We start from the raw sequence: 55107 nt of genomic DNA, 5'->3' as shown, positions 1-55107 counted from the left end.
GGCAGCGCAGAGGTCTGGTGCCAGATCGCGCCTGGAAGCGCGAGAATTTTCAGGGCGAAAATCAGAGGTGGTTCGCCGGCGAATCTCCAAGCTACGGGATCGGGCAGGGCTATCTCGAGGTGAATGCTCTGCAGCTGGCCGTCTATGTGTCGAGGTTGGCCAACGGCCGTCAGAAGGTCATGCCGCGGCTGGTAAGGTCGGTGGGCGAAGCCGAACGGGCACAAGGTGCCTTTGAGCCCCTTGGCTACGATTTCGACAAGGTTCGTGTTCTGCAAGAAGGCATGGAAATGGTGACTGATGCGGGAGGGACAGGTTTCCGCAACAGTCAGCTAGGGCTGGGCAACATGCGTCTGGCCGGCAAGACCGGCACCGCACAGGTGCGCAACTATACGACCGCCAGTCGAGGGCGAGGTGGCAACTGGGCCGACCGTGACCACAATCTGTTCATTGCCTATGGGCCGATTGATGATCCCCGCTATGCGATCTCGATCGTTGTTCAGCATGGCGGGCGGTCGGGCGGCGCGATTGCGGCACCCAAGGCACGCGAGATCATGCGAACCCTCATTCTCAAGGACCCGGAACTGCTGGCCCGCGTGAACGCGCCTCCGGTTCCCGAACCCGATGTTGCCCCCGAGGTCGCCCCATGACCGCCTCCGCCATCAGCCGCCCCGGGGAACGGGACCGTCTTCCTGTCAAACTGGGTCAGATTGACTGGCGCCTGGCCGGGCTGATCGCTCTGATCGGCGGAGCCGGGGCGATGATGCTCTATTCGGTGGCCGGCGAAAGCTGGGCTCCGTGGGCCGGCAATCACCTGATCCGGTTCGGTGCGGTTTTTGTCGTTATGCTCGGCCTGGCGCTGGTCGACATCCGCTGGTGGTACGCGGCGGCCTATCCTCTCTATGCCGTGGGCCTGTTGTTGCTGATCGCCGTGGAGTTGTTTGGGGAAACCCGCATGGGGGCGACGCGCTGGCTCGATCTTGGATTCACCAGTCTCCAGCCCTCGGAAATCATGAAGCTCGGTATCGTCCTGGCCTTGGCGCGTTGGTACCACGGGGCCTCAGCACAAGAGGCCAAATGGCACTGGAAGTTGATAATTCCAGCACTGATGATTGCCGTGCCGGTGGTTCTTGTGGCCCATCAGCCGGACCTCGGAACCAGCCTGCTGATCCTCTTTACCGGCGTTGCCATCATGTTTGCGGCAGGCCTGAGCTGGCGCATCGTTCTGACCGGCATTGCCGGCATTATGGTGGTGGCGCCGATGATGTATTTCTTCGTCCTGCACGACTATCAGCGGGCGCGGGTCGATGTGCTGCTGAACCCGGAGGCCGATCCGTCGGGCGCGGGCTACCACATCGCTCAGGCAAAGATCGCCATCGGCTCGGGCGGGTTGCTGGGCAAGGGCTATGGGCTCGGCAGTCAAAGCCAGCTGAATTTCCTGCCGGAGAAACACACTGACTTCATCTTTCCGACCCTGGCTGAAGAGTTCGGGTTCCTGGGGGCCTTTTTCATCCTGGCCATCTATGGAGCCATCATCGCCATCTCTCTCAGGATCGCCAGTCTCAGCCACAATCACTTCGGTCGCCTGGCAGCCGCAGGGGTGACGGCGACCTTCGCCCTGTATGTCCTGATCAACGGGGCCATGGTCATGGGTCTGGCCCCGGTCGTCGGCGTACCCATGCCGCTGCTTTCCTATGGGGGGACCGTCATGCTGACGGTGATGATCGGCTTTGGCTTGATCCAGAGCGTGCGGGTGCACCGCTATCTTGAACTGCCCAAGAGCCGAGGCGTTATCTGACGAATGACGGATAATCAGAAACCCACCACCACGCTTCTCGCCGGCGCGCAGGCCGATCTAATTGACGCCCCATCGGCGGCGGCGGCTACGACCGAAGCCCCTTGCCCGCCGGGTATTGAGGACTGCCCTCAACCAATCACCGCCTGGACGACGCATGAAGATGCTGCGGGGCTGGCGGAGGGGCTTCGGATGCGCGAGAATCCGGCCGAGTGGGCGTTTGTGCGCCTGTCGCGCCTGATCCAGGACTTCGAAAAACAGCTGGATGAGAACAGCGAGATCGGAGCCTTGATGGCCAACGGGCCCGGCGATGCGGCCTTCGCCATTCGCGACCTGGGCTTTTGGGGACCGGACTTCATCCTGTTCATGGGCGTCAACAGTGTCGGCCGCCCGATCCGGTTGGTTCAGCACTATACGCAGGTCAATGTACTGCTTAGCGCCGTTCCCAAACAAAAGCCGGAAGAGCCGCCGCGCCGCATCGGGTTTGCCCTTCAGGAGCGCGTCGAAAAAACGCAGGCCGACAGGAGCCCGGAAACTTCTGACTAGGTCGGCGGCAGCTACAGGCCCGCCGCGGCATCCGTAGCGCGTACCAGCCCATCGATGATGCCGGGCTCGGTCGAGGCATGGCCGGCATCGCCGATCACCTCAAAGCGGGCCTCGGGCCAGGCCCGATGCAGCGACCAGGCCCCGGACATGGGGGTGACGACATCGAAACGCCCCTGAACGATCCAGGCCGGAATGTGCCGAATGCGGTCGACGGAATTCACAATCCAATTCGGATCTTCCAGGAAGCCCTTGTTGGTGAAGTACCAGTTCTCGATGCGCGCAAAGGCGACGGCGAAATCCGGGTCGGCGAATTTGTCGGGACGTGAGCCAGGGCCCTGGGCGCTGACGGTCTCGCCTTCCCAGCTCGACCAGGCGACAGCGCATCGACGGCGCTCTCCGACGTCCTCGCCCATCAGGCGTTTGCAATAGGCTCCCATCAGGTCGCCACGTTCCGCCGGTGGAATGGGGGCCAGGAATCGCTCCCAGGCGTCTGGGTAAATCTCAGAGGCTCCGTGCTGATAAAACCAGTGAAGCTCGGGGGGGGTCAGCAGGAAGATACCGCGAAGGATCAGGCCCTCGACGCGTTCCGGATGCGTGATGGCGTAAGCCAGGGCCAGGGTCGAGCCCCACGAACCGCCAAAGACGGTCCATTTGTCGACGCCGGCCTTTTCGCGCAGCCGCTCGATATCCTCGATCAGCTTCCAGGTATCATTGTCTTCCAGCACGGCATTGGGCGTGGAGTGCCCGCAGCCGCGCTGGTCAAACATGAAGATGTTCCACTTCGACGGGTCGAAGTAGCGTCGCATGCCCGGGTTCGTCGCGCCGCCGGGTCCGCCGTGGAGAACCAGCATTGGCTTGCCGCGGGGATTGCCTGAGGCCTCCCAGTAGATCTGGTGGATGCCGCCCGTGGGCATCATGCCGGAGGCGTAGGAATCGATTTCGGGGTAGAGGCCCCGACGCGGGCTCGACAGATCGGTTTGCATGCCCCTGTGTGGACCGTGAGTTGACGTGTACGTCAACCCTCAAAACGGAAACGACGCCAATGACTTCGGCGTTTCGCCACGCTCATGTCGTGCTAAGGCGGGGTCATGCGATCCAGCACCGCCAGCGCCCTTATCTATGCCCTGATCTTTGCGGCGACGGGGGTGAGCCTGCCCTATGCGGGACTATGGTTTGAAGGCCAGGGGCTGAGCGGGTCGGAGATTTCCGTGATCCTGGCGGCCCCGATGCTGGCGCGGGCGTTTACCGGCCCGTTGGTGGCGGTCTGGGCCGACAGCTTTCAGCTTCGTCGGACGGCCATCAGTTGGCTCGCGCTTATAGCGGCGGTTGCCTATGGGGCGTGCGCGCTGGTCGACGGCTTTGCCCTGTGGCTGGTGCTGTGGTTTGTCGCGGCGACGGCGGCGGCGTCACTGATCCCACTCAGCGATGCCCTGACACTCAAGCTCGCTCGGCGCGACGGGTTTGTCTTTTCCGTCCCCCGAGGCGTGGGGTCGGTGGCCTTCATCGTGGCCAATGTCACGATGGGCGTGCTTCTGCGTTCCGGCGATGTGGATCAGATTGTCCTGTGGGTCGTCCTGGCCAGCGTCCTGCTGGCCGCCGCCGCTCTCCTGGCTCCAGCCGAACCGGTTCAGGAGAATGACGCGGTTGAAGCCGGCCCCCGGCTTGCCGGGCTGGGGTACCTGATGTCGGAGCGCCGGTTCATGACCGTCGTCGTGGCTATCAGCCTTATCCAGGCCTCGCATGCGTTCTACTATGGGTTTTCCAGCATTATCTGGCGTGCAGAAGGGATATCGACCCGTGATGTCGGTCTGCTATGGGGATTCAGCGTCGTGGTCGAGGTGGCCCTCATGTGGGGGGTGGAGCCCTGGCGGCGTCGGCTCGGCGTCGGGCCGATTCCGGTTCTGATCCTAGGGGCAGGGGCGGCCATCATTCGTTGGCTGGCCCTGGCGATGGAGCCGCCGCTGGCCTGGCTTTGGCCGTTGCAGGCATTGCATGCCTTAAGTTTCGCAGCCGTCTATCTGGCCGCCATGCAGCTGATCGAACGGCTGGCACCCATCGACAAGGCGACAGCCGCCCAGATGATCTATTCCAGCCTGTCGGCTGGTCTCTTGATCGGGCTGGCGACCGTTGTTTCGGGCCCGCTGTATGATCTGTACGGCCCGGGTGGATACCTGGCGATGAGCGGGCTTGCGGCACTGGGGCTGGGGCTGGTGATCACCGTACGGCGACGCGTGGCGGTGTCCTAGGACAGGTCGCCAACGGCGGCGTCGAGCAACAGGAACGTCCGCCCGGCATCGGTTGCCAGAAGCTGACCGGGTCCCTGACTGTCCGGGCGATTGCGGGCATCCGCCAGGACAGCCGCATAGCCGCTGACGAATTGGTCGACATCCTGACGCATCTGGCGATCGGTCATCACGCGGCGCGAAATCCGTCGGACAGCCGCAGGTGCCACGCGGCGAACGATGTCGCGGGCGCGGGCCGTGTCACCGGCATCGCGAGCCTTGGCCGCTTCTTCGACCCGCGTGCGCGGCAGCAGAGCCGCCGGGTCGATGCCCATTTCTCGGATGCCGCCGGTCAGGTCGGCATAAAGAATGTCGGCCGACGGGTGTGCGACGGTGCCAACCTCATCATCGTCAAAGCCCGCCGTGTCGGTGCCCGCCAGAAGTTCTTTCCAGGACATCCGGTCGGTGGCCGGTTGCGGTGTCTCGACGACCGGTTCGAAGGTCTTGCGGACCTCTTCGTCACGCGACGTTGGCGTCAACCGGAGGGGCCCGCGAAGCGGGGCGTCGTCGAGGGCGGCCGGGCTCGCAGCTGGCCGGCGAACCGGTGCCGGGCCTTCGCCCGAGACGACGCCCATCAGCTGAACGGCTTCGGAGAGCATCTCGTAGTTGCGCTTCACCCGCTCATGGAAGGCAGCGTCCGCAGCTTCCGTTTCTGCGGCGGCGCGGCGCGAGGCCTCAGTCAGAGTCTCAAGGCTGGCCTCGACGGCGGATTTCACCTCATCGACCCGTGACTTGGTTTCCTCCGGCAGCCGGGCGGCCCGTTCGTCGATCTGACGGATGGCATCCTCGACGTGGGCCAGGGCGGCGCGAACTTCCATGAGATTTTCTTCTAGCCGTTCGGTGATCCGCTTGGCGGCTTCTTCGCCGAGGTTGGCCGTTTCTTCCACCATGCGACGGGCAGCGGCCAGGCGTGTATCGGCAGCTTGATCCGCAGCACGGCCCACTTCGAAGGCCATCTCGCCCAAGCTATCCAGCCGTACTTGAGCATCTGTCACGGCCGTTTCGGTCGATGCGCGGGCACCTTCAAGGGCCGTCTGCAGGTCGGCGAGCGTACGCTCGCTCTCCTGGATGGCATTCTCACGGGCCTGGGCGGCCAGATCCTCGAAGCGGTCGAGGGCTTCGCGGGTGCGAGCGTCGAAAGCGCGGGCTTCGTTCTGGCTCATGTCGGCGAGCGCCTTGACCTGATCTGTCGCCGCTTCGAGCAAATCCTGAAGAGCTGTCACACTGCGCGTTGAATTATCGCTCATTTCCGAACTAGTGGCGCGGGTGTTGCTCAGGGTTTCCGTTAGCTGCGCCCGCTGGGACTCGACCTGAGCGGCAAAGTCCTCCTGGTCGCGACGAAGACCAAAGGCGGCCTGGACGAGGGCGGCCCGTTGTTCGGACAAGCCTTCCTCAACCGAGCGAATCTGGTCGGCCACCCCTGAACCTGCCGTTTCAAGGCGCATGGTCTGGCGTGCCAGGTCATCTGCGGCGGCGCGAGCCGCATCCTGGGCACCACCGGCAGCATTGGCCATGTCAGCGGCGCGGGCAGCCAGAGTGGCCTCTGCCTCACGCAACTGGGTCTGGGCCAGATCTGAAGCGTCCGCCACCATCTGGGCCTGGCGCTCGACTGTTTCGATGACGCCCTGGGTCTGGGCTTCCAGGCGTGACCCCAGCTCGGTCATGCCCTCGCGCTCGCGCGAAAGCTGCTCGGCCAGTCGTCGCGCCGTGCGCTGGGCGAGATCGGCGGCTTCATTGAGACGGCGCGTCTCTTCTTCCATGGCGGCACGCAGGGCGGCCAGTTCCGTCCGAGCCGTCTCGGCGGCCAGGGCCGATCTGTCGATGCCTGCACTCAGCCCGAGCAGGACTTGGTCGGACTCGTGGGCCGCTACGCCGGTCGGTAGGCCTAATCGATCCGCCATGGAGCGAGCGCGACGCACCTCGGCAGCCAGCGCGGCAGCCTGGCGCATGAGATAGGCGACCACGAGAACGAGGCCGGCCGGCGCCAGCGCAACGAGTGTCAAGAGCGCGCCTGTGGCTGGGTCTAGTTGAAGCTGGCCTCCGCCGACCTGATAGGCCGCATAGGACGCCACGCCGCCGATCCAGAGGAGGGCAGCGATAATGGCAAGCGGGTAGGCGGCACGGGCATCCTGGTTGCGGACGGAGGCGGGGGTCGGAAGATTGGGCGCGGCCATCGTGGGCACGCCCTCGGTCACGGCAGCCGGTTCGTCGGTGGTCTGTTCAGCGACGAGGGCGGTGTTCTCCGTTTCCTCGACCAACTGGGCGACAGCGACCTCGGCGATCTGCTCGCGCTGCGCAGTCTTGCTCGACGATCTGGATCGTGACTTCATTTTCGGCCCCTGGTCCGGTGCCGATGAATCTACCGGCACCGAAAGGAACCATTAACCGGTAAGGGCGCGCGTTCAAAGCCGCCTTGGCGTCAGCAGTCCTGATTCGCGGTGGAAATCGACAGGACAGCAGGTTCACCGCAATCCGAGGTTCGATGGATTTCCCGAGGGGATTCACGCCGGGGCTCAGGATCCATACCCAATTGGGACAGGATGGCGGTGATCAGAATCGCCATCAGGCCAATGAGGAACTCAATGAATGACTGCATTCTTGCTCCCCCTATTGCTCGAGCCCTGCGTGCTTATGAGCCCATCCGAACCCTGAGGCAACATCGTTCGACCTGAGCGCGGCGTGCGATTTGACGCACCGTCCCCAAGCCTCAGCCTGATGCAGAATTCAGATCAAAATCCACTACAAGCGGAAGGTGGTCTGATGCCATCCGGGCCAGAGGGTGGAAGGGGGCCTGAATCGACCGAATGGAGATGCCCTCGCTGACGAAACAATGGTCGATGCGGAGGGTCGGCAGCGCAGATGGGAAGGTCTTGATGGTGCGCGGGAGGCTCGCCCGTCGCTGTGCGTCAGCTAGCCGCGCTGCCAACACACCGTAGGGCCTCGAGATGGAGGTACAGTTCAGGTCCCCGACGAGTACGGTGGCACCTCGGCATTGGGGATGCGCCAGCCAGTCAGGCCCGGCCAGGGCCTGGGCCTGACGGCGCTGCTCCTGCGGGACCAGACCCAGGTGGGTGTTGATGACCTGGAGGGGGACGCCGTCGATCATGACTTCAATCCAGACGGCTCCACGCGGCTCAAGACCCGGAATGCCTGAGACAGTCGGCAGGGCGGACGCCTTGATCCGGCGTTCCGGCAGGGCCGTCAGGATGGCATCACCGTAGAGTTCTTCCTCGACCTGAAGGGCCGGGTGAAAATGCGAGCGCATGCCGAGCAGCGAGGCCAGCGTGTGGGCCTGATCCACATGACCGGTTCGCGCGCGCCCGACGTCCAATTCCTGCAGGCAGACAATATCCGGCTCAAATTCGGCGATGACGTCAGCAATGCGCTCGACGTCGAGCCGGCGGTCAACGCCAACACACCGATGGACATTGTAGGTGAGGATGCGGGGCATGGCTCGCCGGAGACTAGCCGCCGCGAAGGCAAAAACGAGGCCGAGAAGAGCAAGCCATCGCGATTACCCTCGCAGAGCCACGCGCGCTGAGGCGAAGGCAGACACGGCGTCACCCGCCTGCATCCCCGCCTGAAGCGCGTCGCGCGCGGCCTCAAGCGCCCCGGCGGGAAGTTGGGCCGCGACCTGGGGCGTTGCCAGAACCCGAACGCTGCGTTGGGCGTCGGCCACATAGAGGAGCACACAAGGCGGAGCGCCGGCCATGAGTTCGCGCGCCTGGCATTCGACACGCAGACCGGGGAGGAACCAGCCGGATTGCGGTGCGAAGGTCGCTACAGCACGCCAGAGCAGCGTGACGCCGATCAGGATGACCGCCTGAGTCGCAAGTGCGCCCATGAAGGGGCCGCTATCCAGGCCGGTGTCACCGCTGAGATGGGCGACTCGCCACACGGAGCCGAGCCCCGGAAGCCAGGCCGGGCTGGCGGCCAAAAAGAGCGAGACGGTCGGTGCCAGCAGGGCCGCAGCGGCGGCGACGCCCAGAGCGATGTCGAGGCGATCCGGCGCGCTGGCGACCTGAATGGTTCGGATGGCGAAGTCCGCCGATGGGGCAGGCTTCTGGCTCACCAGTGCCCCCTGGCGATCCTGAGATGGCGCGCCCCACTGAACGAGAAGACCGCCAACAGACCGGCGACGAGCAGAAAGCCCATGTCTCGCAAGGCGCGAGGGTCGCCGCGCACAGCTACCGATGGCCGCGTGGATGCCGTGTGCGACACGGTTTGGGAAATAGCGTTCATTCCCGACCGAACGGCAGCTCCGTTCCGGCCTCGCCGCAGCTCCGGGAGCATTTCCGTCTCGATCAGGGTGGCCCAGACGACATCTGGATATTCCGCTGAAAGCCCGGGGCTGGTTTCGACTCGAACCTGGCGCTCGGTCATGGCCAGCAACAGGACGATCTGGTCGCGCGAAGGATTCCACAGGGGCAAGCTCTGAGCCGCTTCCCGGGCGGTCTTTCCTCCCAGGTTGCTCTGGAGAACGACAAAGACCTCGACGCCGGTGCGGGCCTGTATGGCGGCGCTCTCAGCTTCCAGTCGGTCCCGGGTCGTTTCGAACAGAGTTCCGGTGCTGTCGAGAACATGGGGATGCGTCGGCGTCGCCATGGCGGGGCCGGCGCAAAGCGCCAGCGCGGCAATCATCCCGGCAACGAACCGGCGGCCCATCAGATGACCTCAGGCTGGATGCCGGACTGACGACAGGCGGCCGTATAGGTGTTGGCCAACAGACAGGCGATGGTCATGGGGCCGACGCCGCCGGGCACCGGCGTAATGGCACCCGCCACCTGGACGGCCTCGTCAAAGGCGACGTCACCGACCACGCGTGTCTTGCCCTCCGCCGCTAGGGCCGGGTCGGGATGCGGGACCCGGTTGATGCCGACATCAATGACGGTCGCGCCGGGACGGATCCATGCCCCGCGGATCATCTCGGGACGCCCGACCGCAGCGACCAGAATGTCCGCCCGGCGACACACCTCGGGAAGATCTCGCGTGCGAGAATGGGCGACCGTCACGGTACAGTCTGCGCCGAGAAGGAGCTGTGCCATGGGCTTCCCGACGATGTTGGACCGCCCGACGATCACGGCTTCGGCACCCGACAGCGATCCGAGCTCGGCCTTGAGCAGCATCAGACAGCCCAACGGCGTGCAGGGGACCAGGCCGGGCAGGCCGACAGCCAGACGTCCTGCGTTGACGATGTGAAATCCGTCTACATCCTTGTCGGGATTGATGGCAGCCAGGACCGCCATCGTGTTCAGGTGCGCCGGCAGCGGCAGCTGAACGAGAATCCCGTGGACCGCGGGGTCGGCATTCAGGCTCTGAATGAGGGCGTCGAGGGTGGCCTGGTCGGTCTCGGCGGGGAGGGCGTGGATGAAGGAGGCAAAGCCCGCCTCCTGGGCGCGGAGTCCCTTGTTGCGGACATAGAGCCGACTGGCCGGATCCTCACCGACAATGACGACCGCCAGCCCGGGCGTGACGTCCCGGCTGGCTCTGAGGTTGGCCGCCGCCACGCCGACCCGCTCCACGACGCTCGCTGAAAAGGCCTTGCCGTCGATCAGGCGCGCGGGTCCCATCGGTCTAAACCTCCAGAAAATCAGGAATCGTGGATGCACGACTGATTTACATTCGTGCCGTCCGCGCGTCTATCATTGAGGCGGATCAGGGAGGTCAATATGACTAGGTACAGTCTCGCCATCACCACGGCGCTGGCGGTTGTTCTCGCCGCGACGGCAAGTCAGGCGGCCCAGCAACCTGATCCGGTAGATGCCGCGGATGTGTGGGTCGAGCCGGCCATGATCGCCCTGGGTGACACGCTCAGCGGTACGCTGGCCGATGGCGACTCCCGGACCGGTGCCGACGGCCTGATGGATCGCTACGTCATGGACCTTGAGGCCGGCACGCGGGTCGAACTCACCTTGAGGTCAGACGCGTTTGATACCTACCTGATCGCCGGCATTGTTCGGCCTGATGGTTTTGAGCAGATCGCCCTGGACGATGATGGGTTAGGCGAGGGGCTTAATTCGCGTCTGCGGTTCACCGCAGCAGAGACGGGCCGCTACGAGATCAGAGCCCGTGGCTTCGCCGCGATCGGGGAGGGCGACTACACCCTGACCACTGCGGCGCGAACGGATGTGATGACGGGGCAGCCCGCAGGGTCCATCGCCTATGGAGGGCAGGCTCGTGGCACGCTTTCGCCGGATGACACGCCGGTCGAATGGGCGGAGGAGTTTCGCTACGACGCCTATCGGTTCCAGGCCCGCGCCGGGGACAGGCTCGAGGCTGCGCTACGATCCGACGATTTTGACACCACCCTGATGCTGATGTCGGAATCCCGCTGGGGGGTCGTCGAGCAACTGGCCTTTGACGATGACGGCTTGGGCGAAGGCACGAATTCCCGGCTGATCTTTTTTGCGCCTGAAGATGGCGAATACGCCCTGTGGGCTTCCAGCTACGGACCTGAGGAGGCCGGGGCCTATAGCCTGACCCTGACCCAACTGCCGCCTCTGCCGACCCCGACACCCATCGCCGTCGGTGAGACGCTTTCAGGCCTGCTCGAAACAGCCGATCCCGTCGGTGATACGGGTGGGCCCTACGATGCCTTCGTTCTTCACGCCGAGGCCGGTCAGCGGCTGGAGATCGCCTCGGATTCAACGTCGTTCCCGACGACGCTCGGCATCGGCCAGGCTGTCGGGATAGGCGGTTGGGAGGCCCTCGCCTACGGAGACAACTACGCCGGCGACCGAACGAGTTCACGGATACTGTTCTCGCCGTCGTCGTCGGGCGATTACATCGTTCGGGTGATCGGCGTAGAGGCAGCCATGCGAGGTGACTATACGGTCACGGTCCGTGATCGAGGCCCGTTGCCGCCGCCGCCGCCGCCCGGTTCCATTCGCGTCGGTGACAGCCTGACTGGCTGGCTACAGGAAGGCGACGGCGTCGATGTCGATGAAAAGTACTTCGACGAGTATGACGTCCACACGCAGGCTGGCCAGCGGCTGTCGCTCACGGTTCGCTCTGACGCCTTTGACACTTATCTTGAGGTCTATCGTCGCCAGCCTGACGGGACCTTTGCCGAGGTCATGTCGGACGACGACAGTGGAGGTGATCTGGATTCGCGTGGCCTGCTGCGGGCCGACGGCGGTGACTATCGTGTGCGAGTCACATCATTCGGCATGGGCGAGGTCGGCGACTACACCCTGGCGATCCGCGATCTGGGGGCTGTCGCCAGCCCCGCTTCTTTGGCCTGGGGGCGCACGGTTAGCGGCCAGATTGACGACAATGACGCCTTGTCAGAGTCGGAGACACGGTACGACAGCTATCGCTTCCGACTGAATGAGGGTGAGCGGGCGCAGTTCATTGCGCAATCTGATGCCTTTGACACCCTGCTCATCGCCACCCGGGAAGGCCCCGACGGCTTTGAGATTGTCACCTATGATGACGACGGCATGGGCGATGGAACTACCAATTCCCGCATGGTGATAACGGCCGATCAGACCGGCGACTATGAGCTGTGGGTCATGCCCCTCGATCCGGCGACTTCGGGCGCCTACACCGTTACGGGACGTGAGCTTGGCCCAAGCCCTGAGCCACGCCCCATCGCGCCGGGCGAGATGATTGAAGGTTCGCTCCAGGATGGCGACGGGGTGGCCTATGAGGGCATGACCTATGACGGCTATCGTTTCGAGGGGCAGGCGGGCCAGCGAATCCGCGTCGATATGAACTCGACCGCGTTCGATACCTTCCTGCTGGTGGGGGTCCACGGTCCTGGCGGTTTGACGGCCATTGCCGAGAACGACGACAGCGGAGCGGGAACCGATTCCTCGGTGATGCTGACCCTGCCCAGTAATGCACGCTACGAAATCTGGGCCAGTAGCTACGCTGTGGGCGAGACGGGTGCCTATTCGCTGCTCCTGACGGACATGGGCCCTGAACCCGAGCCGGGGAGCCTGCTCATCGGATCCACGATCCGTGGGGCTCTGAGTGAGAGTGATCCGATGGCCGTGGATGGCATCTATTACGACGCCTACAGGTTCTCGGCCGAGGCGGGTCGGGCCGTTCGGATTACCGCGACCTCAAACGCCATCGATTCCTATCTCCAGCTTGGACAGATGGAGGAGCGGGTTTTCAATGTTCTGCAAGAGGATGATGACGGCCTGTCGGACCTCAATTCCTTGATCACCTTCACGCCCGAAACGGACGGGACCTATGTGGTGCGCGTCCGCAGCTATGGAGCCGGCGAGGTCGGCGACTATGTCCTGACGGTTGAGGACGCGCCGGCGGAATAGGTCAGGCGTCGCTCAAACCGGGCGAGAAATTGAGGAAGCGGCCACTCTGGATCAGGGTGGCTGCGGCCGTCAGATCGGGCGCGAAATAGCGGTCAGCCTCGTAGGGGGCGGCAATCTCGCGAACCGCCGCAACGACGCCCTCGAGCGCGCGCGAGCTTCGCAGAGGGCGGTGGAACTCAACCCCTTGCGCGCCCGACAGCAGCTCGATGCCGACCACAATCGCCGTGTTGGCAGCCATGTCGAGCAGGCGACGCGCTCCATGGGCGGCCATGGAGACGTGATCCTCCTGGTTGGCCGAGGTCGGCACCGTGTCGACGCTGGCGGGATGGGCCAGAATACGATTCTCCGCGACCAGGGCGGCAGCGGTTACCTGCGCGATCATGAAGCCCGAGTTGAGGCCGGATTCGCGCACGAGGAAGGCGGGCAGGCCGCTCATTTTCGGATCCACCAGAATCGCGGTGCGCCGTTCGGACAGATTGCCGATCTCACACAGCGCCATGGCGATCTGGTCGGCGGCGAAGGCAACAGGCTCGGCGTGGAAATTGCCGCCTGAGATGACCTCGCCCTGTTCGAAGAAGACCAACGGATTGTCGGTGACCGCGTTGGCCTCGATCAGCAGGGTCTTGGTCGCCATGCGCAGCTGATCGAGAATCGCACCCATGACCTGCGGCTGGCAGCGCAGGGAGTAGGGGTCCTGAACCTTTTCGCAGTCTTGCCGGTGGCTTTCGCGGATGTCCGATCCGGCCAGCATGGCCCGCAGGGTCTGGGCGACCTCGATCTGGCCTTTGTGCCCCCGCAGGTCGTGGATGCGGGGGTCAAACGGCGCGTCTGAGCCACGCAGCGCGTCCACCGAAAGGCCACCGGCGGTGAGGGCGGCGGCAAAGACAGCCTCGGCACGCAACAGGCCGGCGAGGGCCGTCGCGGTCGAGAACTGGGTGCCGTTCAACAGCGCCAGACCTTCCTTGGGGCCGAGGGTGATCGGGGTCAGGCCCGCGCGGGCCAGGCCTTCGACGGCGGACAGGGTTTCGCCATTCTGACGGGCCTCGCCGACGCCGAGAAGGACGGCGCTCATGTGGGCCAGCGGTGCCAGATCGCCGGAGGCTCCGACGGATCCTTTCGACGGGATCACCGGCAGGACGTCATGCTCGACCAGCGAGATCAAGGCCTGAAGCGTCTCGCCGCGAATGGCGGAGGCCCCCTTGGACAGGGATGCGATCTTCAGCACCAGCAGGAGACGCACAATATCGTCGGGCAGCGGCTCGCCGACGCCGCAGGCGTGGCTGAGGACCAGATTGGTTTGCAGCGTCTCAAGGTCGGCGCGGTCAATCCGGGTGTTGGCCAGCAGGCCAAAGCCGGTGTTAACGCCATAGACGGTCTGACCGGTTTCGATGATGGCCGCGACCGTGGCGGCCCCGGCATCCACCGAGGCCCAGGCCCGGTCGGACAGGGAAACAGACACAGGCGCGTCCAGAATGGCGCGGATGTCGGACAGGGTGAGCGGCGAGGAGCCGATGACGATCTGGGTCAAGTTCAGGCCTCCAGGCTGGGAAGGTTCAGGCCGTATTCGCGGGCGCAGTCGCGAGCGATCTCATAGCCGGCGTCGGCGTGGCGCATGACGCCGGTGGCCGGGTCGTTCCAGAGGACGCGTTCGAGCCGCTTAGCGGCTTCGGGGGTGCCGTCGGCGACGATGACGACGCCGGAGTGCTGAGAATAGCCCATGCCGACACCTCCGCCGTGGTGGAGCGACACCCATGAAGCACCGCCAGCCGTATTGAGCAGAGCGTTCAGCAGCGGCCAGTCAGAGACGGCATCTGACCCGTCCATCATGGCCTCGGTTTCGCGGTTGGGGCTGGCGACCGAACCGCTGTCGAGGTGATCACGACCGATGACGATGGGTGCCTTGAGTTCGCCGGAGGCCACCATCTCATTGAACATCAGGCCGGCGCGGTGGCGGTCGCCCAGACCGATCCAGCAGATGCGTGCCGGCAGGCCCTGGAAGGCGATCCGCTCTTTCGCCATGTTGAGCCAGCGGTGCAGGCCGGCATTGTCCGGGAACAGCCGCTTCATGGCTTCGTCAGTCTTGTGGATGTCTTCCGGGTCGCCGGACAGCGCCGCCCAGCGGAACGGGCCGATGCCGCGACAGAACAGCGGGCGGATATAGGCCGGAACGAAGCCGGGGAAGTCGAAGGCGTTCGTTACACCCTCGTCGAAGGCTACCTGGCGGATGTTGTTGCCGTAGTCAGTGACGGGGATACCCATCTTCTGGAAGGCGAGCATGGCGCGAACGTGGGTAGCCATGGAGGCGCGGGCGGCCTTTTCGACCGAGGCCGGATCGGAGACGCGCTTGTCTTCCCATTCGGAGACAGTCCAACCCGACGGCAGGTAGCCGTTGACCGGATCGTGAGCCGACGTCTGGTCAGTGACCAGGTCCGGGCGGACGCCGCGTCTGACCATCTCGGGCAGAATCTCGGCGGCATTGCCGAGCAGGCCGATGGAAGTCGGCTTGCCTTCGTCGAATGATGCCTGAAGGAGAGCCATGGCCTCGTCGATCGTCTCAGCCATGACGTCGAGGTAGCGCGTGCGTAGCCGGAATTCGATTCGGCTGCGCTGACACTCGACGTTGATGCTGGAAGCGCCGGCCATGGCGGCGGCCAGAGGCTGGGCTCCGCCCATGCCCCCCAGCCCGGCGGTCAGGATCCACTTGCCGGACCAGTCGCCACCGTAGTGCTGACGGCCCGCCTCGGCGAAGGTTTCATAGGTCCCCTGAACGATGCCCTGGGTGCCGATGTAGATCCACGAGCCAGCGGTCATCTGGCCGTACATCATCAAACCCTTGCGATCGAGCTCGTTGAAGTGATCCCAGGTCGCCCACTTGGGCACAAGGTTGGAGTTGGCGATCAGGACGCGCGGGGCGTCCTCGTGGGTGCGGAAAACGCCGACCGGCTTGCCGGATTGAACCAGCAGCGTCTGATCGGGCTCGAGTGCCTGCAACTCAGCGACGATGCGGTCGAAGCTGGCCCAATCGCGTGCGGCCTTACCGATGCCGCCATAGACAACCAGATCCTCGGGACGCTCGGCGACATCGGGGTCGAGGTTGTTCATGAGCATCCGCATGGCAGCCTCGGCCTGCCAGGTCTTGGCGGTTTTCTCGGGGCCGTGCGGAGCACGAATGACTCGAGCGTTCTTAGGCGTTTCGGGGGTGCTGGTCATGCGCGTCTCCTTGCAAGCAGGGCGATTGTTATGTCTAGACATTATTGCTGACAAGCTGCATTTTCATCGCATGCGCGGTGATCAACAGTTTGAGCCCCAGGCTGAGCCTCTGCATCGCCGCATTGCGCGCGAACTGGAACAGCGCATTGCCTCGGGCGACTGGCGGCCGGGCCATCGTTTGCCGACCGAGGCCGAGCTGATGGCGGGGTACAACTGCGCCCGCATGACGGTTTCCCGCGCCGTGTCGGATCTGGCGGCGCGCGGGTTGGTCGTGCGGCGCAAGCGGGCCGGGACGGTGGTGGCCCATCCGCCGGTCCATTCGTCAGCTCTGGTGGCCATCCCGGACATTCAGGCCGAGATTGAAGGGCGGGGCAGGGCCTATGCCCACTGTTTGCTGACGCGGGCCGTGCGACAGGCCGGAGCCGAAGATCATGGCCTGACGGGCACCGTCCTGGCCCTGCAAACCCTGCATCTGGCCGATGAGGTGCCGTTTGCGCTGGAAGGTCGCCTGATCTCGCTGGCGACCGCGCCCGAGGCTGAAACCGCAGACTTCACCGCGCAATCGCCGGGGGGGTGGCTCTTGGCTCACACCCCCTGGACCGAGGCTGAGCACAGGATCTCCGCCATCAGTGCCGATCGCGAGATGGCGCAACTTCTGGGCCTGACTGCTGGGGCGGCCTGTCTGCGACTGGAGCGGAATACCTGGCGCGATGGTCAGGCCGTGACGTGGGCCTCGCAGACATTCCCCGGATCAGCCTATGATCTGGTGGCGCGTTTCTCTCCGGTGAAAGGGTGAGCATGTCCGAAGCGTCTGAGGCCCTGGGCTGGCGGTCGATGGCCGATCTGGTCGGCGACCATGCCGATGCGCAGGTCACCCTGATCGGCGCAGGGGTCAATGAGCGGTCGTTGACGCCGGGGCGCTGTGATCTGGGACCAAAGGCGTTCCGGGCGGTGCTGCCGCGCTTTTCCAGCTATGACGTCGAAACGGGACAGGAACTGGGCCTACGCGTCCATGACGGAGGTGACGTGCCGGTCAAGGCCATGAGCCCCGCCGACGCCTTTGAGCCGGTTCGGGAGCGGGTTGCCCGCCATGCCGGCAGCGGTCTGGTCGTGCTGATCGGCGGCAACAATGCCATTACGCGGCCCGGTGTGCATGGCCTGGGGCTTGAGCGGGTCGGGGTGCTGACCCTGGACGCCCATTTCGATCTGCGCGACACCGATCAGGGCCTGACGAACGGCAATCCGATTCAGGCCCTGCTGGAGGATGGTCTGGACGGTCAGCGCATCAGCCAGGTCGGCCTCGCTCCGTTCGCCAACACCAGGAAGGCCCATGAGAAGGCGATGGCGGCGGGCATTTCGGTCCGCACGGTCCGCGAATGCCGCGACCTGAGTACCGCCTTTGTCGTGGCCGAAGAGCTGGAGCGATTGTCGGGCCTGTGTGAGGCCATCTACGTCGACTTCGACATCGATGTGATCGACCGCAGCCAGTGGCCGGCCAGTCCGGGGGCCCGGCCCGGCGGCATTTCAGCTCAGGATTTCTTTGACGCCACCCGCGTGATTGGGGGCCATCCCAGGGTCAGGGCCGTCGATCTGACCGAATACGATCCATCGCTGGAGATCGGCGATCTGGGCAGCCTGACCGCCGGACGCTGGTTCTGTGAGTTGCTGGCGGGATTTGCACAACGATGAGGGCAGACGTCCTGATCACTGACTGCCGCCTGGCCACCATGGTTGAGGGCGGCGAGCCCTACGGGGCCATCGACGACGGGGCCATGCTGATCGCCGACGGGCGCATCGTGTGGGTCGGATCGCGGGCCGATTTACCCCCACATCAGGCGGCAGAAACGCACCGCCTGGACGGCCGCTGGGTAACGCCGGGGCTGATCGATTGCCACACGCATCTGGTCTTCGGCGGTGACCGGTCCGGGGAGTTTGAGCAGCGGTTGCAGGGCGTCAGCTATGAGGAAATCGCGCGTGCCGGGGGCGGCATCGTCTCGTCGGTCGCCGCCACGCGAGCGGCAACGGAAGGTGAGCTTTACGATCTGGCCGTCGCCCGCCTGAAAGGGTTGACCGACACCGGCGTGACCACCGTGGAGATCAAGTCCGGCTATGGCCTGGATCGCGACAGTGAGCTGAAGATGCTGCGCGTGGCCCGCCGCATTGGCCGTGAGGCCGGGGTCCGGGTGGCGACCAGCTATCTGGGCCTGCATGCCCTTCCGCCGGAGTATCGTGGCACAGAGCCGGGCCGCGACCGCGCGGCATATCTGGATATGGCCATCGACGACATCCTGCCTGCAGCGGCGAAGGCGGGGCTGGTTGACGCGATTGACGCCTATTGCGAGCCGATTGCCTTCACCCCCGATGAGGTCGCCCGCCTGTTCGACAAGGCTCAGACCCTGAACCTGCCGGTCAAGCTGCACGCCGATCAACTGAGCGACAGCGATGGGGCGGCGCTCGCCGCTCGCTACAATGCCCTCTCGGCGGACCATATCGAATACACGTCTGACGCCGGGGTTGCCGCCATGGCCGAGCACGGCGTGGTGGCGGTGCTGCTGCCGGGGGCGTTTCTCATGCTGCGCGAGACGAAGTTGCCGCCGGTCGAGGCCTTGCGTCATGCCGGGGTACCGATGGCGGTGGCGACGGATTGCAACCCGGGCACTTCGCCTGTGGCGTCGATGACAGCCACCTTGAACCTGGCCTGCGTGCAGTTCCGCCTGACGCCGGAGGAGGCCCTGGCCGGGGCCACCCGCAACGCGGCCAGGGCGCTGGGGCTGGGCACGGAGATCGGCACCCTGGAAGTCGGCAAGGCCGCAGACCTGGCGGTGTGGGACATCACCCGGCCTGCGGAACTGAGCTACTGGCTCGGCAAGCCGCTGCTGAATCGACGGTATGTCGCGGGACGATGACCGACGGCTTCACCTACGAGGAACGCGAACCTCCGGCAGCGATCCGACCCTGGGTCCGCCGGATATGGACCTACACCCGATCCGAGGCGGACGCAGAACCCCAACCGATCTGCGCGGACGGATGCCCCGAGCTGATCTTCGATCTGGGCCCGCCGCACGAGGAAGTGCGGGCGGGCGGAGCCGTGCAGATCCAACCCGCCGCCATGCTGGTCGGTCAACTGACCCGACCGTTGTGGGTGCGGGCACCGGGGCCGACGCGGGTGTTTGCGGTCAGGTTCGAGCCGGACGGGGCGTTCGCTTGGCTGGGGCGCTCGCTGGAAACCCTTACCGACACGCACGTCGATCTGTTGGAGATCCGCCCGGAATGGACCACCCAACTTCTCGGTGAGCTGGCGACGGCGAATGATCCGCTCGAGCGATTGGCCGAAGCCGTCGCGGGTGATCTTGTCGACGCGGCCTTGCCGGACCCTGCCATTCGGGAAGCGGTGACGGCGTTGTATGCCGACCAGGCGGTCAGCCTGGACCGGACGGGCCAGCGAAAATTTCTGAAACGTGTCGGCATTCCCGCGCGGACGCTCCGGGCCGTCTTGCGCTTTCGAAAGGTGTTCGACGCCATCGAGGCAGATGAGGGCGGTAGCTGGGTGTCGGCGGCGCTGGCTGCGGGCTATTTTGATCAGCCGCAGATGGCGCGGGATTTTCGGCGATTCCTTGGCTGTACGGCGACGGAATGGGCGCGTCAGAAGGCTGGGTTGGCCCGGGCGCTGGTGTCGCAATCCTACAAGCCGCAGACTGAGGTTTCGGCCTAGACGGCGGACTTCATGCTGGAGAGACGGATGCTGATTTCAATTCTTGCCGCCGCCCAACTGACCGCCACACCGGCGTCCGATCTCAACTGGATCGCGGGCTACTGGCTGTCCTGCGACAATGGGCGGGAGGCGGCGGAATACTGGTCCGATGCGCGCGGCGGCGTGCTGTTCGGTACGACGGTCAATCTGAATGGGGAACGGATTAGCTCCGAGCGGACCGTGTTCGCGACCGTGGAGGATCGACTGTCCTTCATCTATGAGCCGACCGGTGCCAGGACGGTCTTTCCGTTGATCAGCCTGGAGGGACAGCGGGCCGTCTTCGAGAACCTCGAGAACGATTTCCCGCACCGGGTCATCTATTCGCGTGACGGCGATGTCTTGACCGGGCGGATCGAAGGGACCATCGACGGGCAGGAACGGTCGATGGAATGGACCTACCGGTCCGCCGACCTGAATGCGCGTTGCCCGGAGAGTTGAATGCGTCTGGAAGAGGTGATGGATGAGTTCCGCGCCGTCGGGGCTCTGAGAGAAGGTCACTTCGTTCTATCGTCGGGCCTGCACAGCCCGGTGTTCCTTCAGAAGAACCTGGTTTTCGCCCATCCCGAGCGGTGCGAACGGCTGTGCCGGGCACTGGCTGACAAGGTCCGCGCTGAGGTCGGTGAAGTTGACATCGTCGTGTCGCCGGCGATGGGCGGCGTCATTCCCGGCTATGAGACGGCGCGCCAGTTGGGCGTGGCGGCCCTCTATGTTGAGCGTGCCGATGGCGCGTTCGTCCTTCGTCGCGGCTTTCAGCTGGAGCCGGGGCAACGGGTTCTGATGGTCGAGGATATTGTGACGACCGGCCTGTCATCGCGCGAATGTATCGAGGCGATCCGAGCGGCGGGTGGGAATGTCATCGCCGCCGCCTGCGTGGTTGATCGCTCCAACGGCGAGGTCGATATCGGTGTGCCCCTTGTGGCGCTGGCTCGCATGAAGGTGCCGGCCTACCCAGCGGACAGTCTGCCACCGGAGCTGGCGGCGCTTCCGGTTGAGGATCCGGGAAGTCGGAGGTTGAAGGCGTGAGCCTGGGTCCGCTACGTCTCGGGGTCAACATCGACCATGTGGCGACCGTTCGGAATGCACGCGGGGGCGCGTTCCCCGATCCCCTTCGTGCGGCGGAGATGGCTCTGGAAGCCGGTGCCGATGGGATAACCGCCCATCTGCGTGAGGATCGCCGGCATATTTCGGACCTCGATATTGCCCGCCTTACCGACCTGCTGGAATCCGCAGGGCGACCGCTCAATCTCGAGATGGCGGTGACCGATGAGATGATTGGTATAGCCCTCAAGCACCGCCCGCATGCCGTTTGTCTGGTGCCGGAAAGGCGTGAGGAGCGGACGACCGAGGGCGGTCTGGACGTGGCCGGTCAGATGGAGCTGATTCTTCCGGCTGTGCGGCGGCTCCGGCAAGCCGGCAGCCGGGTGTCTCTTTTCGTGGGTGCCGACCCCGGTCAGGTCGAGGCGTCGGCAGCGGTCGGGGCCCAGGTCGTCGAACTGCACACCGGGGCCTTTTGCGATTTTCTGCGCGAAGGGCGTGCCCGTGAGGCTGGGGCGGCCCTTGATGCCCTGAGGAATGCGGCCAGCCAGGCGGGCGATCTGGGCCTGGAAGTGCACGCCGGCCATGGGCTGGATTATGAGACGGCCCCCGTTCTGGCCGGAATTCCCCAGGTGGTTGAGTTGAACATTGGCCATTTTCTGATCGGCGAAGGAATTTTCGTCGGTCTTACCGCCGCCATTCGCAGAATGCGCGCGGCCATGGATGCCGGGCGCGCGGAGATCGCCGGATGATCATAGGCATTGGTTCAGACCTGTCCGATATCCGTCGAATCCAGGCCAGTCTGGATCGGTTCGGCGCGCGTTTTACACAGCGGTGTTTCACCGAACTTGAGCGTCGGCGTTCAGACCGCAAACCCGACCCCGCAGCCAGCTACGCCAAGCGTTTCGCGGCGAAAGAGGCCTGCGCCAAGGCGCTGGGGACAGGTATGCGAGGGGCGGTCTATTGGCGCGATATGGGGGTGGTAAATCTTCCCTCAGGGCAGCCGACGATGGCGCTGACAGGTGGGGCTCTGACACGTCTGAATAGCCTGGTTCCAGAGGGGTGTGAGGCCCGGATTCACCTGTCGCTGACAGACGAGCATCCCTATGCTCAAGCCTTCGTTGTCATCGAAGCCTTGCCCCTGTCATAATGAACCGTTAGCCAGTATCGTTTTCTGGGGTCGGGGTTCTCGTAATGAGCGAACAAGACAATACGCCTGAGCATGGCGAGGACGCGGTTAATTCGCCCGCTCCCGAGCCCGCGCCCGAGCCCGCCGCTGAATCCGCGCCTCATGCGGCCGAACCGGCACCTCATGCAGCTGTAGAGGACGCGCCCGAGGAAGGCGTCGTGGCCGAGGAGGTCATGGCACAGGAGGTCGTGGCTGATCCTGGTCCTGCACATGAAGTTCTGGCCGAACCGGAACCTGTGGCGGAGCCTGTCGCCGAAACTGCTCACGACGCGGTCGTAGAGCCGGGGCCGGAAGCCGTCGATGCGGGTGTTCCTGCTTCGGACAGCGCGCCGGCGGGTGTGTTTGACGGTCTGGTGCCGGAATCGGCCAACGCCCCGCCCGCCGTGGATGAAGCCCCTGAAGCGGTGGTCGTGGAAGCCGAAGAGGCTGTCGCGGTGGCCGAGGTGGATCCGATGCCGGAGCCCGTCGTCGCCTCTGAAGTTCAGGATGCCGCCGCGGCCGAGCCGGTCGGCGAAGCCGAGGTCGCGGCCACCGAGGTTGTTGAAACGGTGGCGGTAGAGCCCGAAGTCGCTCCGATCTCGGAGCCGGTCGAACCTGAGGCGGGTTCGGCGGTAGATCCGGCACTGTTGGCAGCCGGAGCCGCCGCTGCGGGGGCCGTTGCCGGTGCGGCTGCAAGCGCCGCCGCTCGCCCGATCTGGAGCGATCAGGGCGACGCGCCGTTCGATGACGGAGAAGCCGAGCGTCCGGGTCGTCAAGGCCGGCCTGAGAAGGCCAAACGTGAAAGTGGCGGCTTTTTCGCGGAGCTGTTCGATATCGTGCGAACGGTGGTCTACGCGCTTTTGATCGCCATGGTCGTGCGGATCTTCTTCTTCCAGCCGTTCACCATTCCCTCCGCCTCGATGGAGCCGAACCTCTATGAGGGCGACTACATCATCGTTTCGAAGTGGTCGTATGGCTATTCGCGGCATTCGATGCCGTGGAGCCCGCCGTTGTTTGAAGGGCGCATCCTCAGCCGCATGGCCGAGCGTGGCGACATCGTCGTGTTCAAGCGCGCGAACAACGATGGTCAAGGCTACACCGACTATATCAAGCGGATCATCGGCCTGCCGGGCGACACCGTCCAGATGATTGCCAATCGCCTGTATATCAACGGTGAGGTCGTGCCTGATGTCGTCGTTGAGGCGGCACAGGTGCGGGGGGCTTTCCAGGGCCAGACGCCGATCCAGCTGCGCGAGACGCTGCCGGGGGGCCATGCCTTCCGCATCCAGGATTTTGGTCCTGGCTCACCCAGCGACGACACGGACGCCTTCACCATTCCAGATGGCCACTACTTCGTCATGGGTGACAACCGCGATGATTCGATGGACAGCCGCTATGTCTGGGAAGCGGGTGGCGTGGGTCTGGTTCCGCATGAAAACCTGGTCGGCAAGGCCCAGGTAATCCTGTTCTCATGGACGCCGGGGGCCTCCCTTGGGAATCCGGTGAGCTGGTTCAGCCATGCCCGTACCGAGCGGTTCTTCACCGACCTGGAATGAACGCACGCGAAAAGGCGATTGCCGTCCTCGAGGCGCGGATCGGCCACACCTTTCAGGACCGCGACCTTCTGGAGCGGGCGCTCACCCATCCGAGCGTGACGGAGGGGGCGCGCCCGACGCGACACTATGAACGACTGGAGTTTCTAGGTGATCGGGTCCTCGGGCTCCTGACCGCTGAGCGGTTGCTCGCGCTCTACCCGAACGAACGTGAAGGGGCACTGTCGCCGCGCCTGGCCCAACTGGTCAATGGCCAGGCCTGTGCCCGGGTGGCGCGACGGATCGACCTGGGCCCGGCGCTTCGGCTGTCGGCTGGGGAAAGCAAGTCGGGGGGGCGCGACAAATCGACGATCCTGGGGGATGCCGTCGAGGCTTTGATAGCGGCGATCTATATCGACGGGGATCTCGACACGGCCCGTGCCTTCTTCATGGAGGCCTGGTCCGAGGAGTTTGCCGCCATCGGTGAGGCGCGCGCGCTGGATCCCAAGACTGAGCTCCAACAGTGGGCACAGGGCCGGGGGTTGCCTTTGCCGATCTATGAGGTCATTCGGCGGACCGGGCCGGACCACGCCCCGGAGTTCGCTGTCCAGGTTACGGTCAACGGGCTTGAACCGGAGCAGGGTCGAGGCCGATCCCGACAGGCGGCGGAAAAGGCCGCCGCCATTGAAATGCTGCTCAAGCGCGAAGGACCGAGATGAGCGAAGTGACCCGGGCCGGCTTTGTCGCCCTGATAGGCGCGCCGAACGCCGGGAAATCAACATTGACCAACCGGTTGGTCGGGTCGAAGATTTCGATTGTGACCCGCAAGGTCCAGACGACGCGCTTCCCGGTCCGCGGGGTGTTTGTCGAGGGCAATTCCCAGGTCGTGCTCGTCGACACACCCGGCATCTTCAAGCCGCGTCGACGGTTGGACCGTGCCATGGTCGCCTCGGCGTGGGGCGGGGCCGAAGGAGCCGACGCGGTGGTCCATCTGGTGGACGTTCAGTCGGAATTGGCGGTGCGGGAAAACCGCGCCAAGGCCGCAGACCATCGCCAGATCGAAGATGCCCAAGCCATTACCGAGGGACTGAAAGCCTCCGGCCATCCGGCCATCCTGGCGCTCAACAAGATCGATGGCATCAAGCGGGATAGTCTTCTTGCGGTCACGCAAAGCTATTTTGATACCGGGGCCTACAGCGAAGTTTTCATGATTTCAGCGAGCCAGGGGTCGGGTGTCGGGGATCTGAAGGCCCGACTGGCCTCGTTGATGCCGGAAGGGCCGTGGCTTTACCCTGAGGATCAGACAGCAGACCTGTCGATGCGACTGCTGGCGGCCGAGATCACGCGTGAGAAGATCTATCTTCGGGTCCATGACGAACTTCCCTATGCCGCCGCCGTCGAAACGACGGCCTTCGAAGATCGGCCAGACGGCTCGGTTCGCATCGAACAGAACATCTATGTCGAGCGCGACAGCCAGCGTTCGATCGTGCTGGGCAAGGGGGGGCAGACCCTGAAGTGGATCGGGCAGGCCGCACGGGAGGAACTTGGCGAGATGATGGACCGCAAGGTGCATCTGTTCCTGACCGTCAAGACGGATGAGCGATGGGCCGAGCGGCGTGATCTCTACGGCCAGGTCGGTCTGGATTTCGACGTTTAGCGCCCGTCCGGGGCGAAACCTGAGGAGGCGTCAATGATAGGGGCATGGGCATCGGGCGCGGCCGTTCTCGTTCTGGCCACCAGCGGTCAGCCGGCTCCCGACACGGCGGAAGCACAGATCGCGGGATCGCTCGATACGCTGCACGCCGCCGCGACGCGGGTGGACGCGACGACCTATCTAGGACGCCTGGACCCGGAGGTCGTGTGGATCGGCAACGATGTGGCGGAACGCTGGACCTATCCCGAGTTTGAGGCCTTTGTGTCTCCGTATTTCGAGCGGGGCGAGGGCTGGACCTATTCGGCCCGCGAGCGGCGGGTCTGGCTGGCCCCTGATCCGTGCGAATGTCTGGCCTGGGTGGACGAGGTTCTGGATTCCCGCACCTATGGAACGGCGGTCAGCAATCTGATCATGCGACGGGCCGACAACGGGGACTGGCGCATCTGGCGCAACGCCCTGACCTATCCGATCCCGAACGACCTGGCCCGCGAGATGACCGGGGAGATCAAGGCCTGGGAGGAAGCCAATCCTCAACCGCCGCGGTTGCCGGAGTTGCTGACCGTGGAGACGCTCCCGATCGACGACCTGCTCGACGCCCTGCATCAGGCCGCGTCCGAGGCGGACGGCCCGGGCTATTTTTCGCTGTTCACGCCCGACGCCGCCTATCGTGGAACCGATGTGTCGGAGCTATGGACGGTCGCTGAGTTTCGGGCCTATGCCGAACCCTACTTCAGCCAGGGGCGGGGCTGGACCTATGTGCCCCGAGAGCGGCACATCACCATCGCGCCGACCGAGTGCGGCTGTGTCGCCTGGTTTGATGAGATTTTGGACAGCGCCAGCTACGGGACCAGTCGTGGGACGGGCGTGGTCGTGCGCGGTGACGATGGAACCTGGAAGATCGCCTATTATGCGCTGACCTTCCCGATCCCCAATGCGCTGGCACGCGACATGACGGGACGAATCCGGGCCTGGCAGCCTGCCAACGATCCGGTCGAGCCATGAGGCTGGGGTGGCTGGCGGTTGTGGCTGTGTCTCTGGCAGCCTGTGAACTGGGAGGACCGCCGGAGGTCGAATATCGCGTTCTGTCTCATAGCGCCGACATGGTTTCGGCCAGCCTGACGCTGTGTGGTCAGTCTCACGAGATGGAACGCCGGGACGGAGTCTGGCGCGCGCGGGTGCCGGTGACCTGTGAGGGCGGTGGGCAGATCGTAGTACGTCTGACGGATGGTGCGTCCGTCAGCTGTTCGGGAGACTATGTGGAACCGAACATGCAGCCGACGACCTATGGCTATGTGGCCTCCTCGACGGGCTGTGCCTTCGCGCAGTAGGACGGGCCATGGAATTTCAAGATGACGCCTTCGTTCTGGGCGCACGGTCGCACGGCGAGACAGGCGCGCTGGTCGACCTGCTGACCCGCGATCATGGGCGCATCCTGGCCTATGTGGCCGGCGGCGCGTCGCGCAAGATGAAGCCGCACCTCCAGCCGGGCTCACGGGTGCTGGCGGACTATCGAGCCCGCACGACGGAACACCTTGGATCGGTCAGGCTGGAGCCGGTGGGCGAGGGGGCGTCGGCCCTGTTCGACGACCCGCTGGCCTTACAGGGGCTGACGGCGGCGGCGGCGGTGGCGCAAGGGGCACTGCATGAGCGAGAGCCGCATCCGGGGGCGTTTCTGGCGTTGGAGGCGCTGGCCGAGGCCTTAGTCCATCGTGAGGTCTGGCCGGCGGTTTTCGTGCGTTACGAGCTGGGCCTGCTGGGTGCCCTCGGCTTTGGCCTCGACCTGAAGGTCTGTGCGGCCACGGGGGCGACGACAAACCTGGTCTGGGTCAGTCCGCGGACCGGCCATGCCGTGTGTCTGGAGGCTGGATTGCCCTATGCCGACCGGCTGCTGGCCTTGCCGGCCTTCCTGGTGTCGAGCCGCAATCCGCTGGAGCCGGGGGACATCGGCAAGGGGTTCGCCCTGACCGGCTTCTTCCTGGAGCGGCATGTTTTCCATCCGATGGACAAGCCCTTGCCTGAAGCGCGGGAGCGGCTTGTGGAAAAGCTGGAGACAGCAGGGCTTCTTTGAGGCGCAGGCCATGCGTGGCCGGCGAGAATCCGCTAGATCAGTGCCATGACTCTCCTGACGCCTCCGCCCGAAGACGGTGGCCGCATTGTCGACGAGCCGCTCTCGGAAGCGTTGTCGCGGCGGTACCTCGCCTATGCCCTGTCGACGATCTCATCCCGCGCGCTGCCGGATGTGCGTGATGGGCTGAAGCCGGTTCACCGGCGGCTGCTCTACGCCATGCACCGAATGCGGCTGAGCCCAGAAGGCGCGTCCAAGAAGTGCGCCAAGGTGGTCGGCGAGGTGATGGGCAGCTTTCACCCGCACGGCGACCAGTCGATCTATGACGCCCTGGTGCGGCTGGCGCAGGATTTTGCCCAACGATATCCGCTGGTCGATGGGCAGGGGAACTTCGGCAACATCGACGGGGATAACCCGGCGGCCATGCGCTACACCGAGTGTCGGCTGACGGCGGCGGCGGCCCTGTTGATGGACGGGATCGATGAGGATGTCGTCGATTTCCGCCCGACCTATGACGGCGAGGAAGAGGAGCCGGTGGTCGTGCCGGCGGGCTTCCCGAATCTGCTGGCCAATGGCGCGGCGGGCATCGCGGTGGGGATGGCGACCTCGATCCCGCCCCACAATGCGATGGAGCTGATCGATGGCTGCCTGGCCATGCTGGACGATCCGCAGGTGTCGACCGAAGCCCTGATGGCCTTTGTGCCGGGGCCGGATTTTCCGACCGGCGGCGTCATCGTCGAGAGGCCGGCCTCGATCCTGGAGGCCTATGAGACGGGGCGCGGCTCGATCCGAGTGCGGGCGCGCTATGCGGTCGAGGATCTGGGCCGGGGGATGTGGCAGGTGGTCGTTACCGAGATCCCGTATCAGGTCCAGAAGGGCAAGCTGATCGAGGATCTGGCCGGGCTGATCGACGCCAAGAAGGCGCCGCTTCTGGCCGATGTAAGGGACGAATCTGCCGAGGACCTCCGCATCGTGCTGGAGCCCAAGAGCCGCTCGGTCGAGCCGGAGCACCTGATGGAAAGCCTGTTCCGGCTGTCGTCGCTGGAGAACCGGTTCTCGGTCAATATGAACGTGCTGGACGCCGTCGGCGCGCCCCGCGTCATGGGGCTGAAGGCGTGTCTGCAGGCCTTCCTCGACCACCGGCGCGAGGTGCTGGTCCGGCGGGCGCGCTTCCGGCTGGAGAAGATCGAGCGGCGGCTGCACCTGCTGGCTGGTTTGCTGATCGCCTTCCTCAATCTGGATGAGGTGATCCGCATCGTGCGCGAGGCGGAGCATCCGAAGGCGGAGTTGATCGCACGCTTCGGCCTGACGGAGATGCAGGCAGACTACATTCTCGATACGCGCCTTCGGAATTTGGCGCGGCTGGAGGAAATGACCCTCAAGACCGAGCACGCCGAACTGCTGGAAGAACGGGCCGGGATCGCCGACCTGCTCGACAGCGACCGAAAGCAGTGGAAGCTGGTCGGGGCCGGGCTGAAGGACGTGCGCAAGCAACTGGCGGCCGGCGACGGCGGCGTGGCCGAACGGCCCAGCGGCGTGACCGGGCGCTCCAGCTTCGGTGAGGCGGGCGAGACGGCGGCAGCCGCGCCGGTCGAGGCCTTCATCGTGCGCGAGACCATCACCGTGGTCCTGTCCGAGCGCGGCTGGATCCGCGCGGCCAAGGGCAAGGTTGAGGACCCGTCAGAGCTGAAGTTCAAGGAAGGGGACAAGCTCGCCTGGCTGGTCCCCGCCGAGACGACCGACAAGCTGTTGATCTTCGCCTCGGACGGGCGGGCGTTCACGCTGGGCTGCGACAAGCTACCGAGCGGGCGCGGGCACGGCGAACCCTTACGGTTGATGCTCGACATCGAGGAGGGAGCCGAGCTGGTGGGCGTGATGGCGCATCAGCCGGGCCGCAAACTGGTGATGGCGTCCGAGGCCGGCTACGGCTTCATCCTGCCGGAGGACGAGGCCCTGTCGGCCCGGCGGGCCGGCAAGCAGGTGATGAACGGCGTGGCCAAGGTCTGCACCCCGGCGGACGGCGACCATGTCGCGGTGCTGGGCAAGGCCGGCAAGGTGCTGGTCTTCCCGCTGGACGAGCTGCCGGAGATGCCGCGCGGCAAGGGAGTCAAGTTGACGTCCGACAAGAAAGGCATGGCTGATCTTGCTGTATTCACAGCTGAAAGTGGTCCGACATGGCCGGAAACGGGGGGGCGTACGCGGCAATGGCCGGACTGGCGCGACTGGCTGGGCAAACGCGCCCAGGCCGGCAAGGTCGCGCCTCGCGGCATGAAGCGGTTGCGGGTTTAGGCTGGTCGCGAGCGGGAAAGAGTTGGCCCGGCGGGGCCAGAAATAGTGCACTGTGATTTTACAGTGCACTAAGTGCACTAATGCCTCTAACTCGCGGAAATATTTATAATTTCCCTCTGATGGATGGTGCACTATCGGGTGCACCATTTTCTACCGACTCATCGTAGCCTGGGGCGGGAGAGCGGGGATAAAGGGGTTAGTCAATTCTCGCCTTCCAGCGCCGCCAGCGCCCGGCGGCTCTCGTCGAGGCTGGCCTGGGCGGTGGCGCGGACGTCGGAGTCAGAGGCGGCTTCGAGGGCGACTTCGGCGACGGCGATCTCGCGGTTGAGGCGGTCGATCTCGGTCTGGCGCTCAGCGGCGCGGGCCGCGCGTTCGGCGGCCTGCTGCTGGCGGGCGAACTCGGCCTCGGCGTGATTGTTGGCGGCCTCTTCCCGCAGCGCCTGTTCGACGGGATCACCGCCACCTTCACAGGCGGTGAGGGCGAGTGCGATGACGGCCAGGGGAAGGACACGTCGCATCGTCAGTTACGCCACGGTGGCATGACCGACGCCTCGCTGCGACCATCGCGGTGGGTGACCGTGGTGGGGGCTCGCTCGCTGTAGGTCGGGATCATCTCGGCGATCTGATCATAGAGGCGGTCGGCCTGGCCGGGACGAGGAGCATGGATGCAGAGGTTCGATTCCCCTTCGCGCCCCCAGGGGCGCTCCTCGGTGTTGTCCAAACCTGGCTCCTGCGCCACCAGGGTCAGGATGCGAGACTTCAACTCCTGATCAACGCCCATGGCATAGCTGCCGAAACTGACGGTCAGGTCGCACACGCGGATGCCGTCGGCGTCATATCCCAGGTTCGGATCTCGGACTGGGGCGCAGGCCGTCAGGGCCATAGTTCCGACGGTCGCCAGGATCAGCACGCGGGTCATGTCCGGCCCTCCATATAGGCGGGCAACCACGCCTCGTGCATTTCACGCAGGTGCGCCAATGGGATGCGGAACAGCTCGCCCGAGGCGAAGTCAGAGCCCCTGGCGTGGCCGACGACCGAAGCGTGCAGGCCGGCGTTTTGCGCGTGTTCAATCAGGGCGGCGGCGTCGGGCACGGCGACGAGGTAGCGGGCCTGGTCCTCACCGAAGAGGAAGATGTGGGCGTGGGTTGCGCTGGTCGCGTCCAGTTCGACACCGCAGTCGCTGGCCAGGGCCATGTCGGCGGCGGCGGCGATGAGGCCGCCGTCGGACAGGTCGTGTACGCAGGTCAGTTCGCCGGCCTCGATACGGTCGCGCACGAAGTCGCCGGTCTTCTTTTCGAGGGCCAGATCGACCGGCGGCGGGGCACCGTCCTCGCGACCCAGGACCTCGCGCAGATAGATGGAGGCGCCCAGCTCGCCGACGGTCTCACCGATCAGGACCAGCACATCGCCTTCGGCCATGGAGCCGAAGCCGACGGTGACGTCATAGTTGGGCAGCAGGCCGACGGCACCCACCGTCGGTGTCGGCGGGATCGCGACCCCATTGGTTTCGTTGTAGAGCGAGACGTTGCCGCTCACGACCGGGAAGTCCAGCGCGCGACAGGCTTCGGCCATGCCGTCAGTCGCGCGCACGATCTGGCCCATGATCTCGGGCCGTTGCGGATTGCCGAAGTTGAGGTTGTCGGTGATGGCGATGGGACGCGAGCCCACGGCGGTCAGGTTGCGCCACGCCTCGGCCACGCATTGCTTGCCGCCCTCATAGGGGTCGTTCTGGACGTAGCGGGGGGTGCAGTCCGATGTGACCGCCAGGCCCTTGTCGGTGCCATGAACCCGCACCACGCCGGCATCGGCCCCGGTTGCGGAGTCTTGAAGCGTGTCGGCCATGACGTGGCGGTCATACTGTTCCCAGATCCAGCGTTTGGAGGCCATGTCGGGGCAGCAGAGGACGCTGAGCACCGCATCGGGCCAGCTGTCGGGGGCCGGCACATCAGCGGGGGCGAGGCGCGGCTGCAGCTCGGGCTGGACCCAGGGCCGGTCATAGAGCGGCGCATCGTCGAACAGCGGGGCCAGCGGCACGTCACAGACCGTCTCGCCATGATGCTTGAGCACCAGACGGCCGGTGTCGGTCGTCACGCCGATGGTGGCGGCATCCAGGCCCCATTTCTTGAAGATGCGCTCGCCGTCGGCCTCGCGACCGGGCTTCAGCACCGCCAGCATCCGCTCCTGAGATTCCGACAGCATCATCTCATAGGCGGTCATGCCGGTTTCGCGCTGGGGCACCTTGTCCATGTCCAGTTCGATGCCGACGCCGCCCTTGCCTGCCATCTCGACCGAGGACGAGGTCAGGCCCGCCGCCCCCATGTCCTGAATGGCCGCTACGGCACCGGAGGCCATGAGTTCGAGGGTGGCCTCGATCAGCAGCTTCTCGGCGAAGGGGTCGCCGACCTGGACGGTCGGACGCTTCTCATCGGAATCCGCATCGAACTCGGCACTGGCCATGGTCGCGCCATGGATGCCGTCGCGCCCGGTCTTGGAGCCGAAATAGACCACCGAATGACCCGCTGCCGGGGCCGCCGAATAGAAGATGCTGTCCGCCTTGGCCAAACCCACGCACATGGCATTGACCAGGATGTTGCCGTTGTAGCCGGCGTGGAAGTTCGTCTCGCCCGCCACGGTCGGCACGCCGACGCAGTTGCCGTAGCCGCCTATCCCTGAGACGACGCCACTGACGAGGCGGCGCGTCTTCTCATGGCTGGGATCGCCGAAGCGCAGGGCGTTGAGCAGGGCCACCGGACGGGCCCCCATGGTGAAGACGTCGCGCATGATGCCGCCGACACCCGTGGCCGCGCCCTGATAGGGCTCGATATAGGAGGGGTGGTTGTGGCTCTCCATCTTGAAGATGCAGGCATCGCCGTCGTCGATGTCGATGACGCCCGCGTTCTCGCCCGGGCCGCAGATCACGCGCTCGCCGGTGACTGGGAACTTCATCAACTGCGTCTTGGACGACTTGTAGGAGCAGTGCTCGGACCACATGACCGAGAAAACGCCCAGCTCGACCTGATTGGGCTCGCGCCCCAGGCGGTCCAGGAGGACCTGGTATTCGTTCGGGGCCAGGCCGTAGTCGGCGGCCAGTTCGGCCATGGTCTTTTGGGGGATGCTCATGGCCGGGCGTCATAGCCGGACTCGGGCGGGAAGGTAAGCGGGGCTAGCCGCGATCCTTGCGCGCGAAGATCAGGGTCACGCCGACAACAATGACGGCGGCGGCCCCGAGGGCGGCGAAGGCGACGAGGTCATTGCCGTCCGCCCGACCGGCGAAGAAGACGCCGATCAGGCCCCAGGCGATCGGGACCGGATAGGTCCACAGCCGCGTGCGGGCCGTCACGAACAGGGCGGCCAAGGCTGCGAGCGCGACAGCGCCCAGCGCCCAGAGCGGTCCGGTGCCGGGGGATATCAGGTCCTGGCTGGTCAGGACCGTGAGAAGATTGACCAATGACGCCACTGTCAGCCAGCCTGCCAGCAGCGCCAGCGGCCAGGCGATGAGGGCGCGCCGGCGGATCGAGTCCGACCAGAACAGCTTGGCGTTCTGAACCAGCGGGATCAGCAGGGCGAACAGCGAGGCGAAGATGATGATGACGGTCGCCCATTCCCAGTCTGCCGCCGAGGCGACGACCCAGGCCCCGATCCCGGCCAGGGCGTAGAAGGACGGCCAGCCGAGCCGACGCAAGCTCTCATTCTCAGTGGTGGCCGGCAGGGCCTGATAGACGGCGTAGGCGAACAGCCATGTGTAGATCACCGCCCAGATCGTGAAGGCGAAGGGCGCGACACGCAGGGTTTCGTCGCCCTGGGCGGAAAACTCCTGGGGCGTCATGCCCACGCCCATCGCCATCTGACCGTAGCCGATCAAGGGCGCGGCGAAGGCGGCGATGAGGATCAGAATGCGGCGCAGACGATAGGCGGGTACCGCAACGCCGCCGGATTCCGACGAAGTCGAGGAGGTGGCCAAAGTCTGAGATGGGGCGGACGTTTCGGAGGACTCAATGTTCATCGCAAGGCTTTTCGGGTTGTGATCAAGCCCGTCTTGATGGGCGATCAAGGAACCGTCATGCGGCCAATGGGTTCCATTCGGGCGATCCTCGAGTCAAACTGGTTGGCGACACACTGAACGAAGGGCTCACAGATGTCAGAATCCAACACCGGTCCGCGTCCCTTTGGTCCTGATGAGGATTTCGATGAAGAAGTCGAAACCAATCAGGCGTTGGAGCAGGGCCTGGGAATTGGGGCGCGGGAGCTGGCGTCGATCCACGAATCCGGCGCGGACGGTACCCTTGAACAGGACAGCGACAAGGTCGAGCCGAAGTATTCGGACGTTCCGGCAGACGGCGCAGGCCGCGCTCAGATCAAGAAATAGTCTGGCTTACGCGGCGGCGTAGATCGACTGGAACAGGATCGCGCCGTCCGCTGAGCCCAGTTCGGCCTCGAAGGCGCGATCCGGGTGGGGCATCATGCCCAGCACATTGCCGCGCGCGTTCTGGATGCCGGCGATGTCGGCGACCGAGCCGTTGGGATTTTCGACATAGCGGAAGACGACCTGGCCCTCGCCTTCGAGGCGGGCCAGGGTGTCGGCGTCCGCGAAGTAGTTTCCGTCGCCGTTGCCCTGGGTCATCACCACCTCGCGCTGGCCCTGATAGCCGGCGGTGAAGCGGGTCTGGCCGTTGGCGATCGACAGGGCGATGGGCTTGCAGACGTATTTCAGGCCGGCGTTCCTGAGCAGGGCACCGGGCAGCATTCCGGCCTCGCACAGGATCTGGAAGCCGTTGCAGATGCCGACCACGGTGACGCCGTCTTCGGCGGCCTGCTTGACCGCCTGCATCACCGGCGACTGCACCGCCATGGCCCCGCAACGCAGATAGTCGCCATAGGAAAACCCGCCGGGCAGGACGATGAGGTCGAGGCCTTTGGGTAGCTCTGTCTCCTGATGCCAGACCATCGAGACGGGCTGACCCGTCGAGCGTTCCACCGCGACCTTGCAGTCGCGATCACAGTTGGATCCGGGGAAAACAATGACGGCTGCGCTCATGGCGCGGGCCTCTAGCAGGATTCAGAGCGCGTGTCAGGGCTGTGTGCCGGGCGGCAGCTCGCTGCCGAGTTGCTCGAGGAAGCCGCTCATATACGTCAAGCGCGGTTCAGCGAGGCGGCGGGCTTCGTTGGTGATGAGGCGGTCGCCGAGCGTCAGGCCGAAATCTTCGATGTAGGACAGGCCCTGATCCACCGTCGGCTCGTCGGACGGGGCGGCGAGGAAGCGGGCGATGCCTTCGGCCCCCATGAAGTCGAGCAGGTCGGCGTCGTGCAGGACGATGCCCTCGGGCGTCGTCGGTTGACCGCTGGGGACGTGGCCGAGGATGGCGTCGCGCACGGCGGGCCATTTTTCCATCGGAAAGCCGGCCTCGCGCAGGAAAGGCTCGGCCAGTTCGACAGAGCGGATTTGATGGGGCACGCCCTCGACCTCATACGGCTCCAGGCCTCCCCAGTCGTGCAGATAGGCGGCGGCGGTCAGGACGTCATAGTCGACGGTCAACCCTTCGGCCTGGGCGATGGCCATGGCGGTGCGCAGGTTGCGCTGTGCGTGGCGCTCTCCCCAGCTCGGATGCTGGAATCTGGACGCTTGTTCAAAGACAGCCCCGTGCCAGGGCTCTATCCTGAGGTCTGCAATGACGACCGGCTGCTCGCTCGGTGGCGGGTCCTGCGCCCACGCGGGTCCAATGCTGCCAAGGCCTATCAGCGACGCGATCGCGGCGATGCGGACCATGCTAGGCGCCGCCCTTGTTCTCGTAGGTGCAGGTGATCGAGGCCTTGGCCAGGGCGTGGAAATGCAGGTTGAAGCCGAAGAAGGCCCCTGAGGAGTCTGGCGTCAGGTCTAGGTGCGGCACGTCGACGGCATAGACGGTGAAGATATAGCGATGCGGTCCGTGGCCGGCGGGCGGGGCGGCACCGCCATAGACGGAGGGGCTAAAGTCGGTGCGGCCTTCGACCGAGCCGGGCGGCATGGCCTTGCCCGAGGCACCGGTCGCCAACTCGGTGACGTCAGTCGGGATGTTGGCGACGGTCCAGTGCCAGAAACCCGAGCCGGTCGGGGCGTCCGGGTCGAAACAGGTGACGGCGTAGCTCTTCGTGCCCTCCGGCGCGCCGGACCACTTGAGGTGCGGGGACTGATTGCCTTTGGAATAGACTTGGCCGTCGGGGAGCGTCGCGCCGTCGGTGATGTCGTTGGAGGTGACGGTGAAGGTCATAGGGCGGCTCCTGATGGGGGCGTCATCCGAAGGCGGAATGGTAGCGCACGACGCCCGCGCCGGTCACGGGGGCGAAGGGCAGAGCCATGAAATATTCCGGCGGCAGGTCCGTGTAGGTCCATCGCGGGTCGGACTGGAAGCCGAAGCGACTATAGTAGGCGGGATCGCCGGCCACGACGCATCCGGCGGCACCGCCGATGCGAACGTCATCAAGCGCCATTCGGATCAATGCTGCGCCGACACCCCGGCCCTGGTGGAGCGGGTCGACGGAGACGGGACCGAGGCCGTACCATCCGTCACCGCCGTCCCATTCGACGGGCGAAACTGCGACGTGACCGATGACCTGATCGTCGAGGATCGCGACCAGCGAGGCCGACAACGCCTCAGCGGCTCGCAGGCGGTCAATGATGGCGGGCTCGGAGCCGTCGCTGTGCGGGTGGCCATCAAAGGCCCGCGCGGTCAGGGCGCGAATGGCGTCGATGTCGGCGGATCGTTCGGGGCGGATCAGCAGCCTAGGCGACCTCGATCCGGTAGCCCTCGATCACCGTATTGGCCAGGAGGGTTTCGCACATCTTCTTGACCTCGGCCTCGACGTCGTCGCCGGCGTAGTCGAACTCGATCAGCTTGCCGACACGGGCGTCAGAGACACCGGCCCAGCCGAGGCCCTTGAGAGCCCCTTCGACAGCCTTGCCCTGAACGTCAAGGACGCCGGGCTTGAGGAAGACGTGAACGCGGACCTTGGCCATCAGTGCAGGCCTCCCTGGATGACGGTGGGCATGTCTTTCATGATGCCGAGGCGGCGGGCAACTTCGGTGTAGCTTTCGATGACGTTGCCGAGGTCACGACGGAAGCGGTCCTTGTCGAGCTTTTCGCCCGAAACCATGTCCCACAGGCGGCAGCTGTCCGGGCTGATTTCGTCGGCCAGGATGACGCGGGCGAAGTCGCCCTCGTAGACGCGGCCGAACTCGATCTTGAAGTCCACCAGCATAATGCCGACGCCGGCGAACAGGCCGGTCAGGAAGTCGTTGACCCGTACCGTCATGGCCAGGATGTCGTCCAGTTCCTGGGTCGTGGCCCAGTTAAAGGCGGTGATGTGTTCTTCGGTGACCATGGGGTCACCCAGCTCGTCGTTCTTGTAGCAAAACTCGATGATGGAGCGGGGCAGGGGCGTGCCTTCCTCGATGCCGAGGCGCTGGGACAGGGAGCCGGCGGCGACGTTGCGGCAGATCACTTCCAACGGAATGATCTCGACCTCCCGGATGAGTTGCTCGCGCAGGTTCAGCCGTCGGATGAAGTGGTTCTGAACGCCGATGGCGGCCAGGCGGGTCATCACGAACTCGGAGATGCGGTTGTTGATGACGCCCTTACCTTCGAGGACGGCCTTTTTCTGGGCGTTGAAGGCGGTCGCGTCATCCTTGAAATACTGGATGAGCGTACCGGGCTCGGGACCCTCATAGAGAATCTTGGCCTTGCCTTCGTAGATTTTCTTCTTGCGGCCGGTCATGGCGGCTCCTTCAAGAGCCCGACACGACGACCGCGCGCGGAGATCGGCGCGGTCACGACTCGGGTTTTGGAGAGAATAGGTCGGCCCGGCCTCTAGCGGAACGGGCGACATTTCGCAATTGCGAGGCCAAGCAGCGGGTATTGAGGCCACAGTCACAATTCGTATGTGGACGCAGGGTCGGTTCTGATTGAAAGGCGCGATGGCGACCTATATGACGGCGCCTTCCTTTTCTGTGAGATCCCCCTGACCATGACGACTTTCGACAAGCGCGAGCAAGGCTTCGAATCCAAGTTCGCCCTGGATCAGGAACAAGAGTTCAAGGCCGTCGCCCGCCGCAACCGCCTGCTGGGTGAATGGGCCGCCGACAAGATGGGCCTGGCCGACGAGCGCCGCGCCGACTACGCCAAGGCCGTGGTCAAGTCCGACTTTGAACAGCCGGGCGACGAGGATGTGTATCGCAAGGTGATGCAGGACCTGGAAGGGTCGGGCCTGGGCGTCCGCGAAAGCGAACTGCGCTCCAAGATGGACGAACTGATGGCCGTCGCCCGCGAGCAGATCAAGAACGGCGAATAGGCCTTCGCGCTGCTCGGGCTCTTATGGCCCGCGCCAAATGATTGAGGTGGTGAGCGGCACGCCCTCAACGGGGCTTCCGTCCGAGAAATCCCAGCGGTTTGCCGCCAGAGCGCATTGCAACTGAGCCTCGTATCGAAGCGCCGCCGGGGACGGGTCCTGCAGTTCGCACTGATCGACCCGCCCATCGGCTCTTAGGACGCAGCGGGCGCGAACCGAGACCGGCTGTCGAACCCGCCGCATGCAACGCCGGACTCCATCGGCATCCGGCCACTGTCTCAGGACGGGAGCGGGCGCGACAGGGGTTGCGGGGCTGGCGCCGCTCTGCCCCGCAACCTGAGAAACCAGGCTCATTGCAAGAAGCGCCAGGCTCAGCATGGATTAGCTCCCGAACACCCGCTTAAACACCGTATCGACGTGTTTGGTGTGATAGCCGAGGTCGAAAAGGGCCTCGAGCTCGGCGTCGGGCAGGGTGACGCGGTCGTCGGCCTTGAGGAAGTCGAGGAAGCGGCCTTCGCCACGCCAGACCTTCATGGCGTTCTCCTGAACCGCCGCATAGGCGTCTTCGCGGCTGACGCCAGCCTGGGTCAGGGCCAGCATGACCCGCTGCGAGAACACCAGCCCGCCCAGGCGGTCGAGATTCTTCTGCATGTTTTCGGGATAGACGTTCAGCCGTTCGACCACGCCGGCCAGGCGTTGCAGGGCGAAATCGAGATGGACGGTGGCATCCGGGCCGATACCGCGCTCGACCGCAGAATGGCTTATGTCCCGCTCATGCCAAAGGGCGACGTTCTCCATGGCGGGCGTAACGGCGGAACGCACCAGCCGGGCCAGGCCGGTCAAGTTTTCGGTCAGGATCGGGTTGCGCTTGTGCGGCATGGCCGATGAGCCCTTCTGGCCCTCGGCGAAGAACTCTTCCGCCTCGAGTACTTCGGTCCGCTGGAGATGGCGGATCTCGATAGCCAGCCGCTCGATAGAGGAGGCGACGACGCCCAGGGCCGCGAAATAGGCCGCGTGACGGTCGCGCGGGATCACCTGGGTCGAGACGGGTTCGACCGCTAGCCCCATCTTCTGGGCCACATAGACCTCAACGGCCGGATCGACGTTGGCGAAGGTGCCGACGGCCCCCGATATGGCGCAGGTGGCGATCTCTTCGCGGGCGGTGACCAGACGACGCCGGGCGCGCTGGAACTCCGCATGATAGCCGGCCAGCTTCAGGCCGAAGGTCACCGGCTCGGCGTGGATGCCGTGCGACCGACCGACCGTGACGGTGTACTTGTGCTCTTTCGCGCGCGTTTCCAGCGCCGCCAGAACCCGATCAACACCCGCCAGGAGTAGGTCGGTGGACCGCGCCAACTGCACGGCGAAACAGGTGTCCAGCACATCCGAAGAGGTCATGCCCTGATGCAGGAAGCGGGCTTCTTCGCCGACCGTCTCCGACACATGGGTCAGAAAGGCGATGACGTCGTGCTTGGTGGTACGTTCGATCTCGTCGATGCGATCCGCGTCCCAGACCGCATCCTTGCCCTTGGCCCAGATGGCCTCTGCGGCCTCGGTTGGAATGACACCCAGCTCGGCCATCTTGGTGGCGGCGTGGGCCTCGATCTCGAACCAGATCGCGTATTTCGTTTCCTGCGACCAGATGGCGGCAGCTTCGGGGCGGGCATATCGGGAAATCATGGGCGCGGGGTGTCGGTCCATGAGGCAATAAAGTCAACCACGGGCTTGCCCCGAGGCGCGGCGGGGTTCAGTTCCGCAGCATCAGTTTTAGGAGTCGAGCATGAATCGTCGAGGCGTTTTGGCAACTGGGGCCGTCGCGGCCGGAAGCATGGCCCTGGCCAGTCAGGCCACGGCGGGCACAGCGCGATCGACCCAAGCCAACAGCCGCTTACGGATCGGCATGATCGGCGTGGGGATGCGCGGACGCGTGCTGCTGCGCGAGTTGGTGCGACGCGACGACGTCGAGGTCGTGGGCCTGTGCGACGTTGAGCAATGGACGCTGGACCGGGCGGTTGAGCAGTTCACCGAGGCGGGCAAGCCGGCCCCGCGGCTGTGGACCGGCTCGCATGAGAGCTGGCGCGAGATGCTGGCGGCGGGCGGACTGGACGGGGTGATCATCGCCACGCCCTGGGAATGGCACGCCCCGATGGCCATTGGGGCCATGGAGGCCGGCGTCGCGGTCGGCTGCGAGGTCGTGGCGGGGGTGACGCTGGACGACCACTGGGAAGTGCTGCGGACCCAGCAGCGGACCAACACGCCCTACATGCTGCTGGAAAATGTCTGCTTCCGGCGCGATGTCATGGCGATCACCCGCATGGTGCGCGAGAGCATCTTTGGCGAGGTCATCCACCTGGAGGGCGGCTATCAGCACGATCTGCGCCATGTGAAATTCAATGGCGGCGTGGTCGGCGAGGCCTATGGCGGCGGCGTCGAGTTCGGCGAGCAGGGCTGGTCAGAGGCGCGCTGGCGCACCCAGCATTCGGTGGACCGGAACGGTGACCTGTACCCCAGCCACGGCATTGGGCCGATGGCGATGTGGGCCAACATCCATCGCGGCAACCGTTTCACGCGCCTGACCAGCTATGCGTCGAAAGCGCGGGGACTGCACGACTATGTGGTGGCCGAGGGCGGGGCGGATCATCCCAATGCGCGGGTAAACTTCCGGCTGGGGGATGTGGTGACGACCTCCATCGCCTGTGAGGACGGCACGACGCTGAGGTTGACCCACGACACCAACCTGCCGCGACCCTATTCGCTGGGGTTCCGGGTGCAGGGCGAAAAGGGCGTCTGGATGGATTTGAATCGGTCCATCTACATTGAGGGGACCAGCCCCGAGCCGCATCGTTGGGAGGCGGCGCAAGCGTGGCTGGACCGCTATGATCACGCCCTGTGGACCCAGTTCGCGGCTCAGGCCGAGGGCGCGGGACACGGCGGCATGGACTTCTTCGTCATCCACGTCTTCATCGAGGCGCTGAAGGTGGGTGCGGCGATGCCGATCGACATCTATGACGCCGTCGCCTGGAGCGCGATCACGCCGCTGTCGGAGGCCTCGATCGCGGCGGGCAATGCGACCGTCGACTTCCCCGATTTCACCGAGGGCCGCTGGCGCGAACCCCGCACCTGGAGTGTCTGAGATGGACAAACCCAAGTTGATCATTGGCGACAAGGCGTTTTCGACCTGGTCGCTGCGACCGTGGCTGGTGCTCAAGCACTGCGGGGCGGATTTCGATGAGGTGGTGATCCACCTGGATCAGCCAGATACCGCCGCGGAGATCGCGCGCTATTCGGGAGCGGGCAAGGTGCCGGTGCTGGTCGTGGATGGGGTGTCGATCTGGGATTCCCTGGCGATCAGCGTCTGGGCGGCGGAGCGTTACCCGAACGCGGGGCTATGGCCGGCCGATCCCCACGCGCGCTGGGTCGCCCGGTCCGTGACGTGCGAAATGCATTCGGCCTTCGGCGCGTTGCGCAGCGAATGCGGCATGGGGACGGACCATCCGATGGTCGGCCCGCCGGGCCCGGCCAAGGTGGTCAGCGAGGCCTTGGCCGCCGACATTCGCCGGCTGGTGACGGTCTTCCGCGAGTGCCGTGACCGCTGGGGCGAGGGCGGACCCTATCTGTTCGGGGCCTGGTCGATGGCCGACGCCTTTTACACGCCGGTGGCGGCGCGGGTGCGGCACTATCAGCTGGACCTGGCGGCGCACGGTGACGACGGCACGGCGTCGGCCTATTGCGCGGCCCTGCTGAGCCAGCCGGATTTCCTGGAGTGGGAGAGGGCGGGGTTGGCGGAGCGGGGCTAGATCGCCCCGATCGCCTTCATGCTGACCACGCGCTGGTCGGTGGCGGCACCCTTGATGCCCTGACGGCCGACGATGAGGTGGTCGTGGACGTCTATCTTCAGCAGCTTGCCGGCGTCGATGATCTGGCGGGTCATGTCGATGTCCGCCTGGCTGGGGGTCGGGTCGCCGGACGGGTGGTTGTGAACGAGGATGACGGCGGAGGCGTGCAGCTCCATGGCGCGGCGGATGACCTCGCGCGGATAGGCTGGGGCATGGTCGACGGTGCCGCGGCCCATGACCTCATCGGCTAGAAGCTGGTTCTTGCGGTCGAGGAACAGCACGCGGAACTGTTCGCGCGGCTGGTGCTGGAGGGTGACGCGCACATAGTCGACCAGGGCGGTGAACGAGCCGATGATCTTGCGCGGGGCGGCCACCTCGCCGGTCACGCGCCGGGCCAGGTCGTGCAGGGCCATCAGATCCAGTGCCGTCTCCTTGCCGATGACCTTGGTGCGCCCCTTGGTGTCTTCGGCACGGACGGAAATCAGGTCTTCGAGTGAAGCGTCGAGCACGGCGCCGAGCGATCCGAACCGCGTCAGCAGGGCCTTGGCCAGGGGTTTGACGTCGCCCTGCGGCTGGCTACGAAAGAGGAAGAACTCCAGAAGCTCATAGTCGGGCAGGGCAGGCATCCCGGCCTTGCGGGCGCGCTCGCGCAGGCGTTCGCGGTGGCCGGCGTGGTGGGGGCGCGGCTTCGGCTTAGCCGGCTCTGCCGCCGCGGCGAAGAGCTCGGGAAAGGCGATGACCGTAGAGGCGGCAGGCATGGCGTCCTCCGTTCAGAGAACGACACCATGACAGAACGAATGGGGAACGTCTAGCTTTCGCCAAACACCGGTCGGAATAGCCCCTTCGGGCTGCCGGTGAAGATCTCGATCCCGTCCTCCGTCACGCCGACTGTATGCTCGCACTGGGCCGAGAGGGACTTGTCGCGGGTCACGGCGGTCCAGCCATCGGACAGGACCTTCACCTGGGGCTTGCCCAGGTTCACCATCGGCTCGACGGTGAAGAACATGCCGGGTTCCAGCGTCGCGCCCTGGCCGCGCTTGCCATAGTGCAGGACGTTGGGCGCATCGTGGAAAACGCGGCCGATGCCGTGACCACAGAAATCACGCACCACCGACATGCGCTGAGCCTCGACATATTGCTGGATGGCCCAGCCGATGTCGCCGAAGGTGTTGCCGGGCTTGACCATGGCCAGGCCCTTGTCCAGCGACTCATAGGTGGTGTCGATCAGCCGCTTGGCGCGGACATTGATTTCGCCGACCGGATACATGCGGCTGGTATCGCCGTGCCAACCGTCGACGATGACCGTGACGTCGATGTTGGCGATGTCGCCATCGTTCAGGCGCAGGTTCGGTCGCTCGCCCGGGATGCCGTGGCAGACGACATGGTTGGCCGAGATGCAGGTGGTCTTTTCGTAGCCCTTGTAGCCGAGGCAGGCGGGGATGGCCTGGTGATCGAGAATGAACTCACGCGCCAGATCATCAAGATAGGCCGTCTCGACACCGGGCGTGACGTGATCGGTCAGCATATCCAGACATTCGGCCGCCAGCCGGCCAGCCGCGCGCATGCCCTCGAAATCGTCGGGGCGGTGACGCTTGATCACTCCGGTCCGGATGTAGGCGTCGTCGTTGAGGTCGAGATCCTGGATTTCCATGTATCGAGCACTGATTGATGCGAGGCGGCGTATGTGGACAGCCTAGCACGATTTCTCAAGGTCCGGCGCTTGCGAAGGGCCAGTTCGATATCGGGCGCGTGCGGGGTCTTGTCCCAGTGATACGGCTGGACCACCAATCGCCAAACGGCGTGGACCTGGGCGATGGTGGTGAGGCTCCAGTAGAGGGGAGCGGTCACGATCATCCACGCATCGACTGCGATTCCAGATCGCCGACAACCCAGGGCAAGGGCCGCGAGGGCGACGGCCCAGCCAAGCAAAAGCAGGACACTGTCCTGGGGAGCAATACTCGGTAGGGAGCCGTTCAGGGCATGGATCAGGAAATTGGCGACGATCCAGGTGAGGACCACCCCCTGGAGGGCGGCGGAGGCGACAGCTGCCGCCAAGGTCAAGGCCAGGACAATCAAGCCCGATGTTCTCAGCCCGATCGGGCAGCGTAGATTCACCCCGATCGTTTGCATGAAGCCCTTTAGCCACCGCGTGCGTTGAGGCAGCCACGCCTTGAGATTGGGCGGCGGGCTCTCGCGCGTCGGCAAGCCGAGAACATCGCTTCGGTAGCCGAACCGGGCCAGGCGAAAGCCGAGATCGGCATCCTCGGTAACATTCCAGGCGTCCCATCCGCCGATCCGGCGCAGCACATCGACGCGAAAGTGATTGCTGGTTCCCCCCAGAGGCAAGGGTAATCGGAACCGGGCGAGTGCAGGCAGGATGACCTCGAACAGCGCCGCATATTCCATGGCGAACTGGCGTTCCAGCCAGGTCGACCGACGCCCGAGCGTGCGAATGCGCAGGGGGGCCTGAAGGCACGCGAGCTGTCGGTCGCCGGTGGCAAACCGTAGCGCGGCTTCGCGGAGTTGGTCCGGGTGAGGTTCGTCCTCGGCATCATAGACGGTCAAAAGACCGGGCCGGGCTTGTTCCAGGGCGACGTTCAGCGCGCGCGGCTTCGTCTGTGGATACCCGCGAGCGGCGGTGAGGGGTTTGAGCCAGGATGGCTTGGGTGTGTCGAGAATGGCGTCCAGCGTCGCCCTGTCGTCCGACTCGACGACGAGCAGACCGGTCAGGGCGCTATTTGGATAGTTCAGGCGGCTCAATCGGCGAACCAGTTGCGGAACAATCGCGGCCTCATCCTTGAGGGCGACGACCACTGTGTAGTGGGGCCACCGCCGAGGCCGGTTCGAAGGTGCGATGGTGGCGCGCGGAGGCACCACGCAGCAGGCCGCCTTGAACAGGACGACCCCGGCGAAGCCGACCCAGAGCAGGACTGTCAGGGCTTGCCAGAGTGTGGCCGGCACGACGACGACAGCGGCGAGGGCCGATACCAGGCCGGTTAGAAGAAGATAGGGGACGTGGATGTCCGTGCCGGGGCGGGTGCTGAGGCCGCTCGGAAGCCACACATGGCTGTGCAAGCGGCTGTCTGCCCCGTCCACCCTATTGCTCCGGCCTGCCTCTGATTGGTGCAAACGAACCATGTTCCCTCAATGCGAGCAAGGGATAGGCTGTTCGTGCGGTTGCCCGACGCGGGGCGAGAAGGCTATTGAGGTCGATCCCGAGTTGTCTGGAGATGTCCTTGGCCGTCACCCAAATCCGCCCTGCCAGTGGTCGATCTGCCCGCAAGCCCAAGGGCGAGGGCCACGTTCGTCGTGCAGAAATTCTGGCGGCGGCTGAACGGCTGTTCGTTGAGCGCGGGTACGAGGGTGCGACGATCCGCAAGATCGCGGATGAAGTCGGTGTTTCATCGACGGCGCTCTATATGCACTTCAAGGACAAGGCCGAAATTCTGGCCGAGATCTGTGAGGCCGGCTTCGGCAAGCTGGCGGCGGTGACCGATGAGATCGAGGCCGAAACCCAGACCGCCGAGATGGCCCTCCGGCGCAAGATGCGCGCCTATTACGAATTCGGCTTTGCCAATCCCAACGCGTATCGGCTGATCTATTTGACCCGGCCCGGAGAAGCCGGCGGGGCCGAAGAGGCGGCGCGCCGGGTTGGTCGTGGCCTGTTCGAGCGTCTGCGTTCTACCGTTGAGGATATGTCAAAGGAGGGTCGGCTGAATCGCGATCCTCACACGGCAACCCAACTGATCTGGGCAGGCGTGCATGGGCTGGTCTCGTTGATGCTGACCAAGCCCTATTTTGACTGGGATGATCGAGACACGCTGTTCGACGCCATGTTCAACGCGATCTTGTCGGACCTGACACGCGAATGAAGTGCGGCACCTGGGGTTTGCTGATCCTCTTGATGGCGGCACCCCCGGCCCTGGCGGGGCCACGCGTGGCCTCGCTGGATCAGTGCGCTGACCAGTATGTCCTGGCGCTGGCTGACGCCGACGACATCGTCGGTGTCTCTCCTCGGGCCGATGACGCGGATTCCTGGTTGCGTTCTCACGGACAGCGGGCGCGTCGCCTGCGTCCCACGCTAGAGGCCATCACGGTAGCTGAGCCGGACGTGGTGGTCCGTTATTGGGGTGGGGATCAGCGTTTGCTGGCCGCACTCGAACGGCGAGGCGTGCGGGTCATCCAGATTGACGATGCCACAGAGTTTGCGGGTGTGCGGGACAATATTCGCCGGGTTAGCACGGCGCTGAGCCAGCCTGGTCGCGGGGCCGATCTGATTGCCGGAATGGAGCGCAATCTGATGCAAAGCCAGGGTGCCTGGAACGGCGAGCCGGCGCTGTATCTGACGGCGGCGGGCTGGACCTCCGGGCGGGGAACGCTGATTGATGCCATCCTTCGGGCCGCCGGGTTGTCCAATGCCTGGGACGGGCCGAGCTTTGCGCCCATATCGGTGGAGCATCTGATCCTCCATCCACCGCGCCGATACGTTCTGGGGTTCTTTGATGCGGTGCGGGCCGACCGACGCGGCGCGGGTCGACACCCGAGCGTGCGGCGACGGACCACTTACCGGACCGTGGTGTCGCTGCCCGGATCCATGCTGGGGTGCCCGGCGTGGTTTGCAGCCGACGCTAGCCGAAGCCTGGCGCGGGCGGCGCACGAGCGATGAGGGCGCAAGGCCTGAGCCTGGCGATGGCGGTCGGACTGCTGGTCGCGATCGTCCTGTCTCTGTTTGTCGGGGAGGTTGCCCTGTCGGGGGAGCAGTACCGGCAGGCCTTTCAGGACCTGGCCTCGGCACCGGGGGAGATCCTTTGGCAAGTTCGTGCCCCGCGCGCGCTCGCGGCAGCCCTGACCGGCGGTGCTCTGGGGCTGGCAGGGGCTATTCTGCAGGGGTTATTGAGAAATCCCCTGGCCGATCCGGGTGTGCTGGGCGTCTCGGCCACAGCGGCCTTTATGGCGGCCCTGGTGATCGTGTCCGGTCTGGCTCTGGTTCCGGGTGCCGTCGAAACTGCGGCCTGGATTGGGGCTCTGGCGTGTGGGGGCGGGCTGGCGCTCTTTACGGCGCGCGTGCGTGAGCCGGAGGCGTTGATCCTCTTCGGCGTGGCCATGTCGAGCTTCTTTGGGGCGGCAACGGCCCTGGTGTTCAATCTGTCGCCGTCGCCGATCGCGACAGCCGAGGTCTTGGCCTGGTTGATGGGATCCGTCGAGGCCCGGAGTTGGCTCGATAGCTTGTGGGCGGCACCGGCGCTGTTCCTGGCGCTGTTCCTGGCGATGCGGGCGGCACCGGGGCTCAAGATGCTGACCCTGGGCGAGGTCGCTGCGGAGGCGTCTGGCCTGAGGATGGGCCGATTGAAGATGGCGGCGATTCTGGGCGCGTCGCTGGCGACGGGGGCGGCGGTTGCCCTGGCGGGTGTGATCGGCTTCGTCGGTCTGGCGGCTCCACATCTAGTGCGGCGGCTGGCTCGGGAAGATCCGGCGCGCCTGCTGATCCCGTCGAGTCTGACAGGGGCGCTGATTCTGGTGGCGGCGGACGTCCTGGCCCGTCTTGTCCCGACCGATCAGGAACTGAAGCTGGGGGTGTTCACCGCCCTGATCGGCGCACCGCTTTTTGCCCTCATCGCCTGGCGCGCAGCCCGGAGCTGGCGCACATGAGCCGGCTGTCGATCCGCAATCTGCATGCTCGGCAAGGCGCGCGCGAGGTCGTGTCGGGGGTCAATCTGGAGGTGCCCCCCCGCGAGATGGTTGCCCTCGTCGGCCCGAACGGCGCCGGTAAATCGACCCTGATGCTGGCTGCGGCCGGGCTGCACCGGATAACGCGCGGCGAGTCCCGACTGGATGGAGAGGTGATCCACAAGGTCGATGTGGTTCAGCGATCCCTGCGTCTGGGCTACCTGCCTCAGGAGCGTCGACTGGCGTGGGGCATGCCCGCCCTCGAGGTCGCCGCCCTGGGCGCGCCGTTTTCCACGCCGCCGGCGGCGCGGGAAAGGGGTCGAGAAGCGCTGGCGTTGTTCGGCATTGAGGATCTGGCGGCTACGTCGGTCTTCGCCCTGTCGGGGGGGGAGCGCGCGCGTGTGTTGCTCGCGCGTCTGTTTGCCACGCAAGCCAGCCTGCTCATGGCTGATGAACCGGTGGCGGGGCTGGACCCGGATGCCCAGTTGATGTGCCTGGAACGCCTGCGTGATCACAGCCGCGCAGGAGGCTCGGTCCTCGTGACCCTCCACGATCTGACGCTGGCGGCTCGATTCGCCGACCGCGTGGCCGTTCTGGATCAGGGACGCATCGTCAGTGACGGTCCGCCCGAAGACGCTCTGTCGCCGCGGGTGCTCAAGACCGTGTTCGGCCTAAAGGCACAATGGATTGAAGCCGGTGATCAACGGCTTCTACTCGCTGAGCGCGCTTAATAGCTGTAACCGCGCGACAGTTCCTGCGACAGGTTGATTTCGGCCTGGCCGTCATTCAATCGAGCGCGATAAACCTGCATGTTTTCCATTACTCGCATCATGTAGTTGCGAGTTTCCGTGAAGGGCGCGCACTCGATGAAATCCACAGGATCGGTCGAGGCACCGCGCGGATCGCCGCAGTAGGCCATCCACTGGGCCGGACGCGCCGGGCCGGCATTGTAGCCGATGGTCGCCAGCAGGTAGGAGCCGCCGAAGTCTGAGGCCAGTTCACCCAGGTGGTAGGTGCCCAGTTCGACATTGTAGTCTGGCTCGTACAGGGCCTCGGCCCCACGCCAGGGCACGCCCATGCGGCGGGCCACGCCCGACGCCGTTGCCGGTAGAAGCTGCATCATGCCGCGCGCATTGGCATGCGAGCGGACCCGGGGATCAAAGGCGCTTTCCTGGCGAATGATGGCGTGGACGAAGGCGGGGTCGGGGGCACCGGTCACCGGCGGAACATAGGTGACCGGATAGCCGCGCTCGGCCAAGGGGAAGCCCCGCTGGGCCGCCGTGCGAGCGACGTGCATGGACAGATCCTGCATGCCGTACGCCCGTGAAAGGTCGACCAGCAACGCATAGTCGGTGGCGTTGGTCAGTTGGCCATCCAGATCCATGACAAATACGCGAACCAAGGTATTCTCGCCCGCAGACGCCAGGGCGCGAATGGCCTGAACCACCGGATAGGATTCAAAGCGGGCGCGATCGGCCTCGGTTGGCTGGGGCTCGGGCGGCAGGCGCAGGGTCCGCATATTGGCGCGCTCAGCCGCAAGCTGGCCATAGAAGGCCCAGGTGTATTGCGCGCCTTGACGGTAATAGGCGTCAGCGCCGGCGCGGTCGCCTTGCGCCTCCGCAGCGCGGCCCAGCCAGTAGAAGGCGCGGCTCTGGGTGATCGGCGTGCTGGAGATCTGGCGAAGCTGCTCGAAGTGCCGAGCGGCCTGGGCGGGATTGTTCAGCTTTGTCAGGGCGACCCAGCCGGCAAAGAACTCAGCATCCACGGCGCGGTCGCCGCTGGTGAAGCCGTGTCCGGCCATGGCGTGGTAGGCCGACGTGTAGTCCCGGGCCTGAAGCGCATCGATGAAATAGTTGCGCCGCTCGGTCCACATCAGATCCTGGCCGTCAGAGTGGGTCGGGGCCGCCGGGAAACGGGACAGGTACTGGAAGCCGTTCCATTCCTGACCGCTCAGGCGCGCACGCCGGGCCCGCTCCAGCGCCAGGCCGGCATCGTTCTCGAACTGTCCGGGGACGTAAGGAGAGTCGCTGCCGCTGCGGATGGCCATGCGGGCTTCGGCCAAGGCGCGGTAATCGGGCGAAACTCGGCTCAGCATGGCCCGGGTCGCAGGGCCGTGCGGACCATAGAGCAGGGTGTTGAGCCGCGCCTCATGGTCGGTCGGCGTCAGGATCGAGCCATAGGTCGAATAGAAGCGGTCTTGGGTCGAGGAATCGAAAGAATAGTCCCGCCACCAGCGCCGGATGAGGGCATCGGCTTCGTCAGAGCGCCCGGTCGCCGTCAGGGCCTGGGCCAGGGCCATGGCACCGTCGGCAGTGGTGGGCTCAGCCCCCGAAAAGATGCTGAGCACCTCGCTGGGCGAGGCATAGGCATTGGCCAGGGCGCGTTCGGTCGCGCGTTGGCGGGTTTCAGCCCGGGGCCATCCGGCCAGATCAGTCCGGGCCGCGGATAGTTCGCCCCAGCCGACCCGGTCTTCGACGACATCGATCAGCGCCCAGCGGATGATCTGACGCTCGATCGGACTGGCGCTGGCGGCATAGGCCTGGGCCGAGCCGATGTCGCCATTCCGGGCGGCGGCGAGGCCCAGGGCGAAGGACTGGGATTGGGCATACTGAGCCGACGCGGCGCCGGCCGTGGTGACGGCGGGGTCCGCCGCCGGTTGGAACAGGGCGACGACCGCGGCGACCGCTGCCTGAATCCATTCCGTCATGCCTTTGATCCCTTGTTCGATTCAAACGGTTGCGACGCTCCTGGCGCGCGCCTAGTTTTGCGGGCCATTTAGCGAGCGAGACCCTTTGCCCATGACCGGCCCCCTGTTCAAGGGAGTGATCACCGCGTTGATCACACCCTTTCGTGACGGAAAAGTGGACGAAACGGCGTTTTGTCAACTGATCGAACGTCAAATTTCTGGCGGTGTACACGGGGTCGTGCCGGTCGGGACCACCGGCGAGAGCGCGACCGTGTCCGTCGATGAGCACAAGCGGATCGTCGAACTGTGCGTGAACACCGTGGCCGGGCGGGCCCGCGTGATTGCCGGGGCAGGGGCCTCGGCCACCGACAAGGCGATTGATCTGGTGCGCCACGCCAAGACGGTCGGGGCGGATGGTGCCCTGGTGGTGACGCCCTATTACAACCGGCCTAGCCAGGAAGGGTTGTACGCCCATTTCGCGGCTATCAACGACGCGGTGCAGTTGCCGGTGGTGCTGTACAATGTGCCGGGGCGCACGGGCGTGGATCTGGCCGATGCGACGACCGCGCGCCTGTCGAAGTTGCCGAATGTTGTCGGGATCAAGGACGCGACCGGTGATCTGGGTCGGATCAGTCGCCAGCGGCTGGACTGCGCCGAGGGCTTTTCGTTGATCTCGGGCGATGACCCGAGCTGGCTGGGCTACCTGGCGCATGGTGGCCACGGCGTGATCTCGGTCACGTCCAACGTCGCGCCGCGGGCCATGGCCGATCTCTATGAGGCGACAATCGCGGGCAACTGGGACGGCGCGCGCGCTGTTCAGGACCGGCTCATCGGTCTGCACAAGGCGCTGTTCATGGATTCCTCGCCGTCACCGGCGAAATATGTGCTGGCGAAGCTGGGTCTGTGCTCGGAAGAGATCCGTCTGCCGCTGGTTCGGTGCAACGACGCCGCGAAGCCTTCCATCGATGCGGCCCTTGCCGTCGCCGGCGTGGGTGAATGAGCCAGGCCCCGTCCAGAAAGCTGATCGCCGAGAACCGGCGGGCGCGGTACGACTATTTCCTCGATGACGCGGTGGAGGCGGGCCTTGTGCTGACCGGCACCGAGGTGAAGTCCCTCAGGAACGGCCGGGCCAACATCGCCGAGAGCTATGCGGCGGTGGAGGGGCGCGAGATCGTGCTGATCAACGCCGACATCCCACCCTATGGCCAGGCCAACCGCTTCAACCACGAGCCGCGCCGGCCGCGCAAACTGCTGCTCAGCCGCCGCCAGATCGACCGCATGATCGCCTCGGTCCAGCGCGAGGGCCGCACCATCGTGCCGGTGAAGCTCTATTTCAACGACAAGGGCCTGGCCAAGCTCGAGATCGCCCTGGCCAAGGGCAAGAAGGTCCACGACAAACGCGAGACGGAAGCGGCGCGCGATTGGCAGAGGGATAAGGCCCGGCTGATGCGGGAGAAGGGGTAGGGCGCTTGACCTTTCCGCCCCCCGCGCGTAGAAGCCGCCCACCTTCGAGTCGGGCGGTTCACCGTCCTTCGTGATCGTGACAATTGAACGCGACGGGTTGTACCCGCCGGAACGGCCAGAGCGCCCGTTCCGGCTTTTGCGTTTGAGCGGCTTGATCAGTCTCGAAATTACCCGGGCGGTCCATCAGGGCCGTTCAAAAGAAGGCTCACTGAGGCGCCCCGGCCGAAAGGCACACGCCTCCACATCGAAAGAGACTGAATACCGAATGCCTACGATCAACCAGCTGATCCGCAAGCCGCGCCAGCCCAAGCCGGTTCGCAACAAGGTTCCCGCCCTGCAGGGCTGCCCCCAGAAGCGCGGCGTCTGCACGCGCGTCTACACCACGACCCCGAAGAAGCCGAACTCGGCCCTTCGTAAGGTCGCCAAGGTCCGCCTGGCCAAGTCCGGCGTCGAAGCCGTGTGCTACATCCCCGGTGAAGGCCATAACCTGCAGGAGCACTCGGTGGTCCTGATCCGCGGTGGCCGCGTGAAGGACCTTCCGGGCGTCCGCTACCACATCCTGCGCGGCGTGCTCGACACGCAAGGCGTCAAGGACCGCAAGCAGCGCCGTTCGCTCTACGGCGCCAAGCGTCCGAAATAAGCCCTGCGCGTCCAAAGATTTAAGAGGAACATCCCATGTCCCGTCGTCGCCGCGCAGAGAAGCGCGAAATCCTGCCGGATCCCAAGTTTGGCGATCTGGTCGTCACCAAGTTCATGAACTACGTCATGTACGAGGGCAAAAAGGCCGTGGCCGAGAACATCGTCTACGGTGCCTTCGACATCCTGGAAGCCAAGCGTCGCGAATCGACCGCTCTGGAAACCTTCCACGCCGCGCTGGAAAACGTTTCGCCGGCCGTCGAAGTCCGTTCGCGCCGGGTGGGTGGGGCCACCTATCAGGTGCCGGTCGAGGTCCGTCCGGACCGCCGTCGCGCCCTGGCCATCCGCTGGGTCATCAACGCCGCGCGCAACCGCGGTGAGAACACCATGACCGAGAAGCTGGCGGGTGAACTGCTGGACGCGGCCAACAACCGCGGCTCGGCCGTCAAGAAGCGCGAAGACACCCACAAGATGGCCGAAGCAAACCGGGCCTTCTCGCATTACCGCTGGTAGCCTTTAAAGCGTCATAGACGCGCACTATCTAAGGGTATCGGTCGCGGGCGGTTTGAGCTAAATCGCCCGCGCCGTTTATCCGAAAAGCTGAATCCACCGACCGGGGCGCACCGACCGCGCCCAGACATCTCATCAAGGCGCTACGTATGTCCCGCACGCATAAGATCGAAGACTACCGCAACTTCGGCATCATGGCCCACATTGATGCGGGCAAGACCACGACGACCGAACGCATCCTCTACTACACCGGCAAGTCCCATAAGATCGGCGAAGTCCACGACGGTGCCGCCACCATGGACTGGATGGAGCAGGAGCAGGAACGCGGCATCACCATCACGTCCGCTGCCACGACCGCCATCTGGAACGGCAAGCGCCTGAACATCATCGACACCCCCGGCCACGTCGACTTCACGATTGAAGTTGAGCGTTCGCTGCGCGTGCTCGACGGCGCGGTCACGGTTCTCGACGGCAACGCCGGCGTTGAGCCGCAGACGGAAACGGTGTGGCGCCAAGCCGACAAGTACAAGGTTCCGCGCATCGTCTTCGTCAACAAGATGGACAAGATCGGTGCCGATTTCGACAAGTCGGTCGAGTCGATCCGCGACCGTCTGGGGGCGAAGGCTGTGCCGATCCAGTTCCCGATCGGCGCGGAAAGCTCGCTGTCGGGTCTGGTCGACCTGGTCCGCATGAAGGCGGTGGTCTGGGACAACGACGGCCTGGGCGCTTCGTATCGTGACGAAGAAATTCCGGCGGATCTGCAGGCCAAGGCTGAAGAAGCCCGTCAGTACCTGATCGAATGTGCCGTGGAACTCGATGACGAGGCGATGGAAGCCTATCTGGAAGGCAATGAGCCGTCCGAAGAGGTCATCAAGAAGTGCCTGCGCAAGGCCGTTCTGACGGGTGCCTTCTATCCGATCCTGTGCGGCTCGGCCTTCAAGAACAAAGGCGTGCAGACGCTGCTGGACGCCGTCGTCGACTATCTGCCGTCGCCGATCGACATTCCGCCGACGCCGGGTATCGACTTCAAGACTGAAGAGCCCGTCGTTCGCAAGGCGTCGGACGATGAACCTCTGTCGGTTCTGGCGTTCAAGATCATGGACGATCCCTTCGTCGGCTCGCTGACCTTCTGCCGCATCTATTCGGGCAAGATGGAAACCGGCCAGTCGCTGTTGAACTCGTCGCGCGACAAGAAAGAGCGCGTCGGTCGGATGCTGTTGATGCACTCGAACAACCGCGAAGACATCAAGGAAGCCTATGCCGGTGACATCGTCGCCCTGGCCGGCCTGAAGGAAACCCGCACGGGGGACACCCTGTGTGATCCGCTCAAGTCGCCGGTCATCCTGGAGAAGATGGAATTCCCCGCGCCGGTCATCGAGATCGCCGTGGAGCCGAAGTCCAAGGCCGACCAGGAGAAGCTGGGCGTGGCGCTCGCCAAGCTGGCCGGTGAGGATCCGTCCTTCACCGTCTCGACCGACCACGAGTCGGGCCAGACCATCCTCAAGGGGATGGGCGAGCTGCACCTGGACATCAAGATCGACATTCTGAAGCGCACCTACAAGGTCGAGGCCAACATCGGTGCGCCGCAGGTGGCCTATCGTGAAAGCCTCGGCAAGCCGGCGGACATTGACTACACCCACAAGAAGCAGACCGGTGGTACCGGCCAGTTCGCCCGGGTGAAGATCAAGTTTGAACCGGGCGAGCCGGGTTCAGGCTTTGTGTTCGAGTCGGCCATCGTAGGCGGCAACGTGCCCAAGGAATACATCCCGGGCGTTCAGAAGGGCCTCGAGTCGGCCAAGGAAAACGGTCTGCTGGCCGGCTTCCCGCTGATCGACTTCAAGGCGACCCTGTATGACGGCGCGTATCACGACGTCGACTCGTCGGTGCTGGCCTTCGAAATCGCGTCGCGCGCGGCCTTCAAGGAACTGCGCACCCAGGGCGCACCCAAGCTGCTCGAGCCGATCATGGCCGTCGAGGTCGTGACCCCGGAAGAGTATCTGGGTTCGGTCATCGGTGACCTGAACGGTCGCCGGGGCATGATCCAGGGGCAGGACATGCGCGGCAACGCTGTTGTCGTGAACGCCTTCGTCCCGCTCGCCAATATGTTCGGCTATGTGAACACCCTTCGCGGGATGTCGCAGGGCCGGGCCCAGTTCACCATGCAGTACGACCACTACGATCCGGTGCCGCAACACGTCGCCGACGAAGTGATCAAGAAGTACAGCGCTTAATTTAACCCCGAAACCACAGGAAACCCCCGGTCTCGGGGCCCAAGGAGCTATAGAGAAATGGCCAAGGAAAAGTTCGAACGTACGAAGCCGCATTGCAACATCGGCACGATTGGTCACGTTGACCATGGCAAGACGACGCTGACGGCGGCGAT

The 55107-nt window shown here is 65.1% G+C and carries 58 protein-coding genes (1 of these 58 only partly in view); 34 read left to right on the top strand and 24 right to left on the bottom strand.

What is annotated here, in order from left to right; genetic code table 11:
* The 3 genes in view from mrdA to G391_RS14740 are tightly spaced (at most 3 nt apart) and all read left to right on the top strand, a layout consistent with a single transcriptional unit that may run on beyond the window.
* Window positions 1-647: the end of a penicillin-binding protein 2 gene (gene mrdA, locus G391_RS14745; protein WP_035304476.1), read on the top strand. 1270 nt of this gene lie to the left of the window's left edge; 647 of the gene's 1917 nt are visible here — the last part of the coding sequence; the start codon falls outside the window, past its left edge; it ends in the stop codon at window positions 645-647.
* On the top strand, window positions 644-1795 hold the full coding sequence (gene rodA / locus G391_RS0111520; protein ID WP_029087649.1) for a rod shape-determining protein RodA: 1152 nt from the start codon (window positions 644-646) through the stop codon (window positions 1793-1795). Before mrdA ends, rodA begins: the two co-directional genes overlap by 4 nt.
* 3 nt (window positions 1796-1798) lie before the next feature.
* Window positions 1799-2338, top strand: a complete 540-nt coding sequence (locus tag G391_RS14740) for a DUF6173 family protein (RefSeq protein WP_051257346.1) — start codon at window positions 1799-1801, stop codon at window positions 2336-2338.
* An 11-nt stretch (window positions 2339-2349) separates the two neighbouring features.
* Here G391_RS14740 and pip read toward each other — a convergent pair whose 3' ends face one another.
* Window positions 2350-3321, bottom strand: coding sequence for a prolyl aminopeptidase (gene pip, locus G391_RS0111510; protein ID WP_029087648.1), 972 nt, complete (start codon window positions 3319-3321; stop codon window positions 2350-2352).
* Between the two features lie 105 nt (window positions 3322-3426).
* Between pip and G391_RS0111505 the strand changes: the two genes are divergently transcribed.
* A complete protein-coding gene (locus G391_RS0111505) occupies window positions 3427-4584 on the top strand; it encodes an MFS transporter (protein WP_029087647.1) in 1158 nt (385 codons plus the stop codon).
* Here the strand turns inward: G391_RS0111505 and G391_RS14735 are convergent.
* The 6 genes from G391_RS14735 to folD form a co-directional block, all read right to left on the bottom strand.
* The gene (locus G391_RS14735; RefSeq protein ID WP_051257345.1) at window positions 4581-6950 is read right to left on the bottom strand and encodes a coiled-coil domain-containing protein; all 2370 of its coding nucleotides are present in this window, start codon (window positions 6948-6950) and stop codon (window positions 4581-4583) included. The two genes, G391_RS0111505 and G391_RS14735, sit on opposite strands and share 4 nt — an antisense overlap.
* Before the next feature lie 89 nt (window positions 6951-7039).
* Window positions 7040-7216 carry a hypothetical protein gene (locus G391_RS15725; protein ID WP_169719110.1) on the bottom strand — a complete coding sequence of 59 codons (177 nt, stop codon included), beginning with the start codon at window positions 7214-7216 and terminating at the stop codon, window positions 7040-7042.
* A gap of 111 nt (window positions 7217-7327) precedes the next feature.
* Window positions 7328-8071 (bottom strand): endonuclease/exonuclease/phosphatase family protein, encoded by a 744-nt coding sequence (locus G391_RS0111490; RefSeq protein WP_029087646.1) that lies wholly within the window; start codon window positions 8069-8071, stop codon window positions 7328-7330.
* A 63-nt stretch (window positions 8072-8134) separates the two neighbouring features.
* On the bottom strand, window positions 8135-8692 hold the full coding sequence (locus tag G391_RS0111485) for a hypothetical protein (RefSeq protein ID WP_029087645.1): 558 nt from the start codon (window positions 8690-8692) through the stop codon (window positions 8135-8137).
* A complete protein-coding gene (locus G391_RS0111480; protein ID WP_029087644.1) occupies window positions 8689-9285 on the bottom strand; it encodes a TPM domain-containing protein in 597 nt (198 codons plus the stop codon). Before G391_RS0111480 ends, G391_RS0111485 begins: the two co-directional genes overlap by 4 nt.
* Entirely contained in the window at window positions 9285-10190 is a 906-nt protein-coding gene (gene folD, locus G391_RS0111475) for a bifunctional methylenetetrahydrofolate dehydrogenase/methenyltetrahydrofolate cyclohydrolase FolD (protein ID WP_029087643.1), read from the bottom strand. The genes G391_RS0111480 and folD overlap by 1 nt, the downstream gene beginning before the upstream one ends.
* 99 nt (window positions 10191-10289) lie before the next feature.
* Between folD and G391_RS0111470 the strand changes: the two genes are divergently transcribed.
* Entirely contained in the window at window positions 10290-12902 is a 2613-nt protein-coding gene (locus G391_RS0111470; RefSeq protein ID WP_029087642.1) for a PPC domain-containing protein, read from the top strand.
* Window position 12903: 1 nt separating this feature from the next.
* On the opposite strand, the gene hutH is transcribed toward G391_RS0111470, so the two are convergent.
* Together hutH and hutU are read right to left on the bottom strand one after the other, a co-directional pair.
* Window positions 12904-14430, bottom strand: coding sequence for a histidine ammonia-lyase (hutH, locus tag G391_RS0111465; protein ID WP_029087641.1), 1527 nt, complete (start codon window positions 14428-14430; stop codon window positions 12904-12906).
* A 2-nt stretch (window positions 14431-14432) separates the two neighbouring features.
* Window positions 14433-16112 (bottom strand): urocanate hydratase, encoded by a 1680-nt coding sequence (hutU, locus tag G391_RS0111460; protein WP_029087640.1) that lies wholly within the window; start codon window positions 16110-16112, stop codon window positions 14433-14435.
* A 70-nt stretch (window positions 16113-16182) separates the two neighbouring features.
* Between hutU and hutC the strand changes: the two genes are divergently transcribed.
* From hutC to parC, 15 genes are read left to right on the top strand one after another with little or no spacing between them, the layout of a single operon-like run.
* A complete protein-coding gene (gene hutC, locus G391_RS0111455) occupies window positions 16183-16908 on the top strand; it encodes a histidine utilization transcriptional repressor HutC (protein ID WP_051257344.1) in 726 nt (241 codons plus the stop codon).
* Between the two features lie 2 nt (window positions 16909-16910).
* On the top strand, window positions 16911-17801 hold the full coding sequence (locus G391_RS0111450) for an agmatinase family protein (RefSeq protein ID WP_029087638.1): 891 nt from the start codon (window positions 16911-16913) through the stop codon (window positions 17799-17801).
* Window positions 17798-19018 carry an imidazolonepropionase gene (gene hutI, locus G391_RS0111445; protein ID WP_029087637.1) on the top strand — a complete coding sequence of 407 codons (1221 nt, stop codon included), beginning with the start codon at window positions 17798-17800 and terminating at the stop codon, window positions 19016-19018. Before G391_RS0111450 ends, hutI begins: the two co-directional genes overlap by 4 nt.
* Window positions 19015-19824, top strand: a complete 810-nt coding sequence (locus G391_RS0111440; protein ID WP_029087636.1) for an AraC family transcriptional regulator — start codon at window positions 19015-19017, stop codon at window positions 19822-19824. The genes hutI and G391_RS0111440 overlap by 4 nt, the downstream gene beginning before the upstream one ends.
* A gap of 27 nt (window positions 19825-19851) precedes the next feature.
* The gene (locus G391_RS0111435) at window positions 19852-20301 is read left to right on the top strand and encodes a DUF6265 family protein (protein WP_051257343.1); all 450 of its coding nucleotides are present in this window, start codon (window positions 19852-19854) and stop codon (window positions 20299-20301) included.
* The gene (gene pyrE / locus G391_RS0111430; protein ID WP_029087634.1) at window positions 20302-20886 is read left to right on the top strand and encodes an orotate phosphoribosyltransferase; all 585 of its coding nucleotides are present in this window, start codon (window positions 20302-20304) and stop codon (window positions 20884-20886) included. It abuts the gene before it with no gap.
* A gap of 2 nt (window positions 20887-20888) precedes the next feature.
* Window positions 20889-21650: a pyridoxine 5'-phosphate synthase gene (locus G391_RS0111425; RefSeq protein ID WP_029087633.1), complete on the top strand. Its 762-nt coding sequence runs from the start codon at window positions 20889-20891 to the stop codon at window positions 21648-21650.
* Window positions 21647-22048, top strand: a complete 402-nt coding sequence (gene acpS, locus G391_RS0111420; RefSeq protein ID WP_029087632.1) for a holo-ACP synthase — start codon at window positions 21647-21649, stop codon at window positions 22046-22048. The genes G391_RS0111425 and acpS overlap by 4 nt, the downstream gene beginning before the upstream one ends.
* 44 nt (window positions 22049-22092) lie before the next feature.
* Window positions 22093-23622, top strand: a complete 1530-nt coding sequence (lepB, locus tag G391_RS15955) for a signal peptidase I (RefSeq protein ID WP_342663508.1) — start codon at window positions 22093-22095, stop codon at window positions 23620-23622.
* Window positions 23619-24317, top strand: coding sequence for a ribonuclease III (gene rnc, locus G391_RS0111410; RefSeq protein WP_029087631.1), 699 nt, complete (start codon window positions 23619-23621; stop codon window positions 24315-24317). Before lepB ends, rnc begins: the two co-directional genes overlap by 4 nt.
* The gene (gene era, locus G391_RS0111405; RefSeq protein WP_029087630.1) at window positions 24314-25255 is read left to right on the top strand and encodes a GTPase Era; all 942 of its coding nucleotides are present in this window, start codon (window positions 24314-24316) and stop codon (window positions 25253-25255) included. The genes rnc and era overlap by 4 nt, the downstream gene beginning before the upstream one ends.
* A gap of 33 nt (window positions 25256-25288) precedes the next feature.
* Window positions 25289-26254, top strand: a complete 966-nt coding sequence (locus G391_RS15300; protein WP_051257342.1) for a nuclear transport factor 2 family protein — start codon at window positions 25289-25291, stop codon at window positions 26252-26254.
* A complete protein-coding gene (locus tag G391_RS0111395; RefSeq protein WP_029087629.1) occupies window positions 26251-26580 on the top strand; it encodes a hypothetical protein in 330 nt (109 codons plus the stop codon). Before G391_RS15300 ends, G391_RS0111395 begins: the two co-directional genes overlap by 4 nt.
* Window positions 26581-26588: 8 nt before the next feature.
* Window positions 26589-27320: a DNA repair protein RecO gene (gene recO / locus G391_RS0111390; RefSeq protein ID WP_029087628.1), complete on the top strand. Its 732-nt coding sequence runs from the start codon at window positions 26589-26591 to the stop codon at window positions 27318-27320.
* 45 nt (window positions 27321-27365) lie between these two features.
* On the top strand, window positions 27366-29606 hold the full coding sequence (parC, locus tag G391_RS0111385) for a DNA topoisomerase IV subunit A (RefSeq protein WP_029087627.1): 2241 nt from the start codon (window positions 27366-27368) through the stop codon (window positions 29604-29606).
* 200 nt (window positions 29607-29806) lie between these two features.
* Here parC and G391_RS0111380 read toward each other — a convergent pair whose 3' ends face one another.
* The 4 genes from G391_RS0111380 to G391_RS14720 are packed head-to-tail and all read right to left on the bottom strand — an operon-like array spanning window position 29807 to window position 33609.
* On the bottom strand, window positions 29807-30124 hold the full coding sequence (locus G391_RS0111380) for a hypothetical protein (protein WP_029087626.1): 318 nt from the start codon (window positions 30122-30124) through the stop codon (window positions 29807-29809).
* Between the two features lie 2 nt (window positions 30125-30126).
* Window positions 30127-30525: a hypothetical protein gene (locus tag G391_RS0111375; protein ID WP_029087625.1), complete on the bottom strand. Its 399-nt coding sequence runs from the start codon at window positions 30523-30525 to the stop codon at window positions 30127-30129.
* Window positions 30522-32726 carry a phosphoribosylformylglycinamidine synthase subunit PurL gene (gene purL / locus G391_RS0111370; RefSeq protein WP_029087624.1) on the bottom strand — a complete coding sequence of 735 codons (2205 nt, stop codon included), beginning with the start codon at window positions 32724-32726 and terminating at the stop codon, window positions 30522-30524. The genes G391_RS0111375 and purL overlap by 4 nt, the downstream gene beginning before the upstream one ends.
* Window positions 32727-32769: 43 nt before the next feature.
* Window positions 32770-33609: a hypothetical protein gene (locus tag G391_RS14720; RefSeq protein WP_156893945.1), complete on the bottom strand. Its 840-nt coding sequence runs from the start codon at window positions 33607-33609 to the stop codon at window positions 32770-32772.
* A 132-nt stretch (window positions 33610-33741) separates the two neighbouring features.
* On the opposite strand from G391_RS14720, the gene G391_RS14715 reads away from it, so the two are divergent.
* Window positions 33742-33972, top strand: coding sequence for a hypothetical protein (locus G391_RS14715; protein WP_051257340.1), 231 nt, complete (start codon window positions 33742-33744; stop codon window positions 33970-33972).
* A gap of 6 nt (window positions 33973-33978) precedes the next feature.
* On the opposite strand, the gene purQ is transcribed toward G391_RS14715, so the two are convergent.
* The 6 genes from purQ to purC are packed head-to-tail and all read right to left on the bottom strand — an operon-like array spanning window position 33979 to window position 37355.
* Window positions 33979-34641 (bottom strand): phosphoribosylformylglycinamidine synthase subunit PurQ, encoded by a 663-nt coding sequence (gene purQ / locus G391_RS0111355; protein ID WP_029087623.1) that lies wholly within the window; start codon window positions 34639-34641, stop codon window positions 33979-33981.
* A gap of 33 nt (window positions 34642-34674) precedes the next feature.
* Window positions 34675-35370, bottom strand: coding sequence for an HD domain-containing protein (locus tag G391_RS15295; protein ID WP_029087622.1), 696 nt, complete (start codon window positions 35368-35370; stop codon window positions 34675-34677).
* Between the two features lies 1 nt (window position 35371).
* The gene (locus tag G391_RS0111345) at window positions 35372-35851 is read right to left on the bottom strand and encodes a YbhB/YbcL family Raf kinase inhibitor-like protein (protein ID WP_029087621.1); all 480 of its coding nucleotides are present in this window, start codon (window positions 35849-35851) and stop codon (window positions 35372-35374) included.
* Between the two features lie 22 nt (window positions 35852-35873).
* On the bottom strand, window positions 35874-36356 hold the full coding sequence (locus G391_RS0111340) for a GNAT family N-acetyltransferase (protein WP_281168411.1): 483 nt from the start codon (window positions 36354-36356) through the stop codon (window positions 35874-35876).
* A 7-nt stretch (window positions 36357-36363) separates the two neighbouring features.
* A complete protein-coding gene (purS, locus tag G391_RS0111335) occupies window positions 36364-36597 on the bottom strand; it encodes a phosphoribosylformylglycinamidine synthase subunit PurS (RefSeq protein ID WP_029087619.1) in 234 nt (77 codons plus the stop codon).
* Window positions 36597-37355, bottom strand: coding sequence for a phosphoribosylaminoimidazolesuccinocarboxamide synthase (gene purC / locus G391_RS0111330; protein ID WP_029087618.1), 759 nt, complete (start codon window positions 37353-37355; stop codon window positions 36597-36599). The genes purS and purC overlap by 1 nt, the downstream gene beginning before the upstream one ends.
* Window positions 37356-37604: 249 nt before the next feature.
* Here purC and G391_RS0111325 point away from each other — a divergent pair, with 249 nt between their 5' ends.
* Window positions 37605-37928, top strand: a complete 324-nt coding sequence (locus G391_RS0111325; protein WP_029087617.1) for a DUF1476 domain-containing protein — start codon at window positions 37605-37607, stop codon at window positions 37926-37928.
* 378 nt (window positions 37929-38306) lie between these two features.
* Here G391_RS0111325 and purB read toward each other — a convergent pair whose 3' ends face one another.
* Window positions 38307-39605, bottom strand: a complete 1299-nt coding sequence (gene purB / locus G391_RS0111320) for an adenylosuccinate lyase (RefSeq protein ID WP_029087616.1) — start codon at window positions 39603-39605, stop codon at window positions 38307-38309.
* Between the two features lie 100 nt (window positions 39606-39705).
* Between purB and G391_RS0111315 the strand changes: the two genes are divergently transcribed.
* Window positions 39706-41058: a Gfo/Idh/MocA family protein gene (locus G391_RS0111315; RefSeq protein WP_029087615.1), complete on the top strand. Its 1353-nt coding sequence runs from the start codon at window positions 39706-39708 to the stop codon at window positions 41056-41058.
* A 1-nt stretch (window position 41059) separates the two neighbouring features.
* Window positions 41060-41722 (top strand): glutathione S-transferase family protein, encoded by a 663-nt coding sequence (locus tag G391_RS0111310; RefSeq protein ID WP_035304450.1) that lies wholly within the window; start codon window positions 41060-41062, stop codon window positions 41720-41722.
* Here the strand turns inward: G391_RS0111310 and radC are convergent.
* The 3 genes from radC to G391_RS14700 are packed head-to-tail and all read right to left on the bottom strand — an operon-like array spanning window position 41719 to window position 44857.
* Window positions 41719-42519: a RadC family protein gene (radC, locus tag G391_RS14705; protein WP_051257339.1), complete on the bottom strand. Its 801-nt coding sequence runs from the start codon at window positions 42517-42519 to the stop codon at window positions 41719-41721. The two genes, G391_RS0111310 and radC, sit on opposite strands and share 4 nt — an antisense overlap.
* A 50-nt stretch (window positions 42520-42569) precedes the next feature.
* Window positions 42570-43412 (bottom strand): type I methionyl aminopeptidase, encoded by an 843-nt coding sequence (gene map, locus G391_RS0111300; RefSeq protein WP_029087613.1) that lies wholly within the window; start codon window positions 43410-43412, stop codon window positions 42570-42572.
* Window positions 43358-44857, bottom strand: a complete 1500-nt coding sequence (locus G391_RS14700; RefSeq protein WP_245572096.1) for a glycosyltransferase family 2 protein — start codon at window positions 44855-44857, stop codon at window positions 43358-43360. Before G391_RS14700 ends, map begins: the two co-directional genes overlap by 55 nt.
* 155 nt (window positions 44858-45012) lie before the next feature.
* Here G391_RS14700 and G391_RS0111290 point away from each other — a divergent pair, with 155 nt between their 5' ends.
* The 4 genes from G391_RS0111290 to G391_RS0111275 are packed head-to-tail and all read left to right on the top strand — an operon-like array spanning window position 45013 to window position 48159.
* On the top strand, window positions 45013-45633 hold the full coding sequence (locus G391_RS0111290) for a TetR/AcrR family transcriptional regulator (RefSeq protein WP_035304464.1): 621 nt from the start codon (window positions 45013-45015) through the stop codon (window positions 45631-45633).
* A complete protein-coding gene (locus G391_RS0111285; protein WP_029087611.1) occupies window positions 45630-46427 on the top strand; it encodes an ABC transporter substrate-binding protein in 798 nt (265 codons plus the stop codon). The genes G391_RS0111290 and G391_RS0111285 overlap by 4 nt, the downstream gene beginning before the upstream one ends.
* Window positions 46424-47410 (top strand): FecCD family ABC transporter permease, encoded by a 987-nt coding sequence (locus tag G391_RS0111280; protein WP_029087610.1) that lies wholly within the window; start codon window positions 46424-46426, stop codon window positions 47408-47410. Before G391_RS0111285 ends, G391_RS0111280 begins: the two co-directional genes overlap by 4 nt.
* Window positions 47407-48159 carry an ABC transporter ATP-binding protein gene (locus tag G391_RS0111275; RefSeq protein ID WP_029087609.1) on the top strand — a complete coding sequence of 251 codons (753 nt, stop codon included), beginning with the start codon at window positions 47407-47409 and terminating at the stop codon, window positions 48157-48159. Before G391_RS0111280 ends, G391_RS0111275 begins: the two co-directional genes overlap by 4 nt.
* On the opposite strand, the gene G391_RS14695 is transcribed toward G391_RS0111275, so the two are convergent.
* Window positions 48156-50135 carry a lytic transglycosylase domain-containing protein gene (locus tag G391_RS14695; protein WP_051257337.1) on the bottom strand — a complete coding sequence of 660 codons (1980 nt, stop codon included), beginning with the start codon at window positions 50133-50135 and terminating at the stop codon, window positions 48156-48158. The two genes, G391_RS0111275 and G391_RS14695, sit on opposite strands and share 4 nt — an antisense overlap.
* Before the next feature lie 91 nt (window positions 50136-50226).
* Here G391_RS14695 and dapA point away from each other — a divergent pair, with 91 nt between their 5' ends.
* From dapA to G391_RS15650, 6 genes are all read left to right on the top strand, one after another.
* Window positions 50227-51114, top strand: a complete 888-nt coding sequence (gene dapA / locus G391_RS0111265; protein ID WP_029087608.1) for a 4-hydroxy-tetrahydrodipicolinate synthase — start codon at window positions 50227-50229, stop codon at window positions 51112-51114.
* Window positions 51111-51578, top strand: a complete 468-nt coding sequence (smpB, locus tag G391_RS0111260; protein WP_029087607.1) for an SsrA-binding protein SmpB — start codon at window positions 51111-51113, stop codon at window positions 51576-51578. Before dapA ends, smpB begins: the two co-directional genes overlap by 4 nt.
* A gap of 265 nt (window positions 51579-51843) precedes the next feature.
* The gene (gene rpsL / locus G391_RS0111255; RefSeq protein WP_029087606.1) at window positions 51844-52218 is read left to right on the top strand and encodes a 30S ribosomal protein S12; all 375 of its coding nucleotides are present in this window, start codon (window positions 51844-51846) and stop codon (window positions 52216-52218) included.
* 35 nt (window positions 52219-52253) lie between these two features.
* Window positions 52254-52727, top strand: a complete 474-nt coding sequence (rpsG, locus tag G391_RS0111250) for a 30S ribosomal protein S7 (RefSeq protein ID WP_029087605.1) — start codon at window positions 52254-52256, stop codon at window positions 52725-52727.
* Window positions 52728-52873: 146 nt separating this feature from the next.
* Window positions 52874-54955 (top strand): elongation factor G, encoded by a 2082-nt coding sequence (gene fusA / locus G391_RS0111245; protein WP_029087604.1) that lies wholly within the window; start codon window positions 52874-52876, stop codon window positions 54953-54955.
* Between the two features lie 57 nt (window positions 54956-55012).
* The coding region (locus tag G391_RS15650; RefSeq protein ID WP_132095103.1) for a GTP-binding protein at window positions 55013-55107 on the top strand (95 nt) is incomplete at its 3' end.

Source organism: Brevundimonas aveniformis DSM 17977 (assembly GCF_000428765.1).
GTDB classification, from domain to species: Bacteria; Pseudomonadota; Alphaproteobacteria; order Caulobacterales; family Caulobacteraceae; genus Brevundimonas; species Brevundimonas aveniformis.
This window is presented reverse-complemented; position numbering and strand designations above follow the sequence as displayed.

Bases quoted from the DNA above. Each gene is read 5' to 3' on its own strand.
- pyrE (WP_029087634.1), top strand. From the start codon at position 20,302: ATGCGTCTGGAAGAGGTGATGGATGAGTTCCGCGCCGTCGGGGCTCTG.
- G391_RS0111275 (WP_029087609.1), top strand. From the start codon at position 47,407: ATGAGCCGGCTGTCGATCCGCAATCTGCATGCTCGGCAAGGCGCGCGC.
- fusA (WP_029087604.1), top strand. From the start codon at position 52,874: ATGTCCCGCACGCATAAGATCGAAGACTACCGCAACTTCGGCATCATG.
- dapA (WP_029087608.1), top strand. From the start codon at position 50,227: ATGACCGGCCCCCTGTTCAAGGGAGTGATCACCGCGTTGATCACACCC.
- era (WP_029087630.1), top strand. From the start codon at position 24,314: ATGAGCGAAGTGACCCGGGCCGGCTTTGTCGCCCTGATAGGCGCGCCG.
- G391_RS0111380 (WP_029087626.1), bottom strand. From the start codon at position 30,124: ATGCGACGTGTCCTTCCCCTGGCCGTCATCGCACTCGCCCTCACCGCC.
- purB (WP_029087616.1), bottom strand. From the start codon at position 39,605: ATGATTTCCCGATATGCCCGCCCCGAAGCTGCCGCCATCTGGTCGCAG.
- G391_RS0111325 (WP_029087617.1), top strand. From the start codon at position 37,605: ATGACGACTTTCGACAAGCGCGAGCAAGGCTTCGAATCCAAGTTCGCC.
- G391_RS0111440 (WP_029087636.1), top strand. From the start codon at position 19,015: ATGACCGACGGCTTCACCTACGAGGAACGCGAACCTCCGGCAGCGATC.
- G391_RS14740 (WP_051257346.1), top strand. From the start codon at position 1,799: ATGACGGATAATCAGAAACCCACCACCACGCTTCTCGCCGGCGCGCAG.
- G391_RS14720 (WP_156893945.1), bottom strand. From the start codon at position 33,609: ATGAACATTGAGTCCTCCGAAACGTCCGCCCCATCTCAGACTTTGGCC.
- rnc (WP_029087631.1), top strand. From the start codon at position 23,619: ATGAACGCACGCGAAAAGGCGATTGCCGTCCTCGAGGCGCGGATCGGC.
- G391_RS0111505 (WP_029087647.1), top strand. From the start codon at position 3,427: ATGCGATCCAGCACCGCCAGCGCCCTTATCTATGCCCTGATCTTTGCG.
- purQ (WP_029087623.1), bottom strand. From the start codon at position 34,641: ATGAGCGCAGCCGTCATTGTTTTCCCCGGATCCAACTGTGATCGCGAC.
- recO (WP_029087628.1), top strand. From the start codon at position 26,589: ATGGAATTTCAAGATGACGCCTTCGTTCTGGGCGCACGGTCGCACGGC.
- G391_RS14715 (WP_051257340.1), top strand. From the start codon at position 33,742: ATGTCAGAATCCAACACCGGTCCGCGTCCCTTTGGTCCTGATGAGGAT.
- G391_RS14695 (WP_051257337.1), bottom strand. From the start codon at position 50,135: ATGACGGAATGGATTCAGGCAGCGGTCGCCGCGGTCGTCGCCCTGTTC.
- G391_RS0111435 (WP_051257343.1), top strand. From the start codon at position 19,852: ATGCTGATTTCAATTCTTGCCGCCGCCCAACTGACCGCCACACCGGCG.
- G391_RS0111280 (WP_029087610.1), top strand. From the start codon at position 46,424: ATGAGGGCGCAAGGCCTGAGCCTGGCGATGGCGGTCGGACTGCTGGTC.
- purS (WP_029087619.1), bottom strand. From the start codon at position 36,597: ATGGCCAAGGTCCGCGTTCACGTCTTCCTCAAGCCCGGCGTCCTTGAC.
- purC (WP_029087618.1), bottom strand. From the start codon at position 37,355: ATGACCGGCCGCAAGAAGAAAATCTACGAAGGCAAGGCCAAGATTCTC.
- G391_RS14735 (WP_051257345.1), bottom strand. From the start codon at position 6,950: ATGAAGTCACGATCCAGATCGTCGAGCAAGACTGCGCAGCGCGAGCAG.
- folD (WP_029087643.1), bottom strand. From the start codon at position 10,190: ATGGGACCCGCGCGCCTGATCGACGGCAAGGCCTTTTCAGCGAGCGTC.
- rpsL (WP_029087606.1), top strand. From the start codon at position 51,844: ATGCCTACGATCAACCAGCTGATCCGCAAGCCGCGCCAGCCCAAGCCG.
- G391_RS0111450 (WP_029087638.1), top strand. From the start codon at position 16,911: ATGTCCGAAGCGTCTGAGGCCCTGGGCTGGCGGTCGATGGCCGATCTG.
- G391_RS15295 (WP_029087622.1), bottom strand. From the start codon at position 35,370: ATGGTCCGCATCGCCGCGATCGCGTCGCTGATAGGCCTTGGCAGCATT.
- lepB (WP_342663508.1), top strand. From the start codon at position 22,093: ATGAGCGAACAAGACAATACGCCTGAGCATGGCGAGGACGCGGTTAAT.
- hutU (WP_029087640.1), bottom strand. From the start codon at position 16,112: ATGACCAGCACCCCCGAAACGCCTAAGAACGCTCGAGTCATTCGTGCT.
- rpsG (WP_029087605.1), top strand. From the start codon at position 52,254: ATGTCCCGTCGTCGCCGCGCAGAGAAGCGCGAAATCCTGCCGGATCCC.
- parC (WP_029087627.1), top strand. From the start codon at position 27,366: ATGACTCTCCTGACGCCTCCGCCCGAAGACGGTGGCCGCATTGTCGAC.
- G391_RS0111480 (WP_029087644.1), bottom strand. From the start codon at position 9,285: ATGGGCCGCCGGTTCGTTGCCGGGATGATTGCCGCGCTGGCGCTTTGC.
- G391_RS0111395 (WP_029087629.1), top strand. From the start codon at position 26,251: ATGAGGCTGGGGTGGCTGGCGGTTGTGGCTGTGTCTCTGGCAGCCTGT.
- hutI (WP_029087637.1), top strand. From the start codon at position 17,798: ATGAGGGCAGACGTCCTGATCACTGACTGCCGCCTGGCCACCATGGTT.
- G391_RS0111470 (WP_029087642.1), top strand. From the start codon at position 10,290: ATGACTAGGTACAGTCTCGCCATCACCACGGCGCTGGCGGTTGTTCTC.
- purL (WP_029087624.1), bottom strand. From the start codon at position 32,726: ATGAGCATCCCCCAAAAGACCATGGCCGAACTGGCCGCCGACTACGGC.
- G391_RS0111345 (WP_029087621.1), bottom strand. From the start codon at position 35,851: ATGACCTTCACCGTCACCTCCAACGACATCACCGACGGCGCGACGCTC.
- G391_RS15300 (WP_051257342.1), top strand. From the start codon at position 25,289: ATGATAGGGGCATGGGCATCGGGCGCGGCCGTTCTCGTTCTGGCCACC.
- G391_RS15725 (WP_169719110.1), bottom strand. From the start codon at position 7,216: ATGCAGTCATTCATTGAGTTCCTCATTGGCCTGATGGCGATTCTGATC.
- G391_RS0111310 (WP_035304450.1), top strand. From the start codon at position 41,060: ATGGACAAACCCAAGTTGATCATTGGCGACAAGGCGTTTTCGACCTGG.
- radC (WP_051257339.1), bottom strand. From the start codon at position 42,519: ATGCCTGCCGCCTCTACGGTCATCGCCTTTCCCGAGCTCTTCGCCGCG.
- G391_RS0111315 (WP_029087615.1), top strand. From the start codon at position 39,706: ATGAATCGTCGAGGCGTTTTGGCAACTGGGGCCGTCGCGGCCGGAAGC.
- pip (WP_029087648.1), bottom strand. From the start codon at position 3,321: ATGCAAACCGATCTGTCGAGCCCGCGTCGGGGCCTCTACCCCGAAATC.
- G391_RS0111285 (WP_029087611.1), top strand. From the start codon at position 45,630: ATGAAGTGCGGCACCTGGGGTTTGCTGATCCTCTTGATGGCGGCACCC.
- hutC (WP_051257344.1), top strand. From the start codon at position 16,183: ATGCGCGGTGATCAACAGTTTGAGCCCCAGGCTGAGCCTCTGCATCGC.
- smpB (WP_029087607.1), top strand. From the start codon at position 51,111: ATGAGCCAGGCCCCGTCCAGAAAGCTGATCGCCGAGAACCGGCGGGCG.
- rodA (WP_029087649.1), top strand. From the start codon at position 644: ATGACCGCCTCCGCCATCAGCCGCCCCGGGGAACGGGACCGTCTTCCT.
- G391_RS0111490 (WP_029087646.1), bottom strand. From the start codon at position 8,071: ATGCCCCGCATCCTCACCTACAATGTCCATCGGTGTGTTGGCGTTGAC.
- acpS (WP_029087632.1), top strand. From the start codon at position 21,647: ATGATCATAGGCATTGGTTCAGACCTGTCCGATATCCGTCGAATCCAG.
- map (WP_029087613.1), bottom strand. From the start codon at position 43,412: ATGGAAATCCAGGATCTCGACCTCAACGACGACGCCTACATCCGGACC.
- G391_RS0111375 (WP_029087625.1), bottom strand. From the start codon at position 30,525: ATGACCCGCGTGCTGATCCTGGCGACCGTCGGAACTATGGCCCTGACG.